We start from the raw sequence: 57,671 nt of genomic DNA, 5'->3' as shown, positions 1-57,671 counted from the left end.
CTCTTCGAGCGGATCCTCGGGCCGACCCGCACGTCACTGGCCGTCCGCAAGGCCCGGCTGATCCTGTGCACCCCGGACCCGGACCTCGCGCCCGGCCCCAGCCCCTGGCCGCTGCGGTACGCCCTGCCCGACGGCATCGGCGCCATGTCCGGCCGCACCGTCACCAACCACGCCGGGGTCTTCTGCGCCGACCGGCTCGACATCGGCACCCGCTTCCTGCTGGAGCACCTGCCCGAGCGGGTCGGGCCCGACCGGGTCGTCGACCTCGGCTGCGGCAACGGCGTCGTGGGCACCGCCGCGGCGGTCGCCAACCCGGCGTCCGACGTGCTGTTCGTCGACGAGTCCCACCAGGCCGTGGCCTCCGCCGAGGCCACCTTCCGCGACAACGCGGCGCCCGGTACCGAGGCCGAGTTCCTCGTGGGCGACGCCCTGAGCGCGGTCCCGCCCGGCAGCGCCGACCTCGTGCTCAACAACCCGCCGTTCCACGCCCACCGGGCGACCAGCGACAGCGCCGCCCGGCGGATGTTCGGCGGGGCGCGCGAGGCGCTGCGGCCCGGCGGCGAGCTGTGGGTGGTCGGCAACCGGCACCTGGGCTACCACGTGCGGCTGCGCCGGCTGTTCGGCGCGTGCGACGTGGTAGCCGCCAACCCCAAGTTCGTGGTCCTGCGCGCCGTGAAGCGCTGACGGCCGGCGGTCGCCGCGGCCCCGGGCCGCCGGCCCCGTCCCCGCCCGAACGCCGACCGCCCCGGCCGGGGCGTGCTGCCCGGCCGGGGCGGTCGTGGTGCGGTGTGCGCGGCGCCAGGGGCGCGGCGCGGTGGCTCAGCTCAGCGAGGCGAGCGCGGAGTTGAACGTCGCGGACGGGCGCATCACGGCGGCGGCCTTGGCCGCGTCCGGCTGGTAGTAGCCGCCGATGTCCGCCGCCGAGCCCTGCACCGCGACCAGCTCGTCGACGATGGTCTGCTCGGCCTCGGCCAGCGTCTTGGCCAGCGGTGCGAACGCCTCGGCGAGCTGCGCGTCGGTCGTCTGCTTCGCCAGCTCCTGGGCCCAGTACAGGGCCAGGTAGAAGTGGCTGCCACGGTTGTCGATCCCGCCCAGGCGGCGGCTCGGCGACTTGTCCTCGTTGAGGAAGGTGCCGGTCGCGCGGTCCAGGGTGTCGGCCAGGACCTGGGCGCGGGCGTTGCCGGTGGTCTGCGCGAGGTGCTCGAAGCTGACCGCCAGCGCCAGGAACTCGCCGAGGCTGTCCCAGCGCAGGTAGTTCTCCTTGACGAGCTGCTGCACGTGCTTCGGCGCGGAGCCGCCGGCGCCGGTCTCGAACAGGCCGCCGCCGTTCATCAGCGGCACGATCGAGAGCATCTTGGCGCTGGTGCCCAGCTCCAGGATCGGGAACAGGTCGGTCAGGTAGTCGCGCAGCACGTTGCCGGTGACCGAGATGGTGTTCTCGCCGCGGCGGATGCGCTCCAGCGAGAGCTTCGTCGCCTCGACCGGCGACATGATCTCGATCCGCAGGCCCTCGGTGTCGTGCTCCGGCAGGTACTGGCGGACCTTCGCGATCAGCTGCGCGTCGTGGGCACGGTCCTCGTCCAGCCAGAAGACGGCCGGGTCGCCGGTGGCGCGGGCCCGGCTGACGGCCAGCTTGACCCAGTCCTGGATCGGCAGGTCCTTGGTCTGGCACATCCGGAAGATGTCGCCGGCGCCGACCGCCTGCTCCAGCACCACGGTGCCGGACTCGTCCAGGACGCGGACGGTGCCGGTGACCGGGATCTCGAAGGTCTTGTCGTGGCTGCCGTACTCCTCGGCCTTCTGCGCCATCAGGCCGACGTTGGGCACCGAGCCCATGGTGGCCGGGTCGTAGGCGCCGTGGGCGCGGCAGTCGTCGATGACGGCCTGGTAGACGCCCGCGTAGCTGCTGTCCGGCAGCACGGCGAGGGTGTCGGCCTCGTTGCCGTCCGGGCCCCACATGTGGCCGGAGGTGCGGATCATGGCCGGCATCGACGCGTCGACGATGACGTCGCTGGGGACGTGCAGGTTGGTGATGCCGCGGTCGGAGTCGACCATGGCCAGCGCCGGGCCCTCGGCCAGCTCGGCGTCCAGGGACGCCTTGATCGCCGTGCCCTCGGGCAGCGCCTCGATGCCCTTGAGGATGCCGCCGAGGCCGTCGTTCGGGGTGAGGCCGGCCGCGGCCAGCACCGCGCCGTACGCGGCGAAGGTCTTCGGGAAGAACGCGCGCACCACGTGGCCGAAGATGATCGGGTCGGAGACCTTCATCATGGTGGCCTTCAGGTGCACCGAGAACAGCACGTCCTCGGCCTTGGCGCGGGCGACCTGGGCGGTCAGGAACTCGCGCAGCGCCGCGACGCGCATCACGGAGGCGTCGACGACCTCGCCGGCGAGCACCGGCACCGACGCGCGCAGCACGGTGGTGCTGCCGTCGTCGCCGGCCAGCTCGATGCGCAGCGAGCCGGCGGCCGGGACGACCGCGGACTTCTCGGTGGACCGGAAGTCGTCGACGCCCATCGTGGCGACGTCGGTCTTCGACTCCGCGGACCAGGCGCCCATGCGGTGCGGGTGCGCCTTGGCGTAGTTCTTGACCGCGGCGGCGGCCCGGCGGTCGGAGTTGCCCTCGCGCAGCACCGGGTTCACCGCGCTGCCCTTGACCTTGTCGTAGCGGGCGCGGACGTCGCGCTCCTCGTCGGTCTTCGGGTCGTCCGGGTACTCCGGCAGCGCGTAGCCCTGCTGCTGGAGCTCCGCGATCGCGGCCTTGAGCTGCGGGATCGAGGCCGAGATGTTCGGCAGCTTGATGATGTTCGCGGCCGGCGTCTTCGCCAGCTCGCCCAGCTCGGCGAGCGCGTCGTCGATGCGCTGCTCCTCCTGGAGGTACTCCGGGAAGAGCGCGATGATGCGCCCGGCCAGCGAGATGTCACGGGTCTCGACGGTGACACCGGCCGTCGCGGCGTACGCCTCGACCACAGGCAAGAACGAGTACGTCGCCAGGGCCGGGGCCTCGTCGGTGTGCGTATAGATGATGGTCGAGTCAGCCACCGGGTTACTCCGCTCCAGTCTCCAACATTGCTTGACATCAAGATATCCCGATGCCGCCCCGGGATCGACAGCGGCCTGCCCCGGCCGCCCGCGGCGGACCCCCGGCCGTGGTCGCGGCGGGCGCCAGGCCCTAGCGTTCCGGTCCATGAGCGGCGACACATATCGGGACGTGGGCGAGAGCGCCTGGTCGTGGGTGCTGGAGCAGGTCCGGGAGGACGGGGGGCCGTGGCTGCCGGAGACGGTGGCGCCGGACGGCCCGGCGGAGACGGAGCCGGGCAGGTACCGCGACTCGCTGTACTCGGGGATCGCGGGCCTGGCCCCGGTGCTGGCGGAGATCGCGCGGTACCGCGACCTGACCGCCCGGGAGCGGGACCTGGCCGACGCCGTCGTGGCCCGGCTGACGGCCCGCGCCGCGGAGGACGCCGAGGCGTCGCTCTACGAGGGCCTCGGCGGGTACGCCACGGCGCTGCGGCTGCTGGCCCCGGGGACGGAGGCGGGTGCGCTGCGGCGGCTGGCCGGCCTCGCGACCCCCGAGGGCTGGCGGTCCACCCTCGAGCTCGACCCCGGCTCGGACACGCCCGTGACCGACGTGGTGATGGGCAGTGCGGGCGTGATGATGGCGGCGGTCTGGGCGAAGGGCGAGGACGGCGAGGCCGTGGCCGCCGCCGGCGGGGAGGCGCTGCTGCGGGCAGCGGACCGCACCGACGCGGGACTGGACTGGGGCATGACGCCCGGCCGGGAGTCGCGCATGCCGAACTACTCGCACGGCACCGCCGGCGTGGCGGCCGCGCTGGCCGTGGCCGGTGCCGCGCTGGGCCGGAGCGACTTCGTCGAGGCCGCGGTGGCGGGCGCCCGGCACGTGCTGGCGCTGGGTTCGCCGGCGGACGGCGGCTTCGTCGTCCCGCACACCCTCCCGCCGTCCCGCCGCGAGGTGGAGCCGGTGACGTACACCTGGTGCCATGGGCCCGCGGGGACGTCCTATCTGTTCGCGGCGCTGGCGCACGCGGGGGTCGCGGAGGTGTCCGGCCACCGGGTCGGGGACCTGCGGGACCGCTGCATGACCTCGCTGCTCACCTCGGGTCTGCCGGCCCGCCTGCGGCCCGGCTTCTGGGACAACGACGGGCGCTGCTGCGGCACGGCGGGCGTCGGCGACGTGCTGCTCGACGCCGCCCAGGACGCCCCGGCGGCCGACCGGGCGAAGGACCTCGCGGACGGCGCGCGCGTGATGGGCGACGCCTTGGTGGCGCGGGCCGTGCGGGACGCGGCGGGCGCCCGCTGGCGCTTCGTCGAGCACCGCGAGGACCCGCCGCTGCTGCCCCCGGGCACGGGCTGGATGCAGGGCGCGGCGGGCATCGCGGCCTTCCTCCTGCGCCTGGCCCGGTACCTGGAGACCGGGCCGGACGCCCCGGTCGTGGACCGCCCCGATCAGTGGTGGGCGGTCCCGGCCCGGCTGCGCACCGCGGCCGCCTGACGCGCGGGGAGCCGGCCGATCGGCTCCCCGTCCTTTCCCTCCGTCCCGCCCACCCGTGAATTTCTTTGCATAAAACTGCGGCTACCCGTATAGTCATGCTGTCGATGCTGAGGAGGATTCGATGGCAGTGCGGGTGGCGGTGGCGGGAGCCAGCGGGTACGCCGGGGGAGAGGCCCTGCGGCTGCTCGCCGGGCACCCCGAGGTCGAGATCGGAGCGGTCACCGGCAACTCCAACGCCGGCCAGGCGCTCGGCGCGCTGCAGCCGCACCTGCTGCCGCTCGCGGACCGGGTGCTCGAACCGACCACGCCGGAGGTGCTGGCCGGCCACGACGTGGTCTTCCTCGCCCTGCCGCACGGCCAGTCGGCCGCCGTCGCCGAGCAACTGGGGGAGGACGTCCTCGTCGTCGACATGGGCGCCGACTTCCGGCTGAACGACGCGGCCGCCTGGGAACGGTTCTACGGCTCGCCGCACGCCGGCACCTGGCCGTACGGCCTGCCCGAACTGCCGGGCGGCCGCGCCGCGCTGGAGGGGTCCAGGCGCATCGCGGTCCCCGGCTGCTACCCGACGGCCGTCTCGCTCGCCCTGTTCCCCGCCTACGCCGCCGCGCTCGCCGAGACCGAGGCCGTGGTCGTCGCCGCCTCCGGCACCTCCGGCGCGGGCAAGGCGCCCAAGCCGCACCTGCTGGGCTCCGAGGTGATGGGCTCGATGACCCCCTACGGCGTCGGCGGCGCCCACCGCCACACCCCGGAGATGGTCCAGAACCTCAGCGCGGTGGCCGGCGGGCCGGTGAGCGTGTCCTTCACGCCGACCCTGGCCCCCATGCCGCGCGGCATCCTCGCCACCTGCTCGGCCAAGGCCCGCCCCGGCGTGACCGCGGCGGACGTCCGCACCGCCTACCGCAAGGCGTACGACGACGAGCCGTTCGTGCGCCTGCTGCCCGAGGGGCAGTGGCCGGCGACCGCCTCGGTGTACGGCTCCAACGCCGTCCACGTGCAGGTCGTCCTCGACGAGACGGCCGGCCGGGTGGTCGCCATCAGCGCCATCGACAACCTGACCAAGGGCACCGCGGGCGGCGCGGTGCAGAGCATGAACATCGCCCTGGGCCTGCCCGAGGCCACGGGTCTGCCCCTGACGGGGATCGCGCCCTGATCCGCGCCGGCGGACCGGGCGGGCGCATCGAAGCGAGGAGGAGTTCAGCGTGAGCGTGACCGCAGCGAAAGGATTCACGGCGGCCGGAATCGCCGCCGGGATCAAGGCCAACGGCGGGCCGGACCTCGCCCTGGTGGTCAACACCGGGCCGAGCCGGGCGGCCGCCGGCGTCTTCACCTCCAACCGCGTGAAGGCCGCGCCCGTCCTGTGGTCCGAGCAGGTCCTCAAGGGCGGTGCGGTGACCGCGGTCGTCCTCAACTCCGGTGGCGCCAACGCCTGCACCGGACCGCGGGGCTTCCAGGACACCCATGCCACCGCCGAGCAGGCCGCCGAGGTGCTGGGCCACCACGCCGGTGAGGTCGCGGTCGCCTCCACCGGGCTGATCGGCACACTGCTGCCGATGGACAAGCTGCTGCCCGGCGTCGCCGCCGCGGCCGCCGAACTGTCCGAGCACGGCGGCGAGAAGGCCGCCATCGCGATCAAGACCACCGACACCGTGCACAAGACCGCGGTGGCCACCGGGCCCGGCGGCGCCTGGACCGTCGGCGGGATGGCGAAGGGCGCGGGCATGCTCGCCCCCGGCCTGGCCACCATGCTCGTGGTGCTCACCACCGACGCCGACGTGGACGCCGGGACGCTCGACAAGGCCCTGCGCGACGCCACCCGGCAGACCTTCGACCGCGTCGACTCCGACGGCTGCATGTCCACCAACGACACCGTGCTGCTGCTCGCCTCCGGCGCGTCCGGCGCCACCCCCGGGTACGCCGACTTCGCCGAGGCGGTGCGCCACGTGTGCGACGACCTGGCCCGGCAGCTGATCGGCGACGCCGAGGGCGCGTCCAAGGACATCAGGATCGAGGTCGTGAACGCCGCGACGGAGGAGGACGCGGTCGAGGTCGGCCGGTCCATCGCCCGCAACAACCTGCTCAAGTGCGCGATCCACGGCGAGGACCCCAACTGGGGCCGGGTGCTGTCCGCGATCGGCACCACCGGCGCGGCCTTCGAGCCCGACGCGCTCAACGTCGCCATCAACGGCGTGTGGGTGTGCCGCAACGGCTCGGTCGGCGAGGACCGGGACCTGGTCGACATGCGCTTCCGCGAGGTCGTCATCACCGCCGACCTGGCTGCGGGCGCGCAGTCCGCCGTCGTGTGGACCAACGACCTGACGGCCGACTACGTCCACGAGAACAGCGCGTACAGCTCATGAGCGCCGCCGACTCCCGCCCCGGGGTGCCCCCGCGCAAGCACAACGCCCTGCCCAAGGCCCGGGTCCTGGTCGAGGCGCTGCCCTGGCTGACCCGGCACCACGGCAAGACGGTCGTCATCAAGTTCGGCGGCAACGCCATGGTCGACGACGAGCTGAAGGCCGCGTTCGCGCAGGACGTGGTGTTCCTGCGGCACGCCGGTCTCAAGCCGGTCGTCGTGCACGGCGGCGGGCCGCAGATCAGCGCCCAGCTCGACCGGCACGGCCTGGTCAGCGAGTTCAAGGCCGGGCTGCGGGTGACCACGCCCGAGGCCATGGACGTGGTGCGGATGGTGCTCGCCGGACAGGTGCAGCGCGAGCTCGTCGGCCTGCTCAACCAGCACGGCCCGCTGGCCGTCGGCCTGACCGGCGAGGACGCCCACACCATCACCGCGGTCAAGCACTACCCGCGGATCGACGGCGAACCGGTCGACATCGGCCGGGTCGGCGAGATCACCGCGATCGACACCGGCGCGATCGAGGCGCTGCTGGAGGACGGCCGCATCCCCGTCGTCTCCTCCATCGCCCGCGCCGAGGACGACGGCCACATCTACAACGTCAACGCCGACACCGCGGCCGCGGCGCTGGCCGCCGCGCTCGGCGCGGAGACGCTGATGGTGCTCACCGACGTCGAGGGCCTGTACGAGGACTGGCCGAACAGCGACGAGGTGATCAGCCGGCTGACCGCGACCGAGCTGGAGAAGCTGCTGCCCGAGCTGTCCAGCGGCATGGTCCCGAAGATGGAGGGCTGCCTGCACGCCGTGCGCAACGGCGTGCACACCGCCCGCGTCATCGACGGCCGGGTCCAGCACTCCATCCTGCTGGAGATCTTCACCGACGAGGGCATCGGGACGATGGTCGTGCCCGACGACCCCGGGACGCCCCCGGCGCGCGGGGCGGGCGCGGTGTCCGCGGCCCCCGGGGCACCCGAAGTGACCGCAGCACCCGAAGTGACCAGTGACGCCGCCGCGCCCGCGGCGGCCGACGCAGGGGGAGTGGCATGACCGGCAACGACGAGCTGACCCGGCGGTGGCGGGGCTCGCTGATGGACAACTACGGCACCCCGCGGGTGCCACTGGTCCGCGGCGCGGGCGCCACCCTCTGGGACGCCGACGGGAAGGCGTACACCGACTTCCTCGGCGGCATCGCCGTGAACGCGCTCGGCACCGGGCACCCGGCGGTCGTCGAGGCGGTGACACGGCAGATCGGCACCCTCGGCCACGTGTCGAACCTCTTCGTCGCCGAGCCCGTGGTGGCCCTCGCGGAGCGACTGCTCCAGCTGGCGGGCAGGTCCGGGCGGGTGTTCTTCGCCAACTCGGGGGCCGAGGCCAACGAGGCCGCGTTCAAGATCGGCCGGCTCACCGGCCGCACCGGCATGGTCGCCACCGAGGGTGCCTTCCACGGCCGCACCATGGGCTCGCTGGCCCTGACCGGCCAGCCGGGCAAGCGGGACGCCTTCCAGCCGCTGCCCGGTGACGTCACCCATGTGCCCTACGGCGACGCGGACGCGCTGCGGGCCGCGGTCACCACCGACACCGCCCTGGTGATCCTCGAACCCGTCCAGGGCGAGAACGGCGTCGTCGTGCCGCCGGCCGGCTACCTCCAGGCCGCCCGGGAGATCACCGCCGCCACCGGCACCCTGCTGGTGCTGGACGAGGTGCAGACCGGCATCGGGCGGACCGGCCACTGGTTCGAGTGCCAGGCCCAGGGCGTCGAGCCCGACGTGATCACGCTCGCCAAGGGCCTGGGCGGCGGGCTGCCGATCGGCGCCGCGCTGGCCTTCGGACCGGCCGCCGACCTGCTCACCCCGGGCGCCCACGGCACGACGTTCGGCGGCAACCCCGTCGCGTGCGCCGCCGCTCTCGCGGTGCTGGACACCATCGCCGCCGACGGCCTCCTGGAGAACGTCAAGCGTCAGGGGGAGCGGCTCAGGCACGGCATCGAGGCGCTGCAACACCCCCTGGTCGATCATGTGCGCGGTGCGGGCCTGCTGATCGGTATGGTGCTCACCGAGCCGCTCGCCCCCCAGGTCCAGCAGGCGGCTCAGGACGCCGGTTTCCTGGTGAACGCCGCTGTGCCCGGTGTGGTGCGGCTGGCGCCTCCGCTCATCGTCGGCGACGGTGAGACGGACGCGTTCCTCCAGGCGCTGCCCGGCGTTCTCGACCGCGTGCGGCAGGACTACCAGGAGTACCGGGCGTCCCGGGAGTCAGACGGAGAATGACGCGATGATGAGCGAGGCGCAGGTACCAGGCGGCGGGCAGTCCGTGCCGCAGACCCGCACGGCACGGCACCGCAGGATCGTGGACATCCTGGGCCGGCAGCCGGTGCGCTCCCAGAGCCAGCTCGCCAAGCTGCTCGCCGACGACGGGCTGAGCGTCACCCAGGCGACGCTCAGCCGGGACCTGGACGAACTCGGCGCGGTCAAGATCCGCACCAACGACGGCGAGCTGATCTACGCCGTGCCCTCGGAGGGCGGTTTCCGCACCCCGCAGGCGCCGCTGGGCGAGTCGGTGAAGGAGGAGCGGATGCGCCGGCTCGCCGGCGAGCTGCTCATCTCCGCCGAGGCGTCCGCGAACCTGGTGGTGATCAGGACCCCGCCGGGCGCCGCCCAGTTCCTGGCCTCCGCCATCGACGCCGCCGAGGTCTACGACATCCTCGGCACGATTGCGGGCGACGACACCGTGGTACTCATCAGCCGCGACGCCGCCGGCGGCGCCAAGCTCGCCGACCACCTGCTGCGGCTGGCCCAGGGCGAGGCGTAGGCACCGCGACACCCGCACCCCCCCGACACCCGCACCGACCCCCGACACCGGCGGCCCCTCCTCAGCAGGGGCCGCCTCCCCCATTAACCCGCTGACCTGCGACGTTGACGATTCATACGGAGCAGTGCATACTTATACCAGTCAGCGTATGCATCGTAAGGAGAGACCCGTGACCGAGCGCGTCGTACTCGCCTACTCAGGCGGTCTTGACACCTCCGTCGCCATCGGCTGGATCGCCGAGGAGACCGGCGCCGACGTCATCGCCGTGGCGGTCGACGTCGGCCAGGGCGGCGAGGACCTGGACGTCATCCGCAAGCGCGCGCTCGCCTGCGGTGCCGTCGAGGCCGAGGTCGCCGACGCCAAGCAGGAGTTCGCCGACGAGTACTGCCTGCCGGCGATCCAGGCCAACGCGCTCTACATGGACCGCTACCCGCTGGTCTCCGCGCTCTCCCGGCCGGCCATCGTCAAGCACCTGGTCGCCGCAGCGAAGAAGCACGGCGCCGACACCGTCGCCCACGGCTGCACCGGCAAGGGCAACGACCAGGTCCGGTTCGAGGCCGGCATCTCCTCGCTGGCGCCCGACCTCAAGTGCATCGCGCCGGTCCGCGACTACGCGATGACCCGCGACAAGGCCATCGCCTTCTGCGAGGAGAAGAACCTCCCGATCGCGACCACCAAGAAGTCCCCGTACTCCATCGACCAGAACGTCTTCGGGCGGGCCGTCGAGACCGGGTTCCTCGAGGACATCTGGAACGCGCCGATCGAAGAGGTCTACGAGTACACCCAGAACCCCGCCACCCCGCGGGACGCGGACGAGGTCGTCATCACCTTCGAGCGGGGCGTCCCGGTCGCGATCGACGGCAGCCCGGTCACCGTGCTGGAGGCCATCCAGCAGCTCAACGCCCGGGCCGGCGCCCAGGGCATCGGCCGGATCGACATGGTCGAGGACCGGCTGGTCGGCATCAAGTCCCGGGAGATCTACGAGGCCCCCGGCGCGATCGCCCTGATCACCGCGCACCAGGAGCTGGAGAGCGTCACCGTCGAGCGGGAACTCGCCCGCTACAAGCGGCAGGTGGAGCAGCGCTGGGGCGAGCTGGTCTACGACGGCCTGTGGTTCTCGCCGCTCAAGCGGGCCCTGGACGGCTTCATCGCCGAGGCCAACCAGCACGTGTCCGGCGACATCCGGATGGTGATGCACGGCGGCCGGGCGGTCGTCAACGGCCGGAAGTCGGCGACCTCGCTCTACGACTTCAACCTCGCCACCTACGACACCGGCGACACCTTCGACCAGTCGCTGTCCAAGGGCTTCATCGAGATCTTCGGCATGTCCAGCAAGATCGCGGCCAAGCGGGACCTCGGGCAGTGAGCGCCGCCCAGGGCAACGCCCCGGAGGCCGGCAAGCTGTGGGGCGGGCGGTTCGCCGACGGACCGTCCGCCGCCCTGGAGAAGCTCTCCGCCTCGGTCCACTTCGACGACCGTCTCGCCCCGTACGACATCGCCGGCTCCCGGGCGCACGCCCGGGTGCTGCACGCGGCGGGCCTGCTCACCACCGACGAGCTGCGGCGGATGACCGCCGGCCTCGACGCGCTCGAAGCCGATGTCGCCGCCGGCACGTTCACCATGACGATCGCCGACGAGGACGTGCACACCGCGCTGGAACGCGGCCTGCTGGAGCGGATCGGCTCCGAGCTGGGCGGCAAGCTGCGGGCCGGCCGGTCCCGCAACGACCAGATCGCCACGCTCTTCCGGATGTACCTGCGCGACCACGCCCGGACCATCGGCGGCCTCGTCGCCGACCTCCAGGACGCGCTGGTGGGTCTCGCCGAGGCCCACCCGGACACCGCGATGCCCGGCCGCACCCACCTGCAGCACGCCCAGCCGGTGCTCTTCGCGCACCACGTGCTGGCGCACGCGCAGGCGCTGTCCCGCGACGCGGAGCGGCTGCGGCAGTGGGACGAGCGCACCGCCGTGTCCCCGTACGGCTCCGGCGCGCTGGCCGGCTCCTCGCTCGGCCTCGACCCCGAGGCCGTGGCCCGCGACCTGGGCTTCGAGCGCGGCAGCGCCGGCAACTCCATCGACGGCACCGCCGCCCGCGACTTCGCCGCCGAGTTCGCCTTCATCACCGCCATGATCGGCGTCAACCTGTCCCGGATCGCCGAGGAGGTGATCCTGTGGAACACGAAGGAGTTCTCCTTCGTGACGCTGCACGACGCCTTCTCCACCGGCTCGTCGATCATGCCGCAGAAGAAGAACCCGGACATCGCCGAGCTGGCGCGCGGCAAGTCGGGCCGCCTGATCGGCAACCTCACCGGGCTGATGGCGACCCTCAAGGCGCTGCCGCTGGCGTACAACCGGGACCTCCAGGAGGACAAGGAGCCGCTCTTCGACTCCTGCGACCAGCTGGAGGTGCTGCTCCCCGCGTTCACCGGGATGATGGCCACCCTGACGGTCCACCGCGAGCGGATGGAGGAGCTGGCACCGGCCGGCTTCTCGCTCGCCACCGACATCGCCGAGTGGCTCGTGCGGCAGGGCGTGCCCTTCCGTGTCGCGCACGAGGTCGCCGGGGCGTGCGTCAAGGTCTGCGAGGCCGAGGGCATCGAGCTGGACCAGCTGACGGACGAGCAGTTCGCCGCGATCTCGCCGCACCTGACGCCGGAGGTCCGCGGCGTGCTCAACGTGCCGGGCTCACTCGCCTCCCGCAGCGGCCGCGGTGGCACCGCGCCGAGCGCCGTCGCCGTGCAACTGGCCGAGGTGAAGGCCGACCTGGAGGTCCAGCACGCCTGGGCCGAGGCCAAGCGGGCCTGAGCCCGGTCCCCGCCCGGCGGCGGGGCCGGGAACACGCGACGACGAACGAGAGGGCGGGCCCGGGGAGATCCCGGGCCCGCCCTCTGCGCCGTCCTGGGCGGCGGTGCGGGTGCCGGCCCCGCGCCCGCCGCGCGGTCAGGCGGCCTTGGCCTTGGTCGCGTAGATGTCCACGTACTCCTGGCCTGACAGGTTCATCACGTGGCTCATCACCTCGTCGGTGACGGCCCGCAGCACGTACCGGTCGCGGTCCATGCCCTCGTAGCGGGAGAAGTCCAGCGGGCGGCCGAAGCGGATGGTGACCGGCGCGATGCGCGGCATGCCCTTCCCGCCGGGCTGCACCTTGTCGGTGCCGACCATCGCGAACGGGACCACCGGCGCGCCGGTCATCAGCGTCAGCCGGGCGATACCGGTGCGGCCGCGGTACAGGCGGCCGTCGGGGGAGCGGGTGCCCTCGGGGTAGATGCCGAAGATCCTGCCCTCGTCGAGCACCCGGCGGCCGGTCATCAGCGCGGCCACGCCGCCGTGCCCGCCGTCCCGGTCCACCGGGATCATGCCGCAGGTGGTGAAGAACCAGGCCATCAGGCGCCCCTTGACGCCCTTGCCCGTCACGTACTCGTCCTTGCCGATGAAGTACACCTGGCGCTCCACCACGAGCGACAGGAACATCGAGTCGATGAACGTCACGTGGTTGCCGGCCAGGATCACCGGCCCCTCGCCCGGGATGCTGTCCAGGCCCTCGACCACCGGGCGGTACAGCACGCGCATCAGCACACCGAGAACCATCTTGAGCACGCTGCGGGACAAGCGGGACAACGGACCCTCCGGTCAGGTCGGTCGAGGTCGACAGGCGCAGGGCCTACGCTACCGGCCCGTACGCAAGGACGATACTTCCGCGGACTCGGGCCGCGCACGCCGGGATCGGCCGCCCGGAGCGCCGGGGGTTGACATCGCGGCCTGAGCATGCCAACGCCGTCGTCCCCGGGATACGGCCACACCATCAGGTGAAAGGCTCCGGCGCAGGCAACCGGTCACCGCGGCCGCCACGTGCCAGCCGGTATGCACGTTCCCATGCACCGCCCATGCCCCGACCGCCCGCACGACCGCCCGTACGACCAGCCGAGCCTCGCGCGGGACCACCCGCACGGCCTCCCGCCGTCCGGTGACCACGAGGGCGGCGGCCATGGCGAGGGCGCGGGGAACGGTGCCGCCTACGCGCGGCTGCGGCCGCTGCTCGCCGCCGAGGCCGCGGCCGAGGAGCTGCCCGGCCGGATCGAGGCCGCGGACCTCGAACAGGCCGTGTGGGTACGGCTGCTGGAGCGCCCGGCGCCGCCCGCCGAGCCCGGCAGCTGGATCCGCCGCGCGGTGCGGGCCGAGGTCCGCGCCGCCGACCTCGCCACCCGCGACCAGCACCCCTACGACGACTTCGGCCTGGACTTCGGCGGCGGTCCGGCCGCCCGCGGCGCCCGCGCCGTCGAGGACCTGGTGATCGCCGCCGAGCAGCGGCGGGCCGTCCGCGCGGCGGTGCGCCGGCTGCCCGGCCGCTGCCCCCAGGTCGTGACGGCCCTGATGTCCCGTTCCGACCCCACTTACCGGGAAATCTCCCGGGAGTTGGGAATCTCACAGGGCAGCCTCGGGCCCCTGCGCTCGCGCTGTCTGGGGTGCCTGCGATCGATCCTGAATTCGAGGGTTGGATCCCCGCCGGTACGGGGTAATGCACGGTAAACAGTCAGCGGCAGCGGGCACCCTTGGCACGCGCGGACGGGACTGAGACGGGCGCCGCGGCGCGGTACCCGGCCGGAAGGTTTGTGCGATCATCGGCGCCACGGAGGCGGCGCACACCCGCACCAACCTCCGCTCAGGCACACGTTCCGGGCGCACACCACCCTCAACTGCCCGGACGGAAACGAAGGGGAGGCCTGCGCGCATGGGCATGAGCGTGACCATCTCCACGGCGGACGACACCGACGCGGAGAAGATCCTCAAACTCCAGTACCTCTGCTACCAGGGCGAGGCGGAGCTGTACGGCGACTACACCATCGAGCCGCTCACACAGACCCTGGACGACCTGCGGGCCGAACTCGACCAGAGCGTCGTGCTCGTCGCGCGCCTGGGCGGCGAGGTCGTGGGCTCCGTCCGCGGCGCCGTCGACGCCGACGGGACCGCCCGCATCGGCAAGCTGATCGTCCACCCGCGGCTGCAGCGGCACGGCCTGGGCGGCCGCCTGCTGGCCGCCCTCGAGGGCCGGCTGGCCGACGAGGCCGAAGCCAAGCGGTACCGGCTGTTCACCGGCCACCGCAGCGACGTCAACCTGCGGATGTACCGCAAGCTCGGCTACGAGCAGGTCGGCGCGGCCGAGCCGATCAACCGGCGGCTGAGCCTGGTCCACATGGAGAAGCCGGCGACGGCCGGGCAGCCCTCCACGCTCGCGGCGAGCGCCTGACCGGCGCCGCCTCCCACCGGCAGGGCTGGCCTCGGGGTCAGTCCTGCCGGCCGGCGTCCGGCACGGGCGCACCGGCCGCCGCGGGCACGGCCTCGCGCGCGGCCCGGCGCAGCCACAGCAGGCCCGTCACGGGCAGTGCCAGCGGCAGCAGCAGGTAGCCCGCCCCGTAGTACGACCACACCGTCGAGTCCGCGAAGGCCGAGGAGTCCACGACGGTCAGCGTGCCGACGGTGACCACGCCCACCAGCTCGATGGAGCAGCACACCATCGCGACCCGGCGGGCCGACTCGCCGCCCTTGGACAGCGCGACCAGGATCACCGCGTACACCACGCCGGCCACCGCGGACAGCGAGTACGCCAGCGGCGCGTGGTGGAACTTCATGCTGATCTGCACGATCGAGCGGGACAGCGCCGCCACCGTGAAGATGCCGTAGAGCCACAGCAGCAGCCGGCCGGGGCCGGTGCCGATGCGCACGGGCGCTGCCGGCTGTCGCTGCTCCGGCCCGCCGGCGGTGCTCGGGTCCGCGGTCACGTCGTTCTCCTCGATCGGCTTCCCGGCCTGGTCGCCGGTCTCGTTCGCGCTGCCGTCGCCGGCGTCGTCCTCAGCCATGGCCCGACCCCCAGATCTCGTGCAGCCGCAGTTCCAGCACCGCCAGGATCACCCCACCGGCCGCCACGATCGCCGAACCCCAACGGGTGCGCTCGGCAAGCGACATGAAGGCGGCCGCCGGGACGGTGCAGGCCGCGCCGATCAGATAGGCGAGGAAGACCGCCATCCCGTGGTCGGGCCGCTCGCCCCTGGCGAGCTGCACCAGCGCCACCACCAGCTGCACCAGCGCGGCCAGGGTGACCACGGCCATGCCGATGAAGTGCCAGTCCTTGGTCGGCGAGTCGCGGTACGCGGCGTAGCCGCACCACGCCGCGAGCAGCAGCGCCGTGACGGAGACCGTGAGGATGACCGCGTCGACCATGCGAAGACTGTATTACGGGTGGTCACCGCCCCCGATCCCGCCCCCGTCCCCCCGGCCGGAGCGCCCCGGCCGGCGCTTTGTGTCCGGATAATGAACTGTCCGACCGGAATTCGGAACCGTGGCGGATCTCTGCTTTACTGGGGCACATGACCACGACGAACCGCAGCAGCCACGCGACCGAGGCGACCATGCCCGGCCTTCGCTGCATGCCCGGTGTGCGTCGTGCCTGTCGAATGTGTGACTGACTGAGGGCCCGGAAAACCTGAGTCTCGCGCCCCGAAGCGAGACCCGGCGGCGTCTGCTCGCCGCCCGCCCGTCGTCTCCCGACACCCGCCCCTGACGGCCCCGCCGGCAGGGGAGCCCTCCGCGTCACACACCTCCCCGGCGGCCCGTCCCGAGCGCCGCCGGTCCCGCACGCCCCCTGCCGGGCCGTGCCGTGCCGCGGACCACCGCAAACCCCCCGCACCGGCGGACGCTGCCGTGTGCCCGGACGTGATGGACGCGAACGTGATCACCACCACCGACCTGCGCAAGGTCTACCGCTCGCGCGGCCGTGAGGTCACCGCCCTGGACGGCGTGGACCTGGCCGTGCGCGAAGGCGAGGTCTTCGGCGTCGTCGGCCGCAGCGGCGCCGGCAAGAGCACCCTCATCCGCTGCGTCAACCTGCTGGAACGCCCCACCGCCGGCACCGTCGAGGTGGCCGGCCGCGACCTGACCGCACTCGCCGGCCGCAGCGACCGGGCCCCGGCCGCGCTGCGCGCCGCCCGCGCCGGCATCGGCATGGTCTTCCAGCACTTCAACCTGCTCTCCTCGCGCACCGCCCAGGAGAACGTCGAGCTGCCGCTGGAGATCCTCGGTGTGCACGGCCGCCGCACCCGGGCGGCGCGGGCACGCGAACTCCTCGACCTGGTGGGCCTGTCCGACGACCAGGCCCGCGCCTACCCCGGGCAGCTGTCCGGCGGGCAGAAGCAGCGCGTCGGCATCGCCCGCGCCCTGGCCGGCGACCCCAAGGTGCTGCTCTCCGACGAGGCCACCTCCGCGCTCGACCCGGAGACCACCCGCTCGGTGCTGCGGCTGCTGCGCGACCTCAACCGGCAGCTCGGCCTCACCGTGCTGCTCATCACGCACGAGATGGACGTGGTCAAGGCCGTCTGCGACTCGGCGGCCCTCATGAAAGGCGGACGCATCGTGGAATCCGGCACCGTGACCGAACTCCTCGCCACCCCCGGCTCCGAACTGGCCGGCGAACTCTTCCCCGTGGACGGCCGCGCCTCCGGGCCCGACCGCACCGTGGTCGACCTGACCTTCCACGGCGACAGCGCCACCCAGCCGGTCATCTCGCAGCTCTCCCGCACCTACAACGTCGACGTGTCCATCCTCGGCGCGGCCATCGAGACGGTCGACGGCCTGCAGATCGGCCGGATGCGCATCGAACTGCCCGGCCGCTTCGAGGACAACGTCGTGCAGATCGGCCACCTCCGCGAACGGGGCGTCCAGGTCGACGTGGCGGACCTGACGGCGGGCGCGGAGGCCGTGAAGTGACCTGGTCCCAGATGCACCCGCTGCTCACCCAGGCCCTCGGCGAGACGCTGCGCATGGTCGCCTGGTCCACCGCGCTGTCCGTCGCGATCGGGCTGCCGATCGGCCTCCTGCTGGTGCTCACCGACCGCGGCGGCCTGCTGCGCAACGTGCCCGTCAACCGGGCGCTCGGCCTGGTGGTGAACGTGGGCCGCTCGCTGCCCTTCGTGATCCTCATGATCGCGCTGCTGTCCTTCACCCGCGCGGTCGTCGGCACCACCATCGGCTGGGAGGCGGCCGTCGTGCCGCTGACCGTCGGCGCCGTCCCCTTCTTCGCGCGGCTCGTGGAGACCGCCGTCCGCGAGGTCGACCACGGGCTGGTCGAAGCCGTGCAGGCGATGGGCGGCGGCACCTGGACCGTCGTCCGCAAGGTCCTGCTGCCCGAGTCGCTCGCCTCGCTGCTGGCCGGCGCGACCACCACCGTGATCGCCCTCATCGGCTACTCCGCGATGGCCGGCGTGGTCGGCGGCGGGGGACTCGGCGACCTGGCGCTGCGCTACGGCTACCAGCGGTTCGAGACCGGCTTCATGTGGGTCATCGTCGCCGTGCTCGTCGTCCTGGTCACGCTCGTGCAACTGGCCGGCGACCTCGCGGCCCGCGCCGCCGCGCGGCGCGGGCGCACGTCGGCCGCGCCCCGGCCGCGGCTGCCGCGCACCCGCACCACCGCGCCCGCCCCGTCCGCCCCGTCCGCCTCGACCCCGCCCCCGGCGGTCCCGCCCGCCTCGACCCCGGCCGGCTGAGGCCCGCGCCCGCCGTCCCCGCGGCCGGCCCGGCCTCCTCCCGACCTCCCCCCACACCCTGGCCCCGCGACGTTGCGGGGCTGCACCACCCACACCGCACCACCCTGTGAGAAAGAGGCACTTTTCGTGCGTACCACCCTGACGTTCACCGCCGCCGCCCTCGCCACCGGAGCCCTCGCGCTCGGCCTGACCGCGTGCGGCTCCTCCGGCTCCGGCTCCTCCGCGTCCGGCGGCGACACCTCCGGCCCGCTGGTCGTCGCCGCCAGCCCCACCCCGCACGCCCAGATCCTCGACTACGTCCGGGACCACCTGGCGAAGAAGGCCGGGCTCGACCTCCAGGTCAAGGAGTTCTCCGACTACGTCCTGCCCGACACCGCGACCGAGCAGGGCGAGGTCGACGCCAACTTCTTCCAGCACAAGCCGTACCTCGACGACTTCAACAAGAAGAACGGCACCCACATCGTGCCCGTCGTCGACGTCGAACTGGAGCCGCTCGGCCTGTACTCGCACAAGGCCGCCTCACTCGCCGCACTCCACGACGGTGCGAGCGTCGCCGTGCCCAACGACACCACCAACGAGGCCCGCGCCCTCAGCCTGCTCGCCGACAACGGACTCATCCGGCTCAGGTCCGGCACCGGGCAGACCGCCACCCCCGCCGACGTCACCGCCAACCCGCGGCACCTGAAGTTCAAGGAGCTGGAGGCCGCGGAACTGCCGCGTTCCCTCGACGACGTGGACGCCGGGGTCGTCAACGGCAACTACGCCATCCAGGCCGGCCTCAACCCCGCCAAGGACGCCCTCGTCCTGGAGAAGGCCGCCGGCAACCCCTACGCCAACTTCCTCGCTGTGAAGAAGGGCCACGAGAACGACCCGCGGATCGTCACGCTCGCCCGGCTGCTCAACTCGCCCGAGGTCAAGGCCTACATCGACAGCACCTACAAGGGCGCGGTGATCCCCGCGTTCGGCAAGGCCGCCTGATCAGGGCAGGGCCCGTGCCGCCCCCCGCCCCGCGGCCGGCACGGGCCCTCAGCCGTACCGCAGCCAGTACACGTCCGTGGTGTACGGCATCTCGACCGCGCCGTTGCCGCGCGTCGCGTCGTGCGCGTCGAGCACCGCCTCGACCTCCGCGCGGACCTGCGCCTGGGCGGCCGGGTCCAGCACGGCTATGTGGCTCGACGACATCATGCGCTCCACCACGTCCTCGACCGTCGTGCTGTGCGGGTTGGGCCAGTGCCGCTCCTCCGGCACGCTCCAGCCCTTGCGCGACTCGAACGCCTCCCGCCAGCCGCCCTCGTCACCGGGCCGCGAGCCCAGTGGCGGACTCGGCAGGTCCCGCGGCGCCAGCCGGAAGTAGATGTCCTGGTAGTCCCGCACCCAGGGCACGGTCGTGTCGTAGGTGTTCCACACCAGCGCCAGCGCGCCGCCCGGCCGCAGCAGCCGCTCGACCTCCGCCAGCGCCTGCTCCTCCTGGAACCAGTGCCACGACTGGGCCGCCACCACCGCGTCCGCGCAGTCCTCCGGCAGACCCGTCGCCTCCGCCGTACCGGCCGTCACCGCCACCGCGGGCAGCAGCTCCGCCATCCGCTCGCGCATCTCCCGGACCGGCTCCACCGCCAGCACCTCCGCGCCGGTCAGCGCCAGGAGGCGGGTGAACTTGCCCGTCCCCGCGCCGAGATCCACCACCGTGCGGCCCGCCTCCAGCGGAAGCGCGTCCGCCAGCGCCGCGACGGCCGTGATCGGGTAGGAGGGCCGGGAGCGCTCGTAGACCCCCGCCGCCCGCGGGTAACCGACTCCTGCTGCGTGGTGCACTGTCACGCGGGCTGACGGTAGCAGGATCGGATGACGTCCACGGATACCCGCAGTGACGGGCATTCCCCCTACCCTGGAAGGGCGTTCGCCGCGGCCCGGCCCGCCGGCCCCGCGGCGACCCTGCGCGGCGTGAGCCGCGCCCGGTACTGCATGCTGGGCAACCCACCCTTGCCCTGGTTACGGAGCAGCGAATGACAGCGACCTTCCCGGACATCTCACTCAGCACCGACCGCCTGGTGCTGCGCCCGTACGAGGAGGCCGACATCCCCGCGCTCGTGGAGATGATGAACGACGAGCTCGTCACCGCCTGGACCGGGGTGCCGTACCCCTACACCACCGAGGACGCCCGGGACTTCGTCACCCGGGCCGCGGACGCCGAACGCACCCAGGGCCGCGGCCTCGTGCTGGCCGTCACCGAGTTCCTCACCCAGCGCCTGGTGGGCACCGTCACGCTGCAGCGCACCGACTGGCGCATCGGCGGCACCGAAGTGGGCTACCTCACCGCCTCCTGGGCCCGCGGCGAGGGCTACGCCAGCGAGTCCGTGCTCGCCGTGTGCCGCTGGCTCTTCGACGAGCAGGGCTTCCACCGTGTCGAGCTGCGCACCGCCGCCGACAACACCGCCTCCCAGCAGGTCGCGCAGAAGATCGGCTGCGTCAGCGAGGGCGTGCTCCGCGGCGCCGGCCTCGTCCGCACCCGCGGCGACGACCCCGCCGACGCCGGCGGCTGGAGCGAGACCCGCACCGACCTGCTGGTGTGGAGCCTGCTCCCCGAGGACCTCGACGACGTCATGGACGACGGCTCGGACACCGGCGGCTACGCCTCCCACACCGACTACACCGCCTACGCCGACTGGCGCTGACCGCGCCGCCGCGGCCGCCACCCGGGCGGGTTAGGGTTCTCACCCGGGACCTCCCGCCGCGACCTGCCGGAGGCCCCCCACCCCGCTCGTCACCGGGCCCCGCAGCGATCCGCACACGGCATGGAGGCAGACGACGATGGCCGACCGGGTCACCGTGATCGGATGGGACGGCTCACCCCCGTCCGACCCCGCCCGAGCCGCTCTCGGCGCCGCGACCCTGGTGGCCGGCACCCGCCACCACCTCGCCCTGCCCTATGTGCCCGCCGGCGCCGAGCAGATCGTCCTCGGCAGCATCGAGATCGCCGCCCGCCGCATCGCCAAGCACCGCGGCACCGCCGTCGTGCTCGCCGACGGCGACCCCGGCTTCTTCGGCGTGGTCCGCGCTCTGCGCGCCCCCGAACTGGGCCTGGAGATCGAGGTCGTCCCCGGCGTCTCCTCCGTCGCCCAGGCGTTCGCCCGGGCCGGCATGCCCTGGGACGACGCCCGCGTGGTCGTCGCCACCAGCCGCACCCTGCGCCGCGCGGTCAACGTGTGCCGCGCCTACCCCAAGGTGGCCGTGCTCACCTCACCCGGCGCCGGCCCCGCCGAACTCGCGCTGCTGCTCACCGGCGTACACCGCACCTTCGTCATCTGCGAGGCGCTGGGCACCGAGCACGAGCAGGTCACCGTCCTCACCTCCGACAAGGTCGCCGACCACATCTGGCGCGACCCCAACGTGGTCCTGGTCGTCGGCGGCAACGCCTCCTCACCGTCCCTGCGCTGGGGCGACCCGCAGCCGGGCGCCGCCAGCCGCACGGGCGGCTGGATCGCCGGCCGCGACCCCGACTTCCCCGGCGACGTCCGCGGCTGGGCACTGCCCTCCGGCGAGTACGGCGGCACCGTCCCCGCGCAGGTCCGCGCCCTCCAACTGGCCCGGCTGGGACCGCGCACCGGCGACCTGGTGTGGGACATCGGCGCCGCCGACGGCGCGGTGGCCGTCGAGGCGGCCCGGTTCGGCGCGGCCGTCATCGCCGTCGACGCCGACGCCGACGCCTGCGACTGGATCACCGCCACCGCCCGCGGGCACGGCGTCCAGCTGCAGGTCGTGCACGGCACCGCCCCCCAGGCGCTGGAGGACCTGCCGGAGCCGGACGTGGTCCGGATCGGCACCGCCGACGCGGCGGTCACCGCCGCCTGCGCGGCCCGCCGCCCGGAGCGGATCGTCACCTCCGCCGCCAACCGCGACGAAGCCGAAGCGGTCACCACGGCCCTGGAGGAGGGCGGTTACGACGTCGAGCGCTCCCTGGTGCAGTCGGTCGAACTGGGCAGCGACTGGACCGAGCGGGAGCGCGCCGTCACCTTCGTCCTCAGCGGCACCCGGCGGTGATCGCGGAGCCTTCCCCTGGCCCATCGCCCAAGCGCCGCAGGGGTGTTCGGGCGACCGTGCCCAACCTGTCGGGGTGTAGCACGTTTCCGCTGGTCGCGCGGGGATATGCGGGCATCGTGTGAGATACGTCCCGAGGTGCGGACGTGGGCACGGACGGCCTCCCACAGCGGGGTAGGCTGACGAATCGTTGTGCCGTCGCCGTGCGTTGACGGGCCGTTCAGCTGTTCGGGCCGCCCGGCGCCGACGTGCCGCATCCCCGGCACGCTCGTTGTTGTCGGCGGGGGCTGCGATGCGGGCGGTACGGCTGGAAGGACGACACCGATGGGCGAGGGGCACGCATGACGGACACCGGTCAGATCCCCGGCGAGGGGCTGCCGGAGAACGGCGTCGGGGAAACGGGTCTCCCGCCGCACACCGGCCTCGACGGCAACGGCGTACCGCAGCAGGCCGGATGGGCCGCCGACCCGGCCGCCGGCCACGGTGTACCCGCACCCGGCTACACCTTCCTCGACCAGCCGACCGCGGGTCCCGCCCTGGACGACGAGGACGACGCCCTGCTCATGCCCGGCCCCCAGGGCGCGTGGACCGAGGCGCCGCACGCCGTGCCGCCGCACGGCCAGCCGCAGCACCCGGCCCAGGCGCAGCTCCACTTCCAGCCTCAGGCGCCCCTCCAGCCGCAGCCGCAGCCGTCCGTGGTCAACGTGATCTCGGTGGAGGTGCCCACCGAGGTCCCCGTCGAGGCGCCCATCCTGCAGATGCCGGCCGCCGCGCGCCGCCCGCTGCACATGGGCCCGCCGGTCACCGACACCCCGTCCGGCGGGGTCTCCGTGCGCTCGCTCGCCGACCGCGGCCCGGCCGTCGTCACGTCCGGCCCGCCCACCTCCGGCCCCGAGTACCTCGACGTGCCCCGTGACGAGGCGATCCCGGCCCAGCAGACCGGCGAGCCCGCCGCCACCGAGTGGCCGCAGGCCGGTGGCCCGTCGATGGTCTCGCTGATCCCGCACGCCGACAGCGTCATCCCCGCGCAGGCGTCCGCGCCCGCGGTCTCCCAGGGCGCGAACATCCCCTCGCCCGCGGTCTCCGTGGCGCCGCCCGCGCCCGCCGACGGGCCGCAGTTCGCCGAAGCCGCGCCCCAGGCTCAGGTCCCGCCGGTCCAGGAGTCCGCTGCCGCCGGTGCTCCGGCCGCCGCACCCGGTTCCCCCGACAGCGGCGCCGCGCCCGCGCCCGCTCATGCTCCCGCGTCCGCCGAGGACGCGCCGGCCCCCGGCATCGCCGGTGCCACCGCGGTTCCCGGCATCCCCGCGCCCGCGCCGGCCGCCCACCAGCCCGGTGCTCCCGGCGCCGAGGCCGCGGCTCCCGGTCCGGTCGCGCCTGGCCTCACGGCCGTGCCCGGCGGCCCCGTCGCCCCGGTGCCCGCTGCTCCCCAGGTGCCCGCCGTGACCGTCGTCGGCGAGCCCGCCGCGGCCGCACCTGCCGCCGCCGCGCAGTCCGCGGCCCCGGGCCTGCGGGTCGTCCCCGAGCCCACCGCTGCGGCGGACACCGCGAACGCCGGTCCGGCGCAGGCCCCTTCGGCCGGCGTGGCTTCCGAAGCCGTCCCGGCGGCGGTCGCCGTCCCCGCGCCCGCCGGAGCACCCGCCGCCGAGCAGGCTCCCGAGCCGCCCGCGCCCGCCACCGAACAGGAGGCGCCGCCCGCCGCCCCCGCGGCCGGTGCCGCTGAGCCGAACGACGGTGCCACGCCCGGCGGTTCGCCGGACGCGGCGCAGGAAGCACCCGCTCCGGCCGCGGCCCCCGCCGCCGGGACCGGCCGCCGCCGCGGGCCCGCCAAGGAGGAGCCCGTCACGCTCGCCGAGGCCGTGCCGCTGAGCGTCTTGCCCCACGCCGCCGACGCGGAAGCGGGGGAGACGGCCACCGCGGCCGCGCCCGCGGCCGCGCAGGCGCCCGCACCCGCCCGGGGCCGACGGGGCCGCCGTGCCGCGCCGGCCGCGGAGCCCGAGCCCGCCGAGGTCCCGGAGCCGGTGGCCGTCGAGCCGCCGGCCGCGGCACCCGTAGCCCCGGCAGCCGTGGCCGCCGAGCCGGCAGCGACCGAACTCCCGGTGGCCGAGCCGGTGGTGGCCGAGCCGGCCGCAGCCGAGCCGGCCGAGGTTGCGGCCGCCGCCGCCGTCGAGCCCGCGCCCGAGGTGCAGGCCGCCGCTGACGCGCCCGCCGTCGAGACCGCCGCTGAGCCGGTCGCCGCGACCGCCGTCGAGACCGGAACGGCCGACGAGGGGGGCGCGCCCGCTGGGGACACCGCCCCCGAGGGGCAGGCCGAGGCCGGCACGGCGGCCGCCGCCGAGAGCGGGGACCCCGCCGAGCCCGAGGAGCCCGAGGAGATCGAGGCCGCCGCCGAGACCGCCGCACCGGTGGCCGCGCGGTCGCAGGGCCCCGCCGCGGAGCCGTACGAGCCGGCCGTCCGGGACGCCGTGCACCGCGTCATCCGCGAGCGCCGCGACATCCGCAACGGCTTCCGTTCCGACCCGATCCCGCACGAGGTACTGCTGCGGGTGCTGGAGGCCGCGCACACCGCGCCGAGCGTCGGGCACTCCCAGCCCTGGGACTTCGTCGTGATCCGCTCCGCGAAGACCCGCGAGCGGATGCACGCGCTGGCCATGGAGCAGCGCGACGCGTACGCCAAGTCGCTGCCGAAGGCCCGCGCGCGCCAGTTCCGCGAGCTGAAGATCGAGGCCATCCTCGACACCCCGGTGAACATCGTCGTGACGGCCGACCCGACCCGTGGCGGCCGGCACACCCTCGGCCGCCACACCCAGCCGCAGATGGCCCCCTACTCCTCCGCCCTCGCGGTGGAGAACCTGTGGCTCGCCGCCCGCGCGGAGGGCCTGGGCGTCGGCTGGGTCAGCTTCTTCGACGAGCGCCAGATGGTCGAGGAACTCGGCCTGCCCGACCACCTCGAGGTCGTCGCGTACCTGTGCGTCGGGTACGTCGACGAGTTCCCCGAGGAGCCGGAGCTGATGCAGGCCGGCTGGTCGCAGCGGCGGCCGCTGTCCTGGGTGGTGCACGAGGAGGAGTACGGCAACCGGGCGCTGCCCGGCGAGGAGCCGCACGACCTGCTGGAGGAGACGCTGCGGGGCATCCGCCCGCTGGACGCCAAGGCGCTCGGCGAGGCGTGGGAGCGGCAGAAGCGGATGACGAAGCCGGCCGGTGCGCTGGGCATGCTGGAGATCATCTCCGCGCAGCTCAGCGGGCTGTCCCGGAAGTGCCCGCCGCCGATCCCCGAGCCCGCGGCCGTGGCGATCTTCGCCGGCGACCACGGCGTGCACGCCCAGGGCGTCACGGCGTGGCCGCAGGAGGTCACCGGCCAGATGGTGGCCAACTTCCTGGGCGGCGGCGCCGTCTGCAACGCCTTCGCCAACCAGGTGGGCGCGGAGGTGTGCGTCATCGACGTGGGCGTCGCCTCCGAACTGCCCACGACGCCCGGGCTGCTGCCGCGCAAGGTCCGTCCCGGCACCGCCGACTTCACCACCGGCCCCGCGATGAGCCGGGACGAGGCGCTGCGCGCCATCGAGGTCGGCATCGAGACCGCGCGCGACCTGGTGGCGGCCGGCAACAAGGCGCTGCTCACCGGTGAGATGGGCATCGCCAACACCACGACGTCGGCGGCGCTGATCGCCGTGTTCACCGGCGTGGACCCGGCGGAGGTCACCGGGCGCGGCACCGGCATCAACGACGAGATGCACGCGCGCAAGGTGGACGTGGTCCGGCGGGCGCTCGATCTGCACCGGCCCGACCCGGCCGACCCGATCGCCGTGCTCACCGCCGTCGGCGGGCTCGAACACGCGGCGATGGTCGGCCTGTTGCTGGGGGCGGCGGCGCTCCGGACACCGGTCATCCTCGACGGGGTGAGCGCGGGCGCGGCGGCGCTGGTCGCCCGCGCGATCGCGCCGGAGGTACTGGCGGCGTGCATCGCCGGGCACCGCAGCGCGGAGCCCGGCCACATGGCCGCCCTCACCACCCTCGGCCTGCGCCCCCTGGTCGACCTCGACCTGCGCCTCGGCGAGGGCACCGGCGCGCTGCTCGCCCTCCCCCTCGTCCAGAGCGCGGCCCGAGTCATGCACGAGGTGGCCACCTTCGACGCAGCCGGCGTCACCGAAAAGGCCTAGCCCCTCCCCGGGGGGGCCACCCCACCCACGACGCCCCTGCCCGCGGCCGGGCCACCACCCGGCACGGTCGGCCGTACGAGCGACCGGCCGTCGTTCGGCGACGGCGCCGGGGGCCACCCCGGTTGCCACAGGGGCGCGGGGAACGGCGCGACCAGCCTCCCACCGGGCGGAGGTCCGGCTACGGGCCGCGGGGTTACCCCGTGCGGTCGGCGCGCGAATGACGGGACGCCGGTCGGTCGGCAACGGCGCGACCAGCCGCCCGCCGGGCGAGGTTCCGGGGACGGGCCGCGGGGGCACCCCGTGCGGCGGGGGCGCGGGGGTGCGCCCCTGCGCGGTCGGGGCGCGGCCGGCCCGGACCAGGGCGAGCCGTGCGCAGCACATATGGTGTGGACCAGCTAGGACGGATGGAGGAGCCACCGTGCAGGATGACGCACCGGCGTACCCGGTCGGCCTGCGGCTGCAAGGCCGCCGCGTGGTCGTGATCGGCGGCGGCCAGGTCGCCCAACGGCGCCTGCCCGCACTCGTGTCGGCCGGCGCGGACATCGTGCTGGTGTCGCCCGGCGTCACCCCGTCCGTCGAGGCGATGGCCACCGCGGGGGAGCTGCGCTGGGAGGCCCGGCCCTACCGGGACGGCGACCTGGAGGGCGCCTGGTACGCCCTCGTCGCCTCGACCGACGCCGCCGCGAACGCCGCCGCCTCCGCCGAGGCCGAGGCCCGCCGCGTGTGGTGCGTGCGCAGCGACGACGCGGAAGCGGCCACCGCCTGGACGCCGGCCACCGGCCGTACCGAAGGCGTCACCGTGGCCGTGCTGACCGGCCGCGACCCGCGCCGCTCCGCCGCCGTCAGGGACGCCGTCGTCGCCGGGCTGCGCGACGGCAGTCTGGTCGCGCCGCAGCACCGTGCCCGCACCGCGGGCGTCGCCCTCGTCGGCGGCGGCCCCGGCGACCCCGACCTGATCACCGTCCGCGGCCGCAGGCTCCTCGCCGAGGCCGACGTGGTGATCGCCGACCGGCTCGGCCCGCGCGACCTGCTGGACGAACTCCCGCCGCACGTCGAGGTGATCGACGCGGCGAAGATCCCGTACGGCCGGGCGATGGCGCAGGAGGCGATCAACACCGCGCTGATCGAGCACGCCAAGGCCGGCAAGGCGGTCGTGCGGCTCAAGGGCGGCGACCCGTACGTGTTCGGGCGGGGCATGGAGGAGGCCGAGGCGCTCGCCGCGGAGGGCATCCCGGTGACCGTCGTGCCCGGCATCTCCAGCTCGATCAGCGTGCCCGGCGCCGCCGGCATCCCCGTCACGCACCGCGGCGTCGCCCACGAGTTCACCGTCGTCAGCGGGCACGTCGCGCCCGACGACCCGCGCTCGCTCGTCGACTGGGCGGCGCTGGCCCGGCTGCGCGGCACGCTCGTGCTGCTGATGGCGGTCGAGCGGATCGGCGCGATCGCCGACACCCTCGTCGCCGGGGGCCGGTCCGCGGACACCCCGGTCGCCGTGGTCCAGGAGGGCACCACCGCGGCGCAGCGCCGCGTGGACGCCACGCTCGGCACCGTCGCACGGACCGTCGCCGAAGCGGGCGTGCGGCCCCCCGCGGTCGTCGTGATCGGCGACGTCGTCACGGTCGCCCGGCGCGGGTGAGTCGCGGTGGCTGAACCCGTCGCCGTCGACGACCCGGACGACCCGCGGCTGGCCGACTACACCTCGCTCACCGACGTCGAACTGCGCCGCCGCCGGGAGCCCGCCGAGGGCCTGTTCATCGCCGAGGGCGAGAAGGTCATCCGGCGGGCCCTCGCCGCCGGCTACCGCATGCGCTCGATGCTGCTGTCCGAGAAGTGGACCGACGCGCTGGCCGACGTGATCGCCGCGGCCGACGCGCCCGTGCACCTCGTCGAGCCCGCGCTCGCCGAGCGGGTCACCGGCTACCACGTGCACCGCGGCGCGCTCGCCTCGATGGAGCGCAAGGCCCTGCCCGCGCCCGCCGAACTGCTCGCCGGGGCACGGCGGGTGGCGGTGATGGAGGCGGCCGACGACCACACCGACATCGGCGTGATGTCGCCTTCGGGTCGGCAAGAGCGCGCTGGTGGACGTCGTATCGCGATCTTCGAGGATATCGTCGATCACGCCAACCTGGGCGCGGCCTTCCGCAACGCGGCGGCTCTGGGAGTGGACGCCGTATTCCTTACCCCGCGCTGTGCCGACCCGCTCTACAGGCGGGCCGTGAAGGTGTCCATGGGGGCTGTCTTCGCCGTCCCGTACGCCAGGTTCGAGTCGTGGCCGCGTGACGCCGATGTCGTCCGGCAGCACGGCTTCGTGCTCGCGGCCCTCTGCCTCTCGTCGAGGTGCATCACGCTCGACGAACTCGCCGACCGCCGTCATGAGAAGCTGGCGCTGATGCTGGGCACGGAGGGGGAGGGGTTGTCGGCCGGAGCGCTACGCGTTGCTGATGAGCATGTGCGCATCCCGATGGATGCCGGTGTCGACTCACTGAACGTGGCCGCTGCCTCAGCTGTCGCCTTCTATGCCACCCGGCTGAGGTCCGACTGACGGCCGGCGCGGTCGGCGGAGTGGTCCGTCCGCCCGGGTGCTCCGGGGCTTGGATGTGTTCCCGCCCCACGAGGCCGTCTGGTGCCACGCCAACGTGCTGGCGGTGATTCTCGAAGCCGAGGATATGGGGCCGCGTCCCTGGATTCCCGCGTGCGCGGTGGAGACGGCCGAGCCGCGCCTGTGGAACGTCGTCGACGTGCCGTCCGGCCGTCTCGGGTGGAACGTGCACGCCGGCGCTTTCACCGGGCCCGGGCGGTCGGGAGAGACGTTCTCGGGGTGGATCGAGGCTGTCGCCGACGAACTGCACTGCGCCGCGGTGCACGCGGGGGTCCGGCGCGCCGGCATCGCCGACGGGTGGCTGTCGTGGCGGGACCCCCGCACCGTGCCCTCCGGGTGGGTACCGATCGGGCCCGCGTAGGGATGTGGGCACGGCCGTGGGCCGTGGGCGCGACGCCCACGGCCCACGGCCGGAGTTCCCGGCGGAGCGGTCAGGCGCCGCTCACGGGGTGACGAGCATGGCGCAGCTGAGCGACCTGCCGTTCGGACTGCACTGGGCGGACATCCCGGTGTCCAGCCAGTACGCGTCGCGGTCCAGCAGCCGCATGTTCGTGGCGAAGCCGGGGAACTGGTTCATCGAGCCGCTGTTCTGATTCCCGGATATGGACGAGCGTCCGCACACCTCGGTCCACTGGGGTGCGTAGCCGCCGATGTTGTACAGGTGGACGGTGTCGCCCACCTTCGTCGCGTACGTCTGCAGGCACTCGCTGCCCGAGAACACCGGGTTGAGTCCGTCGCCGGCGGCGGGCATCCCCCCGCTGTTGTACGTGGCGTTGAACGAGAACTCGTCGCAGTTGAGGGCGTCGCCGGCGTCGAGAACGGTGGGATCCCCGTTGGCGCCCGCCCAGCCGTCCTCGTCGCAGACGACCGCCCTGTTCTTGGGGTTCCCTCCGCCCGGCAGGTAGTAGAGCGGCTTCTGCAGGGCGCGGCTGCCCGGATGGTTGTTCAACTGGCTCTGGACCAGCCAGGCGTGCGCCGCCGCCTGCGGGTACCTGGCCGCGTTGAAGGTGTACGTCGGGGCGTCGTTGGCGAAGACGCAGCCACCTGTCGTGCTGAGGACCGTGTCGCAGCGGACTTCGTCGAGCTTCGTCGGATTGTCCACTGTCCACTGGACCGGGCCTTCCTGGACTCCTCCCCCTCCGGTGTCGCGCACGATGTTGGTCTGGAGCAGGAAGTCCGGCGTGAAGGAGCGGACCACGCCCGCCGTGCTGTTGTCCCATGAGTACGAGGTGGTGAGCTCGGCCACGTGGCTGTCGCCCGGTACCCAGACCGGTAGGCCGCTCCATCCAGCGCCGGCGTCGTCGGGTGTGCAGCCGGAGCCGCACAGGTGCTGGATGCTCAGCTCGACCGAGGCCATTTCCACCGGAATGTCTTCCGGTGTGATGGTCAGGTACTCCACGAAGGTGGATGCGTCACTCAGGTCCAGTTCCCGTCTGAAGTTGTACACCGCTGTCGCCACGACCACGTTGTCCACTTTCAGGACGACGTCGACGGTGCGGTTCTCGCACTCGACGCGCCGAGTCTCCGCCGCGCCGGGAATGGAGTCGTCGCACCAGTCTCCGTTGTCGCCCGGCGGGCGAACGGCCTTGGGCCCGGCCTTGGGCTCTGCCTTGGCGGTCTTCGCCGGTTGGGACGACGTGATGCAGACCTGCTGGCCGTCGCGTACCGGTCCGCAGTGCGACGAGGGTCCGGCGCGGCGGGCGGCGGGTGCCTGGTCGGCGCCGCCTTTCGGCAGCGGCGGTGTGACCAGGCCATCCGGCGGCTGGAGGGTCTGGTCCGGGTTGGGGCTGGTGGGCACGGCGTCGGGAAGCGTGAGGTCGATGGCCGGGCCGTCGGGGATCCCGTAGTCCCCGGGGACGAAGGCGACCGCGTCCCAGGCGATGTCGTCGTCGGCGTTACCGGAGTTGACGGTGTTGGACAGGCTCACCGCGGGCGTCGTGGTGTTGAAGCGGTAGGCGCCGAGCGAGACCCATGCGTCGGTGGCGTGGGCGCGCTGGCTGATCGTCTTCTTCACCGGGCCGAAAGCGGTGTCGATCTGGTAGACGGCCTGCGTGGCCTGGGCTCCGGTGTCGGGAACGTGGACGAACACCTCGGCCTGGGGCTGGGACAGGGGCGAGTTCAGCTTCCACTGGCCGAGCACGGTCATGCGCCCGCCGACGCCCCCCAGGCTGGCCTTGTCGCGCGCGTGGGCGTACCAGAAGTGGCCCTGGTAGCCGCCGCCGATCTGGTGGAGGTCGCCCTTGGCCTCGTACAGCCCCATGGTGTCGGGAGAGAAGGTGAACTGGAAGGTGCCCTGGGAGGAGATGACCCCGCAGTCGCTCCAGCTGTTGGTGCCGGCCGGGACGGAGTGGACCACGAGCGACCCGGTTGGCGGTGCGGTGCAGTCGGGTGTGCCGTACTGGAGGCGGTAGCCGCGGCCCGGCTCGGCGCGCAGCGTCTGGTACTTGATGCTCTCGTGGCCGCAGGAGTCCACGCAGTCGGGTTTCCAGACGGTGTTCTCGTTGAACCACCAGTGGAGTTGGTCGCAGCCGTCGATGTGCTGGGTCTCGCACGGGGGCGGATTGGCTATGTCGCAGGCGTTGTCGGCGGTGCAGAACGTGTCGAGCGGGGGTTTGACGGCGCTGCGGTCCCCGTTGCTGAGCCACCAGGAGGGCTGGAAGCCGGCGGAGGAGAAGCCGCTCTCGCCGGGCCAGTCCTGCCGTCCCGCGGTGCTGTAGGAGTGGCCGGTGTCGATGGACCAGGCGGCCCAGCCCATCACCTTCTCCTCGTACGGCCAATCCTGCGGGTGGGCCGCGTCATGGTTGGCGTCCGGGTCGAGGGTGGTGTCCATGAACGCCTGACGAGAGGGCGGATAGATGGGGTTGGCGGGGTTGTCGTACCAGCCCAGCCCCCACGGAACGCCCGGGGCGCCGGCGGGCGGGTTGAAGCCGAGGTTGTAGTTCCACACCGCGGCGAACCAGTTCTCCGGCTTGGACGGGTCGTCGTTGTTGATCGTGACGGTCTGGCCGCTGGTGTGGATCTCGTTCCACTTGTCCGCGAGGATCTGCAGCGACGCGGCCACGTTGACCGTGTAGTCCAGTGCGACGGCTCGTTGCACGGTGGGATCCAGGGCGGTCTCGCCCGGCTTCTCGTGGCCGGCCATGCGCATGCCGTCGGTGATCTGTCCCACGCCGTAACCGCAGTCGGAGTTGGCCCAGTCGATCTTCCAGTAGTCGGAAGCGGCGGTGCCGGTATGGCCGTAGAAGCCGGCCGTCGATGCCAGCGGGTTCCCCATCTGGCCGGGTATGGCCCCGGCTTCGGCCTGCCAGAGGTTGGATTCCTGGGCCAGGACGCCGAGTTCGACCTGGGCGGGGATGCGGCCGCCCCCGGTCAGGGCCGGTACTGGGAACAGGGCCTGTGGGTCGATGGTGGCAAGCCCGATCTGGGTGCGCCAGCCTCCCTGCGTGACCCAGCTCGCGCTCAGGTCGCCGCGTACGGCCATGTCGACGGCCCACTCCACCTGGTTGGGTGTGGGCTGCAGGGCCTGTGTGTTGACGTCGTTGCGGGGTACGGAGCACCACCGGTCGGTGTCGACCGGGTCGTGGTCGATGGTCAGCGCGGTGCCGGCCACGTCGCTGTGCTTACCGGACGTGCCCGCGGCGCGGGTCAGGGCGGGGGACTGGTCGGTGCCGGACGGCGCGGTGGGGGCGGCCACCGTTTCTGACACCTTCTGTCCGGTGGCGATCGCCGTGGCGGTGAGGGTCAGCTGCCCGTCGCTGTCCGTAGGAGCGCTTTCGGGGGCCGGTTCGGCCCCGCTGAAGTGACGGCCGGCGTCGGCGATGCGGGACAGGCCGGCGCGGACGGCGGGTGACAGCACGGGGTCCACGGCCAGCAGACCCCTGGCGGACACGTCCGTGTCGGCGCCGGCGTCGATGCGCGTGACGCCCGTGCCGGCGGTGTGCACCGCGCCCTTGGGATGCCCGGTCAGGAACACACCGCCCGTCCCGGCCTGTTGCAGGGACAGGTCGGAGAGGCCGCCGGTGGCGAGGGTGGCGATCCTGCCGCTGTGCAGGGTTTTGGCGTGCGCGGTGGTGTGCGTGCGGTCGAGGAACGCGATCGTGCCGTCGGCCGCGGCGTGGATGTCGAAGGGCACGCTGTCGGCGGCGGCCAGATTCCGCGTGGTGCCGGACCTGCTGATGTGGACCACGTGGTGGTACAGGGCGGCCACGGTGCCGTCGGCGACGGGGACCGCGGAGGTCACCTGTCCGGTGACGGTGGTGTCGGCCGCTGTCCGGCCGGCGTTGTCGACCGTGATCAGTCGCGTCCTGTCGTCGCGGAACGCGGTGAAGGCGGCGGTACGGGTGGTCGGATTGCAGGACGGGTCGAAATAGGCCAGGGACGCGGTGAAGGGCAGTTTGGTGACGACGCCCTTGTCGAGGTCGACGACGGCGGCGAACGCCCCGCCCAGCATCAGGTCCTCGTGGTCGGCAAAGGTGCGTGGGGCGTACACCACGGCCGCGTGGGAGGGGTCGATCAGGCACTGGTTGCCGATCCAGGTGTCGGCCGGCATGCCCGGCTCGGCCAGCACGGCGGCGGTCCGCCACGCGTAGGCGTCCTTGCTGTCGGCGACCAGCACGTGCAGGCCGTCGCTGTCGGCGGCCGACGTCACGGCACGGTCCGCGGACGCCCGCCAGTTCGGGCCGAGCTTCTTGTCCGGCTCCGCGACCCCACCGGCGGCCTGCCGGTCGCCGTGCACGGCGGCGGTTCCTGGCGGCGCGGTGCTCGCGCGCGCGACCGCTGGGGTCGAGACCGCGCATATGAGCCCCATCAGGGCCGCGCCGACAGCCGCGGCAGCAGCGGGTCTTCCTCTCCGGGCGGATCTCATGTGTTCCCCTTCTTTGACGTTCTTCGCCGTTCTTCGGCGTTCTTCGGCCCTCTTCGCCGTTCATCGCCGTCGTGACGACCACGCCGGCGGGCTGGACGGAAACCCGGCGCGGGTCCCGCGCAGCCGCGCCGGGTCGGCGAACACGGCGGGCGTGGCGGGCGCGGGGCCCGCGGGTGTACGGGTTACGCCGCTGTGCCGTACCCGGGTGTGGAGATGCGGGGTGTGTCGAAGTCGGGACGCAGGCCAGTCGGTTGACCCACGTGGCCACTCCCGCGGTGACGTTAGGGAACGGAGTCCTTCGAGCGTCCTGGATCCGTCCTAGTGCGTGTCCGCGGAGCTTTTCGCCGCGGCGTCGGCGGCCGGCGATCTGGTCGTCGCGTTCGGGGATGGTGCAGGCGATCCCGCGTGAGCGCAGGTAGGCCCGGATCGCGCGGGAGGAGTAGCGCTTGTCGGCCAGGAGCCGGTACCGCTCGGGCAGATCCCGCCACGCGGCCCGGTCGACAGCTTCGCACGAGGCCGGCCGGCTCTCGTATATACCCGCTCGAAGTGTTCTCCGACACTGGGTTACTGAGGGGCGTTCACTCCTGTTGTCAGGAATGCGGGTTGCCTGAAACGGAAGGAATCATTTCGTGGCGTATGTCCTGATGGAAGGTCAAGCTTAGGTAATAGTTGCCTGGTTGACGGTCGCCGACCGCTGTGGATCATGAGTCGTATATGCCACCAAGTCAGGCATTTCTTGTGACGCTGTGTGGCTCCTGTGCCCGATTTGGTGGCTGTTCGGTCTAGGTGTGCATGTGGTTGACCATGGGATCGCAAAATCGTTGAATCCTCGCTTGGTCGAGCACCCGCGCCCCCACCGCGAGTGTTCCAGGCTGTGTGACGCCTTTTCGCCACCGGCGTAGCTTGATTGTGGGGTGGGTTCGCATGGCCTGGTTCCGGCTGCCTTTTTCGCTGGTCGAAATCAGGAGACTGGTTATGCGGGCACGATGGATCAGACGGCTTGCCACAGCAGTGGCGACCGGATCTGTCCTCACATCCATGGCTTACGTTCCGGCGGTGGCCGCCGAGCCCGCGAAGGCGGGCTCAGGCTCGGCCCCGCCGGGCATGTCGCACGAGCATCACGTGCCGGATCCGGTGAACGGTCCGGCGGGGGCGATCGCGGACCGGCAGAAGCTGCCGCCGGGGAAGAAGGCGGCTCCGGCTCGCCGGGTGCGGGAGTTGACGGGCCGGCGTACGTCGTCGGCGCGGTACTGGCAGATGTCGGACGGTACGACGCAGGCCGAGGTGTCGGCGGTGCCGCTGTCGTACCGGTCGGGATCGTCGTGGCAGGCGATCGACACCGCGGTGGGTGCCTCGTCGCGCAAGGACTTCCGGCTGGCGAACACGACCAACCTCGCGAAGACCTACTTCGGCGGCGGCGACGGCCAGTTGGTGCGGTTCGAGGCGGACGCCTCGCACGCGGTGTCCTTGCGTCTGGAGGGCGCGGCTGCCGGGGTGAAGCCGACGGCGAAGGGTGACTCGGTCACCTTCGCTGGGGTGCTGCCGGGGGTGGACGCGGCCTACACGGTGGGCCGCGGGGTGGTGAAGGAGAACCTGGTCCTGGCCCACGCGCCGTCCGGGCCGGTGTCGTTCACGTTCGACCTGGACGCGCAGGGCCTGACGCCGAAGCAGCGGGAGGACGGGTCGATCGCGCTGTACGGCGGGGACGAGACGGGCCGGCCGCGGATGGTGATCCCGGCCGCGGTGATGTTCCAGGCCCCGGCGAACAGCGACTCCGCTGTGGCGGACCTGACGCACGGCGCGGTGGCGCAGAAGCTGGTCCGCCACGGCTCGTCCTGGCAGATCCTCCTGACGCCGGATGCCACGTGGCTTGCGGCGCCGGGGCGCCGGTTCCCGGTGTCGGTGGACCCGACGATCGTGCTGGCGCCGACGCCGTCGACGTCGCAGGACGTGATGGTCGACTCGACACAGCCCACCACGAACCTCAACGGCACGTGGCAGCTGGGGGTCGGCACCACCGCGTCGGGCACACTGCGGTCGCTGCTGAAGTTCCCGCTGACCGGGATCCCGGCGAACACGAAGATCACCTCCGCGCAACTGGGCGTGTACTACAACCAGGTCCACACCTCGAACACCAACAGCGTGGTCATCGAGGCGCACCGGGCGACCGGCGCATGGGACGCCACCACCGCGACATGGAACAGCGCGAGCGCCCTGTCCGGTGAACTGTCGGGCACCACGGTCCAGTTGGACGACGGCGACGCGGGTACGGCGGCGAAGGGCGCATGGCCGTACTCCGGCAACACCGCGTACACGCAGTACGCGGTGAACGGCGACTACGCGTACAACAAGGACGCGGTCGCGGGGGACACCTACACGTGGCAGCCGACCGTTGCGGCGGCGGGCAACTACCGGGTGGACGTGCACTCGATCCCGGCGTCGGACCGGGCGACGAACGCGCCGTACACGGTGACGTACAACGGCGGCACGTACAACGGCACGGTCGACCAGTCCGCGGGCACGGGCGGCGTGTGGAAGTCGCTGAACAACGGCACCGCGCTGCCGTTCGCGGCCGGTACCGCCGGCAAGGTCGTGCTGGGTGACGGGCCGGCGTCGGCGACGACGGCGGTCATCGCGGACGCGGTGCGTCTGGTGGAACCGGGCACGACGCTGACGAAGGCCGCCGGTTCGTACGACCAGTGGCACAACTTCGCGGTCACCGACACGGTCCAGAAGTGGCTCAACGGCACCGCGAACAACGGGTTCGTGCTGCAGGCGGCCGACGAGGCCACCCTCGGCCAGGGCGGCCCGCTGTACGAGGCGTCGGAGTTCGGGTACGGCGGCGAGACCGCGACCTACCCGAAGCTCACGATCACCTACGGCACCCCGGGTGTCGCCGTGAACCCGCCGACGACCATCCACGCCACCGGCGCGGAACTGTCGTGGCCCGCTTACACCAACACCACAGGCAACAGCGCCAACGACCTGGCCGAGTACCAGGTGCACCGGTCGGTGTTCCAGGGCTTCAGCCCCTCGGCCGCGACACTCGTGGCTCCGGTGGCGGCGGGGACGACGTCCTTCACCGACACCACGGCGGTGCCGACGGCGGCCGACGCCACGGACCCGTTCCATGCCGTGTACTACGAGGTCGCGGTGAAGACCAAGGGCGGCCAGGTCGTCGGCGGCCCAGTCCAGTTGGTGGAGCTGCCGAAGGCCGGGCAGACCTCGCAGATCATCCAGGCCGGGCAGACCGACACCACGCTGTCCTCGCTGCAGCCGACCACGGCGCACGACACGATCGCCTCGGACGGGGTGAACCAGAAGTGGCTGTCGGTGGGCAACAACTCGGGCACCTACGGCACGACTCGCGCGGTGCTGAAGTTCCCCACCACATCACTCCCCTCGACGGCGCGGGTGATCAGCGCGCAGATGCAGGCGTGGTCGACCATCACCACCAACACCGGCGGCGGCTCGGCGACCTACGAACTCCACCCGCTGACCCGGGACTTCGACGAGGCGACGGGCACCTGGAACAACGCCACCTCCACCACGCCGTGGACGAAGGCCGGTGGTGACTACTCCGCCACGGTGTCCGACACCGTGGCCGGCGTCACCAACGACCCGGTGCGGCACTGGTGGGATGCCACGTCCCTGACGCAGGGCTGGATCGCCACGCCCACCTCGAACCACGGTGTGCTGATCAAGGCCGTCAACGAGTCGACCACTTCGGGTGCGCAGGAGCGCACGATCTTCGCGTCCTCGGAGACCTCGGAGGCGCAGCTGCGGCCGCAGCTCGACGTGACCTACGTGGACGCCACCACGGACTCCACGTACTACGCGCCGGCCACGCCGCAGCGGATGACGCCGGGCACGGCCTACAACGTCGACGTCACACTCACCAACACCACCAACGCGGTGTGGTCCGCGGCGAGCGAGGTGCTGTCGTACCGGTGGACGCTGCCGGACGGCACGGACGTCACCAACGGCGGCAACCAGATCCAGACCGCGCTGCCGCAGGACCTGTCCCCGGGCGAGACGGTGACGATCCACGCCCAGGTCAAGGCGCCCACCAACGCCGACTCGGGCAACCCGACGAACGCGCGGACCGCGTACACGCTGACCTGGGACGCGTACAACAAGGCCACCAGCACCTGGAATTCGGCGTCCGGCGGCGTCGCGGGCCTGACGCAGGCCGAGACCATCGAGGACCCGACCTCCGACACCATCGGCCTGGAGAAGTTCTACTCCTACGCGGGCAAGAACACCGGTGCCGGCTCGACCGTCATGAACAACCTCGCCTCCGGCAACGCGGTCTGGTCCTACAACGCGTTCACCAACCCCGGCCGCGGCCTGGGCACGTTCGTGCGGTTCGCCTACAACTCCCTGGACACCTCCGACACCGTGATGGGACCTGGCTGGTCACCGCAGGCCTCCGCACCGGTGCGTCTCGGCGCGGCGCTGGACTTCCACCCCAACCCCAACCCGACCACCGTCACCCTCGTCGACGGTGACGGCACGTCGTCCGTCTTCACCAGGCAGGCCGACGGCACGTTCAAGGCACCGGCCGGCGTGCACTACCTGCTCGCCCCGAAGCCCGGAGCCGACTGCACGCCGAACAAGGACGACACCCCGGACGCCTGGTCCATGACGCAGCCGGACGGCACCCGGTACTTCTACGACTGCGACGGCTACACCACGTCGATCGTGGACAAGAACGGCAACACCGAGACGTTCACGTACGCCACGCGCAAGTCCAACAACAAGCCGGTGAAGTTCCTGCAGTACATCACCGACCCGGGCGGCCGGCAGACGCTGACCCTCACCTATTACACCAAGGGTGACGCGTACTCCTACGTCGACGACAGCGGCACGGTGCAGTCCGGCACCAACCTCACCAACCCCAAGATCATCGACCACCTCGCTTCGATGACCGCGCTCGGTGACGGCACCAACCCGGCGCGCAAGGTCACGTTCCTGTACACCACGCAGGGCCTGATGGCCCAGCTCACCGACGGCGCGGGGTCGTCCCAGCCGAAGGTGTTCGGCTTCACCTACGACGCCACGCAGGGCACCAAGAACGTCAAGCTGGTCACGATCACCGACCCGCGCGGCCACGCCACCCAGCTCGCCTACAACGCGCCCAAGACCGGTGACGACCCCACGTACCACTGGTGGACCAAGACGATCACCGACCGGCTCACCAGCGGCACGGGCTTCACCTACGCCGCGGACACCGGCACCCCGTCGTTCACCGACACCACCGTCACCGACGCCCTGCAGAACGCGTCGACGACCGTCACCGACGACTTCGGCCGCCCGGTGCAGATGACCAACGCCAAGTCGCAGGTCACCAAGATGTCCTGGGACGCGGACAACAACGTGATCCAGCAGGTCGAGGACAACGGCGCCACCACCAAGTGGACGTACGACCCGAAGACCGGCTACCCGCTCACCGCACAGGACGCGGAGGCCGTCAAGAACGGCTGGCCGGCGACCGTCTACACCTACCAGACCCGCCTCGACGGCTACAGCGCCGACCTGCACACCAAGACCTCACCCGAGGGCCGCGCGTGGTTGTTCGGCTACGACACGTTCGGCAACCTGACCTCGGTCACCGACCCCAAGGGCGTCTCGACCGCCACGGCCGGGGACTACACCACCACCTACACCTACGACGCCAACGGCCAGTTGCAGACGGTCACCGACGCGAACCAGCACGCCACCACCTACAGCGGGTTCGACCCCAACGGCTACCCGAAGACCACCACCGGCCCGGCGCCGTACAACAAGCCCGTCGTCACCGCCTACGACCCGCTCGGCCAGGTGCTGTCGGTCACCAACCAACTCGGCCACACCCTGACGCAAACCTACGACGTCTACGGACGCCCGCTGGTGAAGAAGGTCCCCGAGGACCAGGCGAACGGCGTCTACGTCACCACCCCTGCGCCGGTCTACGACAGTAACGACAACGTCACCCAGGCAACTGCCCCCAACGGCGCGGCGTCCACTGCGGTCTACGACAACGCCGACGAGATCACCTCGGCCACCGCGCCCAAGGACCACGCCGCCGACCCCGACCGCACCACCACGTACACCTACGACGCGATCGGCGAGCTCAAGACAACCACCGAGCCCAAGGGCACCCTGACCACCACGGATGCGACGGACTACGTCACCACCGAGACGTACGACGCCATCGGCGAACTCACCGATGTCACCAGTGCCAATGGTGACAAGGTCAGTTACCAGTACGACAACGTCGGCAATGCCACCGTGGTTGTCGACCCGGTCAAGAACGCCACCGCCGACACCACCGACTACACCACGAAGACGGCGTTCGACCTCGATCACCGCCCGTACCAAGCCACCGATGCGGCCGGGAAGGTCACCAGGACCGGCTACGACAAGGACGGGTTGAAGACCACCACGACCGACGCGGACAACAACACCACGACATCGTTCTACGACGAACGCGGCAAGGTGTCCCAGGTCCAGGCTCCCTACCAGGGCACGGCCGGCTCGCCGACCTATCGCACCACGAGCTACGCGTACGACCAGGTCGGCAACACCACCAAGGTCATCTCCCCGCGGGCCAATGCGGCGGGCAGCACAACGGCCTTCGTCTCTCAGACGGTCTACGACGAGCTGAACCGGCCCAAGGAGACCATCGCTCCCTACGACCCGGCCGACCCGACCTACAACAAGCCCGTATCCACCTACACCTCCTATGACGACGCAGGCCAGGTCACCAAGACCTCCCAACCGCCGTCCAGCGGACAGACGGTCCGCAACGACACCACCTACACGTACTACGACAACGGCCTGCCCAAGACCTCCACCGACCCGTGGGCCATCACCACTACCTACGGCTACGACGAGCTGGGCAACCAGACGGCCCGCACGCTGACGTCCGCCGGCGGCTCCTCGTCGCGGACCATGGGCTGGTCGTACTATCCCGACGGCTCGCTGGCCTCCCGTACCGACGACGGCGTGCCGGTCGGCCTGCAGGTCGTACTGGCCGACAACTCCGACACCCAGAACACCTCGTCCACCGGCACCTGGACGACCGCGTCGACGAGTGACCCGACCACCGAGCAGGGGTACGACTACCGCACCCATGCCACGGGCACCGGCACGGACGCCTTCACCTGGCAGCTGAACGTGCCCGAGGACGGCACGTACACCATGTACGCCCGCTACCCGCAGGTCAGCGGCGCCTCCACGGCAGCTGTCTACACCCTGCACCACGACGACGGCACCACCTCGACCAGCACCGTCGACCAGACGAAGAACACCGGCACCTGGGTCTCGCTCGGTTCGGCCGCCTTCAAGCAGGGCAACTCCTCGTCGCTCTCGCTGGCGCAGAACGCCGGCGGCACGGTCTCCGCCGACGCGGTGAAGCTGGTCCGCGACAACACCGCCGACACCGACAACGAGAAGCACGCCTTCACCTACACCTACGACCCCAACGGCAACCTCACCCAGATCGGCGACTCCTCGCCGGGGACGGCCGTCGACACCTACGGCGTGAACTACAACGGCATCAACGAGGTCGCCAAGGTCACCGAGTCGGCCGGCGGCACGGAGAAGACCCACACGTCCTACACCTACGACCCCGACGGCCAGCCTGCGACCGTCGACCATCCCGGCCAGTATTCGGCGTACACCTACGACCTGCGCGAACTGGTCCAGACGGTCAAGGTCGGCGACTCTGCAACCGACGCGTCGCCGAAGACCACCGCGTACACGTACACCAGCCGTGCCCAGGAGTTGCGGCAGACCAAGGCCAACGGCAACACGCTCGACACCACCTACTGGCCGTCCGGCGAGGTGCACACCACGACCGAGAAGACCTCGGCCGGCACGCTCGTCGACAGCCACACGCTGACCTGGGACGCCGACGGCAGCAAGGCCGAAGACGTCGCGAGCAAGCAGAACGCCGACAACCACGCCGCGTACCTGAACTCCACGACCGACTACACCTACGACCCGGCAGACCGGCTCGCGAAGTCGGTCAAGACCGGAAACGGCGCGACGACCGAGACGTACGTCCACGACGACAACGCCAACGTCATCTCGCAGACCGTCCAGGGCACCGCGACGACCTACACCTACGACCGCAACCGGCTGCTGTCGTCCGCGTCCGCCGGCACCAGCGCCTCCTACAACTACGACCCGTACGGACGCCTGGACACCGTCACCGCGGCCGGCGCCGTCATCGAGCGCAACACCTACGACGGCTTCGACCACGTGGTGAAGAACACCAAGCTCGGCACTGGGGGCACCTCCAGTACCACGAACTTCACCTTCGACCCGCTGGACCGCACCACCTCGGAGACTGCCGACGGCAAGACGACCGACTACGCCTACCTCGGTCTGTCGGGCCAGGTCCTGGACGAGACGGTGGCCGGCCAGCTCACCAAGTCCTACCAGTACTCGCCGTGGGGCGAGCGGCTCTCCCAGATCAGCCACAACACCGACGGAACGACCGCGGACAGCTTCTACGGCTACAACAGCCACAGCGATGTCGAGAACCTGACCGACGACACCGGCCAGACCAAGGCCACCTACGGCTACACCGCCTACGGAAGCAACGACGGCACTGAGTTCACCGGCATCGACAAGCCCGACACCAGCGACCCCACCAAGCAGCCGTACAACGCCTACCGGTTCAACGCGAAACGCTGGGACCAGTCATCCGGCACCTACGACATGGGCTTCCGGAACTACGACCCCGGCCTGAACACCTTCACCACCAGGGACATGTACAACGGCGCGCTTGCCGACATGAAGCTGTCGACCAACCCGCTCACCGGCAACCGCTACGCCTTCGCCGGCGGCAACCCCACCACCAACATCGAATATGACGGGCACTTCGCCGGCATCGACGACCTGTTCGAAGCCGCCGCCGCCGCCGTCGTCCTGGTCGGTCTCACGTCCTACTACGTGGCGAACGGCAAGGACCTGCAGACTGCCGTAGGCGACTCCGTCGACTCGATCACCAACAGCATCAACGACTTCATCGCCGGCCAGCCCGACGACGAATCGGACACACACCCCACTCCCGATCCCAGTCCGGGGCCCGCGCCCCGGCCGCCAGGGCCGCTGGGTACCGACAACCCGTCCCCCTCCACCTGCCTGAACAACCCGGCTCCCGGCTCTCAGCCGAATGCCCAGAACGGAGGTTGGGCATACTACGCACCCACCGGATACGGAGGCCGATCCGAGGGCGCCATCGTCTGTGCGACGAAGACGAACTCGAAGTACAACTCGGCAAGTGAACCGTCCGGTATGGCCTCCGCTCAATCGACTGCGGCCTTGTACGGTGGCGTGGTCAACAGCTGTCACCTGGCGCCATCGGTCCTGGGCGGCAGTGGAAGGAAGGCGAACGTCGCCGCCTGCTGGCGCCAGACCAACTACGGGGCGGGCAACAGCATGCGGTCATTCGAGCAGCAGGCCCAAAAGGCAGTGAAAGCGAAGATGGCCGTCGAGTATCTCGCCATGCCGGTCTACTCCAGCAGGACGAGTACGATCCCCATCGGGTTCCAGCTCAGTTACCTGGCCCAGAGCCTGACGGGGGGCCCAAGCACGAGCAATTCGGTCTACGTGCCGAACGACGCGAACAGCACGTTGCCCAACCTCGGTAACTAGCCCTTCAGGAGCAGTGCAGTGTCACATCAGTTGGACCGGCTGACCAGGCTGCTACCGCCGCCCCAGGCGGCCGTGGCGGGGCCGCCGTGGCAGCATTCGAGGACTGAGGTCGGGTTCGATTTCCCTTCGGACTACCGGGCCTTCGTGGACCGGTATGGAGGGGGCCAGATCGGCACGCCTGGCTCGTTGAGGTGTTTCGTCTACGGCCCTTCTTCCCTATCAGCCAGGCCCGGCATGCCGACCGGTTTCAAGGGCTTCGTCGAGTGGCACGTCTCGGACATCGCTCCGATGTTCGAGGGATGCGACGAGGACTACTGGGGCGGCACCGTCTATCCCATGTATCCCGAACCCGGCGGCCTTCTGACTTGGGGCGAGAACGAGCAGGGAGACCTCTTCTGGTGGCTGACCGAGGGGGACGACCCTGACAGGTGGCCGATCGTCATGTGGGCCCGAGGACCCGCCACCACCTTCCGCTTCGACTCCGGAATGGTCGGACTTCTCGTCTCCATGCTCAGCGGCGACTTCCCCAGCCCTGACTGGGTGCAGTCTCCGCACGTCCGCTGGACCCTGACATCGGACTGGCTCTCCCGCGGCCTGAACGTCACGGCCGGCCCAGCGCTGTAGTCCTACCTGCCTGCAGCGTTTCCAGTAAAGGCGAGCGCCGCGACTCAACCTCCACCCACCACCGTTACTGCCGAAGACGAGACGGCAGGACCTGGTGGGTGGAGGGAGCGGGCGGTTGCGCTGACCGAGCTTCTTCGCACCGTGCTCAAGGCCCTGCCCGATCGGTCCGTCCACGCCGTCATCACCGACCCGCCGTACAGCAGCGGCTGGCGCGCGGCCGCGGCCGTCGCGTTCTACGCCGTCGCGCACCCGGTCAGCGGGCCGGCTCGGCCCCCGGCGTGACCAGGCCCGTCTCGTAGGCCACCACGACGGCCTGGGCCCGGTCGCGCAGGTTCAGCTTCGACAGGATCCGCGCCACATGGGTCTTCACCGTCGCCTCGCTGAGCCCGAACCGGGCGGCCAGCTCCGCGTTGCTCAGCCCGGTCGCGAGCAGCTCGAGCACCTCCAGCTCGCGCGGGGTGAGCGCGGCCAGGTCGCGGTGCAGGGCCTCGGCGCCGCCGTCGCGCGCCGCGAACCGCTCCACGAGGCGCCGGGTGATCGCCGGCGCCAGCAGCGCGTCCCCGGCCCGCACCATGCGCACCGCGGCCACCAGGTACTCCGGCGTGACGTCCTTGAGCAGGAAGCCGCTCGCACCGGCGGCCAGCGCCGCGTACACGTACTGGTCGAGGTCGAACGTGGTGAGGATGACGATCCGCGGGTCTCCCGGCGCGCCGGTCAGGATGCGGCGGGTGGCCTCCAGCCCGTCCAGGCCCGGCATCCGGATGTCCATCAGCACCACGTCGGGCCGGCAGCGGCGGACCGCGGCCACCGCCTGCTCGCCGTCCGCGGCCTCCGCCGCGACCTCGATGCCGTCGGCCGCGAGGATCATCCGGAACCCGGTGCGGACCAGCGCCTGGTCGTCGGCGATCACCACCCGCAGGCGCGTCCCCGGCCCGGCGCCCGTGACGTCCCCAGCAGCGCCTGCCGCACCGTCGCCGCCCCCCTGAAGCTGCCCGCTCACACGCCCCCCACCGGGATCACGGCCCTGACCCGATAACCGCCGGTGATCCGCCGGCCGGCCTCGAGGGTCCCACCATAGACCGCGAGCCGTTCCCGCAGCCCGATCAGGCCGCGGGCGTTGCCGGTCGCCGCGGCCGGCGAGCGCTCGCCGCCGGTGTCCGCCACCTCGATGCGCAGCTCCTCCGGCAGATGCCGCACGGTGATCGTCACCGACGCGCCCACCGCGTGCTTCACGGTGTTGGTCAGCGCCTCCTGCACCACCCGGTAGGCGGCCAGGTCCACCCCCGGCGGCAGCGCCGCGGCCGTGCCCTCCACCACCAGCTCCACCGGCACGCCGGTGTCCCGTATCCGCCCGGCCAGCACCCCCACCTGGTCCAACCCCGGCTGCGGCGCCAGGTCGACGTCGTCCGTCATCGTCAACAGGCCCATCACGTGCCGGAGTTCGGACAGCGCCGCGCGCCCGCCCGCCTCCACCGCGAGCAGCGCCTCCTTGGCCTGGTCCGGTGCGCTGTCCATGACCTTGCGCGCGGCGCCGGCCTGGACGGTCATCATGCTGACGTTGTGGGTGACGACGTCGTGCAACTCCCGTGCGATCCGCGCCCGTTCCTCCTCCACCGCCTGCCGCGTCGCGGCCCGCTGCTCGGACTCCATCACCGCGAACCGCTGCCGCCAGGAGTGGAGGGTGTTGGCGGCGAGGCCCACCGGGACCAGCATGAGGAACGGCACGAACCCGGGCGTGAAGTCCGGCAACGTCCGCTTGTAGAAGCCGATGACGAGGACGGTGGCCACGGCCAGGCACCACGTCAGGGCGCGCCGGTTGCGGCTGTACATCGCCGCGCTGTACGCCGCGACCAGGCAGGACGCGAAGGTGAAGAACGCCGCGTCGTCGCCACCCGTGCCCGGCACCTCACCCAGGTGGTAGACGACGGTCGTGCCGGCCACCAGGCACAGCGCGGTCAGCGGCAGGCGCCGGCGCACCACCAGCGGCGCCGCGGTCAGCACCGCCAGCACCAGCAGCCACCACGGCGGTGTGATGGCCCGCACGTCGAACAGCGGACCCACGGGGGCGGGGATGTGGTGCGGCAGCGGCACCGTCGGGGGACGCGGCGGCACGGGCACGCCAGCCGGCCTGAACGGCGGGGCGAACCCGACCGGTTGCTGGCCCCTGCCCGTCGCGCTCACCGTGCCGGCCGCGAGGAACACCGCGAGCACGGTGTCCGCGGCCCACGCCCAGCGCGTCGGACGCTGCGGGGTGCCGGCCGGCATGCGCAGCACGTCCTGGAGCGCGCGTATCCGCGCGATTGCGTCAGCCCTGTTCACGCGGCCAGTGTGCCAAGGCGCCCGGCCGCACACATCCCTCCGGCGGGCGGCCCGGCCGGCCCGCCTACACCGGCCGCGTACATCCCCAGGATGACGTCCGGCCCGATCCGCCCGCCACGGTACGGCCGTTCGTCACGGCGGGCGACGCGCACGGACCGCTGCCCTCCCTACCTTCGGCACATACCGAGCCGACCGCACAGGAGGACCGTGTGAGCACGCCGATCATCGAGATCCGGGACGTGAGCAAGAGATACGACGAAGGGCCGCCGGCGCTGGCCGACCTGAGCCTGACCGTCGAGCCGGGAGAGGCGCTGGCCGTGCTCGGCCCGTCCGGCAGCGGCAAGTCCACGCTGCTGAACATGATCGCCGGGCTCGACCGGCCGACCGAGGGCGGCGTCACCGTCGCGGGCGTGCGGGTCGACGAGCTGTCCGAGGCCGCGTCCGCCCGCTTCCGCCGCGAACGCGTCGGCATGGTCTTCCAGTTCTTCAACCTGCTGGACGACCTGACGGTCCTGGACAACGTGCTGCTGCCGGCCCAACTCCTGGGCGCCGGACGGGCCGCGGCACGCGCACGCGCCGCGGAACTCCTCGACTACCTGGGCATCGACCGGCACTCCGGCGCCTACCCGGGACGGCTGTCCGGCGGCGAGCGGCAGCGGGTCGCGGTCGCCCGCGCCCTGATGAACCGGCCCGCGCTGCTGCTTGCCGACGAGCCGACCGGCGCCCTCGACACCGCCTCCGGCGCGGAGGTGCGGGAACTGCTGACCGAACTCCACGCCGACGGGCAGACGATCCTGCTCGTCACCCACGACCTGGCGCTCGCCGACTCCTGCGCGAGCCGCACCATCGAACTCGTCGACGGCCGGCTCGCGCGCGACGAGCGGGCGGTCACCCGATGAGCGCCCTCGGCAAGATCGTGCGCGCGGGAGTCGGCAGACGCCGCCTGCAGAGCCTGGTGATGGTCATGACCACGATGACGGCCGTGACCGCCTCGGTCATGGCGGCCGGCCTCGTCGTCGCCTCGCGGGCACCGTTCGACCACACCTTCGGCAAGCAGCACGGGGCGCACCTGACCGCCGCGTTCGACTCCCGCAGGGCGACCGGGTCCCAGGTCGCCGCCACCGCCCACGCGCACGGCGTGAGCGCCGCCGCCGGACCGTTCCCGCTGCTGTCGCTCGCCGTGCGGCCGCAGCCGCCCGCGGGACTCGCGCCGCCACCGGTCGACCCCGTGCTGTCCATCGCCGGACGGGCCGACGCGGCGGGCGGCGTCGACGACCTCACCATCGTGTCCGGGCACTGGATCACCGGCCCGGGCCAGATCGTGATCACCGACGGCTGGGGGCCGTCCGAACTCCTGGGCACCCCCATCCACTTGCCCGGCGTCCCCGGCGACCCGGCGCTGACCGTGGTCGGCACCGCCCGCTCGGCCACCCACACCGCCGACGCCTGGGTGACGCCCCGGCAGATCGCGGCCCTGACCCCGCCCGGCAGCGCGCCGACCTACCAGATGCTCTACCGGTTCACGGAGGCCGGCAGCACCGCGGCGATGACCGCCGACCGGGCCGCCGTGAACGCCGCGGCCCCCGCCGGATCGCTGCGGGGCACCCAGTCCTACCTGGTCACCCGGGACACCGCGAACCGGCAGACGGCCACGTTCGTGCCGTTCGTCATGGCCCTCGGCATCCTCGGCCTGGTCATGTCCGTGCTCATCATCGGGATCGTGGTCAGCGGCGCGGTCAGCGCCGGCACCCGCCGCATCGGCATCCTCAAGTCCCTCGGCTTCACCCCGGCCCAGGTCGGCCGCGCCTACGTCGGGCAGGCGCTCATCCCCGCGTCGGTGGGCACCGCGCTGGGGCTCGTGCTCGGCAACCTCGGCTCGATCCCGCTGCTGTCGCAGGCCGAAGGGGCCTACAACAGCGGGGCGTTGGCGGTCGCCGGCTGGATCGACGTCGCCGTGCCCGCCGCGGTGCTCGCCCTGGTCGTGGCCAGCGCGCTGGCGCCCGCGCTGCGCGCCGGCCGGCTGCACACCGTCGAGGCGCTCGCGATCGGGCGCACCCCGCAGGTGGGCCGCGGGCGGTGGGCCGCGCGGCTGGCGGCCCGGCTGCCGCTGCCGCGGCCGCTCAGCCTGGGCCTGGCCGGGCCGTTCGCCCGGCCCGCGCGTTCCGCCACCATCGCGGCCGCGATCGTGTTCGGCGCCGTCGGCGTCACCTTCGCCTACGGCCTGGGCGCGTCCATCAACGGCGTGCAGCACGGCCTCGACCGCGACTCGCCCGGCCAGGTCCAGGTGGACCCCATGGCGCCGCCCGAGGCCACCGCCGGCGGGGCGCGGCCGACCCCGCGCAAGGAGGCCGACCCCGCGGCCGTCGCCCGCGCCATCGCCGCACAGCCCGGCACCCGGGCCTACTTCTCCAGCGTGTTCACCGACGTGCACTTCCTCGGGGTGTCCGACGCGATCACCGCCATCGCCTACCAGGGCGACTCGTCGTGGGCCTCCTTCCAGATGGTCTCCGGGCGCTGGTTCACCCGGCCCGGCGAGGCCGTCGTCGGGCACCGCTTCCTGCAGGCCACCGCCACCCGCGTCGGCGACGTCGTCACCCTCGAAGGCGACGGGCGCAGCACCCCCGTGCGGATCGTGGGGGAGGCCATGACGACCGGCGACGGCGGCATGCGGGTCCTCACCGACGCGGGCACCCTCGCCCGCGCCGGAGTGACCGTCCGCAGCGGGCAGTTCAGCATCGAGCTGAAGCCCGGCACCGACCGCGCCCGCTACGTCGCCGCCCTCAGCGCCGCGCTGCGCCCGCTGGGCGTCGGCGCGCAGGCCACCACCGGCCGGGTCAGCGCGACGATCGTGGCGATGGACGCCATCACCGCGATCCTCACCCTCATGCTGGTCCTCGTCGCCGGCCTCGGCGTCCTCAACACCGTCGTCCTCGACACCCGCGAACGCGTCCACGACCTCGGGGTGATGAAGGCGCTCGGCATGGCACCCCGGCAGACCGTCGGCATGGTCATCACCTCGGTCGCCGGGATCGGCGCCCTCGCCGGCCTGATCGGGGTGCCGCTCGGCATCGCCCTGCACGACTACGTCGTCCCGAAGATGGGCGACGCCGCGGGGACGCGCATCCCGTCCGTCGACATGTCCGTGTACCACGCCGCGCAGCTCGTGCCGCTCGCCCTCGGCGGACTGCTCATCGCCGTCCTCGGCGCGCTGCTCCCTGCGAGCTGGGCCGCCAGAACCCGCACGGCGACCGCGCTGCGCACCGAGTAGCGCCGCCCCCGAACGCGAACTGCCGCCGCCGCACCGCCTGTTGGCGGTGCGGCGGCGACGCTGGTGACCCGCTAGTGACCCGCGGCCGGGAGGTCGACCAGGTCACCGAGCGCGGCGCGGTGCCGGCCCGGCGTGCCCAGGGCGATCTCGTCGGCCTTCGCCCGCTTCAGGTACAGGTGCAGCGGGTGCTCCCACGTCATGCCGATGCCGCCGTGCAACTGCACGCCCTCCTCGGCCGCGCGCACCGCGACGCCGCTGAGGTACGCCTGCGCCACCCGCACCTCCACGCCCGCCGCCGTCCCGGCCGACGCCAGCGCGTCGGCCGCGGCCCGCGCCGCCGCCCGCGCCGAGACCACCTCCAGCCACAGGTCCGCCAGCCGGTGCTTCAGCGACTGGAAGCCGCCCACCACCCGGCCGAACTGGTGCCGCTGCCCGAGATAGCGCACCGTCTCGTCCAGGCACCACTGCGCGACCCCGAGCTGCTCCGAAGCCAGCAGGCCCGCCCCCGTCAGCAGCGCGGCGTCGAGCGCCGCGGCCGCGTCCCCCGAAGGCAGCAGCCGGCCCGGCGCGCCCTCCAGCCGGACGTCCGCGAGCGGCCGCGTCAGGTCCAGGGACACGAACGGCGCCACCTCCGCGTCGGCCGCCGCCACCTCGTACAGGCCCGGCCCGCCGGGACCCGTCGCCGGGACCACCAGCACACCGGCCGCCGACGCGTCGGCGACGCTGGTGACGGTGCCGCTCAGCCGCCCCGCCGCGTCCGCCCGCACACCGGCGGGGAAGCCCGACCCCGGCGCCGTCGACAGCGGCACGGCCAGCGCCGCCGTCTCCGCACCGGCCGCGAGCCTGCCCAGCAGGCCCGCCACCCCCGCGTCCTCGGTGTCGCAGCCGAGCAGGGCCGACGTCGCCAGCACCGCGCTGCCCAGGAACGGCACCGGCGCGACCGCGCCGCCCAGCTCCTCCAGCACCACCGCCACCTCACGCGCCGACGCGCCCTGGCCGCCCAGCGGTTCGGGCACCAGCAGCCCGGCCAGCCCCAGATCGGCCGCCAGCACCCGCCACAACGCCGGGTCGTACGGCTCCCCGCCCTCCACCCGGCCCAGCACCGCGCCCGGCGGGCAGTGGTCGGCCAGCACCTCGCGGACCGCGGCCCGCAGGTCGTCCTCCACCTCGGAGTACAGCAGGTTCATCGGGGCAGGTCCTTCCAGGCGACGTCCTTGTCGGTACGCGGCTCCGCCGGCAGGCCCAGCACGCGCTCGGCGACGATGTTGCGCAGGATCTCCGAGGTGCCGCCCTCGATCGAGTTCCCCTTGGCCCGCAGGTAGCGGTAGCCGGCGTCCCGCCCGTAGAAGTCGACCTTCTCCGGCCGGACCATCGTCCAGTCCCCGTACCGCAGGCCCTCCTCGCCCAGCAGCTCCACCTCGAAGCCGCTGACCCGCTGGTTGAGCCGCGCGAACGCCAGCTTCAGGCCGCTGCCCTCGGGGCCGGGTGCGCCCACGGCGAGCTGCTGCCGCACCCGTTCGGCCCCCAGCCGCGTCACCTCGGCCTCCACCCACAGGCCCAGCAGCCGGTCGTGCAGCTCCGGTGTCCGCAGCTCCGGCCGCTCCCGCCACGCCGCCGCGACCGAGGCGATCATGCCGCCCTCGCGCGGCAGCGCGGTCCCGCCGATCGCCACCCGCTCGTTCATCAGCGTCGCCTGCGCGACCCGCCAGCCGTCGCCCACCGCACCCAGCCGGTGCGCGTCCGGAATCCGCACCCCGGTCAGGAACACCTCGTTGAACTCGGCCTCACCCGTGATCTGGCGCAGCGGCCGCACCTCGACGCCGGGGTCCGTCATGTCGCACACGAAGTACGTGATGCCCTGGTGCTTCGGCACCTCCGCGTCGGTGCGGGCGATGAGGATCGCCCACCGGGCGTTGTGCGCGCTGGACGTCCAGACCTTCTGGCCGTCCACCACCCACGTCTCCCCGTCCCGCACCGCGCGGGTGCGGAGTCCCGCCAGGTCCGAACCCGCGCCCGGCTCGCTGAACAGCTGGCACCACACCTCCTCGCCGGTCCACAGCGGCCGCAGGAAGCGGCGCTGCTGCTCGGGAGTGCCGTACCGGAGGATCGTGGGCGCGGCCATCCCGAGGCCGATACCGATGCGGCGCGGGTCGTTGTCCGGCGCCCCGGCCGCGGTGAACTCCGCGTCCACGACGGCCTGCAGGCTGCGGGGGGCGCCGAGGCCCCCGAGGCCCTCGGGGAAGTGCACCCACGCGAGGCCGGCGTCGAACCGGGCGCGCAGGAACTCCACGTCCTCCGTCCCCTCCGGCGGGTACGCGGCCAGCACGTCCCGCGCGCGCCGGCGCAGCTCCTCTTCCCCCGCGCGGCTCTCCTCTTGCGGCATACGCCCCGTCCTCCCTCTCCTCCCGGCCCACTCTCTAAGCAAGCGCTTGTTAACCCTACGACCTCACCCCCCCTTTTCCTAGAGGCCCCCGCAACGGGTGGGCCCCCGGGGTGCCAACGGGGTGCCAACGGGGTGCCAACGGGGTGCCCCCGGGGCTTGTCGGCCGCCCACCGGCCGGTGGTGTTCTCGGCATCCGGGGTGCCGCGCGCTGCACGCTGCCGTCTGCCGGTCTCGTTTCGGCTGGTCGCGTTGGGGGCACCTCCCGGCCGAAGGCTGGGGGACCCCGCGCCCCTGGCGGTGCAGGTTCGTGGGTGGGGTCAGGGGCCACTCCGGGTGTGTCTCCTCGAGCTTTGCATGGCGGCTTTTTCCGTCAGGGTGCCCGGGGCCTTGCAAAGCTCTGCGGGGACACACCCGGATCGTCCCCTTCCGGCCCGTCCCCGTCTGCGGGAGGACATTGGCTGTGTCGCATGTCCCCCGCCGCACGGTGGGTGAGCGGGAGGGGGTGGGGAGGAAGTGCTCCCCGCAGCGAAATGTGCGTGGCCCCCGGGTGCGGATGCGTACGAACCCGTATGCACATTTCCGAGGAGACGCTTCCGGAGCGCCCCCGACCCCACGGACAAAGGGCACGCATATCAGGGGCGCGGGGAACTGCGCGAGCAACCACCCACCGGCCGGGACACGGCAACGGCGCCCCGGGGGCACCCCGGAGGCCGAACCCACCCACCGGCCGGTGGACGGCCGACAAGCCCCGGGGGCACCCCGGAGGCCGAACCCACCCACCGGCCGGTGGACGGCCGACAAGCCCCGGGGGCACCCGGATACCGAACCCCACCGGCCGGTGTGCGGCGACGCGCCGCAAGGGGCAACGCCGCAGGGCCCACCCCGCTCCGGGGTAAGGAACGGCCCGGCTAAAAACGATGGCAGCCCTGCAGCGCGGCGATACACACCGCCGCGAGCAGCGTGACCGTCACGAACACGAAGATCCGCTGCCGGATCAGCCGCCGCCGGCGCCCCGCCGGCGTCGACCGCGCCCCGGTCGAGGACCGCGTCCCGGTGGAGGACCGCGAACCGGTGGACGGCCGCGCCGGCGTCCCCGGTGCCGTCCGGGCCGCTCCGCCCCGCGCCCCGGAACCCTGCCGGGGCACCGGCGTCCGCGCCGCCGTGGAACCCCGCGCGCCCGTGGACGACGGCCCGGTCCCGGGGCCCGCGGCCCCACGCTGGGTGCGCTGCTGCGCGTACTCCTCGGCGCGCCGCCCCACCGGCCGTTCCGGCCGCAGCGGCCCGGCCGACTTGGGTACGTCCTCCCGGCGCGGCGCGGGCGCCGCGATGCCGCGCGCCTCGCGCGCCGCGATCTCCCCGAGGCGCTCGGCGAGCTGCGCGGTGCTCGGCCGCTCCGCGGGATCCTTGGCGAGACACGCGTAGACCAGCGGCGCGAGCGCGTCCGGCACGCCGACGAGATCCGGCTCCTCGTGCACCACGCGGTACAGCATGACCTCGGAACTGCCCTGCCCGAAGGGCGAGTCCGCGGTGGCGGCGTACGCCAGCGTCGCGCCGAAGGCGAACACGTCCGTCGCGGGCGTGACCGCCGCGCCCCGCACCTGTTCGGGCGCGAGGAAGCCCGGCGAGCCGACCGCCGTCCCGACGTGGGTGAGCGTGCTCGCCCCCGTCGCCCAGGCGATGCCGAAGTCGATGATGCGCGGGCCCTTGGGCGACAGCAGGATGTTCGACGGCTTGAGGTCGCGGTGGACGACGCCCGCCTCGTGCACCGCCACCAGGCCCTCGGCCAGGGCCGCCCCGATCGACGCGGCCTCCGCGGCCGGGAGCACGCCGTTCTCGGCGACCTTGTCGTGCAGCGAGGGACCCGGCACGTACTGCGTGGCGAACCAGGGCCGTTCGGCCTCCAGGTCGGCCGCGACCAGGCGGGCCGTGCAGCCGCCGCGGATCCGCCGGGCCGCGGAGACCTCGCGGGCGAACCGCGACCTGAACTCCTGGTCCTCGGCGAGCTCGGGCCTGATCACCTTGAGCGCGACGCGCTGCCCGCGCTTGTCCGCCCCCAGGTACACCACGCCCATGCCGCCCGCGCCCAGCCGCCGGTGCAGCCGGAACGCGCCGACGACCCGCGGATCCTCGCGCCGGAGCCGCATCATCGCCATGTCCTGTCCGTCCCCTACCTCCGGTGGTGGGGGAGGCCCCACTCCGCTGACTGGCCGGTCTGCCGCCCACAGCTTACGGACTCCCCTGCCGCCGCGCGGTGACGGCCCGCAGGCGACGGGCCGTGAATTGTCAGTGGCGGGTGGGAATCTGGAGAGTGGGAGCGGGTCCGCGCCGTCGCGCCGGCCCCTCCCTGGCACGCCAACGGACCGTCTGCCGAGGGGGAGTGACGCCGTGAAGGGTGACCGGGTCGAGATAGTGGTGGATGCGGGGGACACCACGCGGACGTACGAGGTGGTGGCGACCAGGGCCGGCCGCCGCGTGGAGACCGCGGTGCGCCGCGGGGTGGTCGAGGTGAGCGAGGTGACGCGGAGCGGCACGGTGGTGCGCACCGCCCGCTTCATGGCCACCCGGGTGCTGGCGCTCGTCGAGCAGCCCGTGCCGCGCGAGGACGGGGAGGCCGGCTGAGCCGGACGGGCCCCTCAGGGGTCTCAGGGATCACCCTGGGGACCTAGGACTCCTCCTCCACCCAGGGGAGTACACGGGGTGTCGTGCGTCATCCTCCGGGAGGCCCGCAAAGCCGTACGACGGGGTGACGACCGGGGCGGCGGCCGCGCCTAATGTTGAGGTCAAGCGGCGGGCGAGAGCACTCGTCCCCCGAGGTCAAGCGTCCGCCGCTCCCACAGACGTCGTTCGCCGCCGGCCTGATGGGGCAGCGACATTCGCCCCAGGCCCGGAAGAGCGGTCCGGGCCGGGGACACACCGGCATCACCCCGTGGGGACGGGGGTTACCGGCGGACGACTGCGGTTGCCCGGGTATCACCTGATACCCGGGCATTACGCTTTTCCCGGCGTGATCGAGCCGGATCTTCCCGCGAGAGGCCGTCCCGGTGCGCCCCGCCCCGCGGGCCACCGGGCGGTACCGAACCCACGCGAGCCCCTCGGCCGGGGGCGGGGGAGCGCACGTGCCTTCAGCAGACCCGACCGCCCCGCGCCCGGCGGACCCCTCGCCGGCGCCCGCCCCCGCGGACGGCGGGGCGCCTGACGGCTCCCCTCGGCAGCCCCCGGGCCCCGCTGCCGACGACGTGCCCGCGCCCGCCGGCACGTCCCCCCAGGCACCGGCGGCCGATGCGGAGGACCGCCCCGCGCACCCGTCCCCGGAGGGCGCTCCGGGCCGTTCCGGCAGCGGTGCCGCCGCATTGGTGCGGGGCCTGGTCGCGATCGCCGCGGCCGCGGATGCCGCTCACCCCGCCGCGCCTCCGCGCCATGAGCCCAGCCGCCCCGCCCCGGACCTTCCGCAGCCCACCGCCCAGGACGCCCCGGCCCGGGCCCGTCAGGCCGAGGACGGCCGGCCCACCCCGGCAGTCCAGGCCGTGTCCCCGCTGAGAGCCGACCCAGCGGTCGAGGGGAGCGCGCTCAGCGCGGCGCCGGCGCGCCCGGCGCCGGAGGACGCGGGCGACGCGTTCCCCGCCGTCCGGGACGGGGCCCCGCCCCCGCGGGACTCCGCCGCCCACGCCCAGGCGGCCGAACAGCGTCCGGGCGGCGCGCTTCCCGCCCAGGGCACCCAGGAACACCGGGCTCCCGGCTCGCCGGGCCCCGACGCGGGCGCCCGCCAGGACGGTGCGCTCCCCGCCCGGCCCACCCATGCGTCGGCCCGCCCGGCCCCACTGCTCAGGGACGGCGTCGTTCCCGCCCGCGAGGGCCACCGGTCGACGCGCCCCGGCCCGCACGGCCCAGGCCCCGGCGAGCGCGAGCACGGCGTGATTCCCGCCTCGGAAGGCCAGGCGCCGGTCCGCCCGGGCGCCCACGGCCCAGGTTCCGGCCCGCAGGATCCAGGTTCCGGCGGCGACCGCTCGGCCGTGGACCGCGGGGACGGCGTGGCTCCCGCCCCGGAGGACCAGGCGTCGGCGCGCCCGATCCCGCAGGCCCCGGGCCCGCACGCTCCCGGTCCCGGCGATCGTCCGGCCGCGGAGCTCAGGGACGGCGTGGCTCCCGCCCCGGAGGGGCGCCGCGGGGACGATTCCGGCGCTCCCGCTCCCGCGCACGACGTCCTCGCCGAGCGCCGCGACGGGACGGTCGTGCGGGTCGGGGGGACGGTCGCCAAGGCGCACGCCGTGGACAGCGTGCCCGAGGACCTCGCGGCGCGGCTCGCGCTGGCCGGCCACCCCCGGCTCCGCGGCATCGTGCTCGCGCCGCGCGCGGTCGGTGCGCAGGTGGGCGGGCGGACGGTGAGCGTGTGGCCGTACGGGGACCCGGTGGACCGGCGGCAGGCGCAGGCCGCGCCCTGGGAGGCGGCCGCCGGACTGCTGGCCCGGCTGCACGCCGTGCCGCTCGCCGCGGTCGGCGGAGCGCTGCCCGAGATGCGCGGCCCGGCCAAGGTCGCGCGGGCGATGGCCAGGCTCGGCGCGCTCCCGGACACCGCCGACGCCGGGACGGTGCGGGCCGCCTGGCGGCGCCTGCCGCCCTGGGCCAGGGGTCAGCAGCCCTACCGCGGCGCGCGGGCGCTGTGCCACGGCGACTGGCACCTCGGCCAGCTGGTCCGGCACCCCGCGCCGGACGGCCCCTGGCAGTTGATCGACGTCGACGACCTCGGCGCCGGGGACCCGGCCTGGGACCTGGCCCGGCCCGCCATGTGGTTCGCGGCCGGACTGCTGCCCGGCGAGGCGTGGGCGCGGTTCCTCGCCGCGTACCGCGCGGAGGGCGGCACCGCGGTGCCCGCGGAGGGCGACCCGTGGCCCCGACTGGACGTGCCCGCGCGGGCGTTGGCGGTTCAGACCGCGGCGATCGCGGTGGCCAAGGCGGCCCGCGACGGCCGGGCCCTGGACCCCGCGGAGTCCGAACTCCTGGGCGCCTGCCGCCGGATCGCGCAACTAGAGTGATCATCCCTTGCGCGCAGGAGGAGTTGATCGCGATGGTGTGCCCGAAGTGCCACGGCCACATGCAGACCTACAACCGCAACGGCGTGCAGATCGAGCAGTGCGGGAACTGCCGGGGCATCTTCCTCGACTACGGCGAGCTCGAGGCGCTGACCCGGCTGGAGGGCTCCTGGCAGCAGCCGGTCCCGCCGCCGCAGGCCTACCCGCCGGCGCCCGGCTACCCCCAGCCGGCCGGGCCGGTCTGGGGCGCCCCGCAGCACGGCCACGGAGGCCACCACGGCGGTCACGGCGGCTACGGGCACGGACACGGCGACCACGGCGGCTTCGTGCACATGCTGTTCTCGTCCTGACCCCGCGGCGGCCGGCCCCGCGGGCCGGCCGCCGCGCACAGGCGCGGCCGTGACGCGACGCACACCGGACCGCACACAACAGCGGAGGGCCGGAAGCTGATCGCTTCCGGCCCTCCGCCGCGGTTCCAGTGGACGATACTGGGATTGAACCAGTGACCTCTTCCGTGTCAGGGAAGCGCTCTCCCGCTGAGCTAATCG

The 57,671-nt window shown here is 73.1% G+C and carries 38 protein-coding genes and 1 tRNA gene (1 of these 39 running past the window's edge); 27 read left to right on the top strand and 12 right to left on the bottom strand.

What is annotated here, in order from left to right:
* Window positions 1-684: the 3' portion of a methyltransferase gene (locus tag BMW99_RS24470; protein ID WP_075017542.1), read on the top strand. The gene continues 459 nt to the left of window position 1, outside the view; 684 of the gene's 1,143 nt are visible here — the last part of the coding sequence; its start codon lies off the left edge, out of view; the stop codon is at window positions 682-684.
* Between the two features lie 135 nt (window positions 685-819).
* On the opposite strand, the gene BMW99_RS24465 is transcribed toward BMW99_RS24470, so the two are convergent.
* Window positions 820-3,039, bottom strand: coding sequence for an NADP-dependent isocitrate dehydrogenase (locus BMW99_RS24465; protein WP_069467040.1), 2,220 nt, complete (start codon window positions 3,037-3,039; stop codon window positions 820-822).
* Window positions 3,040-3,184: 145 nt separating this feature from the next.
* Between BMW99_RS24465 and BMW99_RS24460 the strand changes: the two genes are divergently transcribed.
* The 8 genes from BMW99_RS24460 (at window position 3,185) to argH (ending at window position 12,470) form a co-directional block, all read left to right on the top strand.
* Entirely contained in the window at window positions 3,185-4,510 is a 1,326-nt protein-coding gene (locus BMW99_RS24460; protein ID WP_075017541.1) for a lanthionine synthetase LanC family protein, read from the top strand.
* A 121-nt stretch (window positions 4,511-4,631) separates the two neighbouring features.
* Complete coding sequence (gene argC / locus BMW99_RS24455; protein ID WP_069466800.1) at window positions 4,632-5,660, top strand: N-acetyl-gamma-glutamyl-phosphate reductase; 1,029 nt, start codon at window positions 4,632-4,634, stop codon at window positions 5,658-5,660.
* Window positions 5,661-5,709: 49 nt separating this feature from the next.
* Window positions 5,710-6,867, top strand: coding sequence for a bifunctional glutamate N-acetyltransferase/amino-acid acetyltransferase ArgJ (gene argJ / locus BMW99_RS24450; protein ID WP_069466799.1), 1,158 nt, complete (start codon window positions 5,710-5,712; stop codon window positions 6,865-6,867).
* On the top strand, window positions 6,864-7,907 hold the full coding sequence (gene argB, locus BMW99_RS24445) for an acetylglutamate kinase (protein ID WP_245791604.1): 1,044 nt from the start codon (window positions 6,864-6,866) through the stop codon (window positions 7,905-7,907). Before argJ ends, argB begins: the two co-directional genes overlap by 4 nt.
* Complete coding sequence (locus BMW99_RS24440; protein WP_075017540.1) at window positions 7,904-9,124, top strand: acetylornithine transaminase; 1,221 nt, start codon at window positions 7,904-7,906, stop codon at window positions 9,122-9,124. The genes argB and BMW99_RS24440 overlap by 4 nt, the downstream gene beginning before the upstream one ends.
* Before the next feature lie 7 nt (window positions 9,125-9,131).
* Complete coding sequence (locus BMW99_RS24435) at window positions 9,132-9,665, top strand: arginine repressor (protein WP_075017562.1); 534 nt, start codon at window positions 9,132-9,134, stop codon at window positions 9,663-9,665.
* Between the two features lie 169 nt (window positions 9,666-9,834).
* Complete coding sequence (locus BMW99_RS24430) at window positions 9,835-11,031, top strand: argininosuccinate synthase (protein ID WP_075017539.1); 1,197 nt, start codon at window positions 9,835-9,837, stop codon at window positions 11,029-11,031.
* Window positions 11,028-12,470: an argininosuccinate lyase gene (gene argH, locus BMW99_RS24425; RefSeq protein ID WP_069466360.1), complete on the top strand. Its 1,443-nt coding sequence runs from the start codon at window positions 11,028-11,030 to the stop codon at window positions 12,468-12,470. The genes BMW99_RS24430 and argH overlap by 4 nt, the downstream gene beginning before the upstream one ends.
* A gap of 135 nt (window positions 12,471-12,605) precedes the next feature.
* Here argH and BMW99_RS24420 read toward each other — a convergent pair whose 3' ends face one another.
* Complete coding sequence (locus BMW99_RS24420; protein WP_069466361.1) at window positions 12,606-13,274, bottom strand: lysophospholipid acyltransferase family protein; 669 nt, start codon at window positions 13,272-13,274, stop codon at window positions 12,606-12,608.
* A 264-nt stretch (window positions 13,275-13,538) separates the two neighbouring features.
* Between BMW99_RS24420 and BMW99_RS24415 the strand changes: the two genes are divergently transcribed.
* Window positions 13,539-14,192, top strand: a complete 654-nt coding sequence (locus BMW99_RS24415; protein WP_322899816.1) for a sigma-70 family RNA polymerase sigma factor — start codon at window positions 13,539-13,541, stop codon at window positions 14,190-14,192.
* A 202-nt stretch (window positions 14,193-14,394) separates the two neighbouring features.
* Window positions 14,395-14,910 carry a GNAT family N-acetyltransferase gene (locus tag BMW99_RS24410; RefSeq protein WP_069466362.1) on the top strand — a complete coding sequence of 172 codons (516 nt, stop codon included), beginning with the start codon at window positions 14,395-14,397 and terminating at the stop codon, window positions 14,908-14,910.
* A 37-nt stretch (window positions 14,911-14,947) separates the two neighbouring features.
* On the opposite strand, the gene BMW99_RS24405 is transcribed toward BMW99_RS24410, so the two are convergent.
* Complete coding sequence (locus tag BMW99_RS24405) at window positions 14,948-15,520, bottom strand: hypothetical protein (RefSeq protein ID WP_245791603.1); 573 nt, start codon at window positions 15,518-15,520, stop codon at window positions 14,948-14,950.
* Window positions 15,513-15,881, bottom strand: coding sequence for a hypothetical protein (locus BMW99_RS24400; protein ID WP_069466363.1), 369 nt, complete (start codon window positions 15,879-15,881; stop codon window positions 15,513-15,515). The genes BMW99_RS24405 and BMW99_RS24400 overlap by 8 nt, the downstream gene beginning before the upstream one ends.
* A 507-nt stretch (window positions 15,882-16,388) precedes the next feature.
* Here BMW99_RS24400 and BMW99_RS24395 point away from each other — a divergent pair.
* From BMW99_RS24395 to BMW99_RS24385, 3 genes are all read left to right on the top strand, one after another.
* Entirely contained in the window at window positions 16,389-17,423 is a 1,035-nt protein-coding gene (locus BMW99_RS24395; RefSeq protein ID WP_069466665.1) for a methionine ABC transporter ATP-binding protein, read from the top strand.
* Complete coding sequence (locus BMW99_RS24390) at window positions 17,420-18,199, top strand: methionine ABC transporter permease (protein WP_075017538.1); 780 nt, start codon at window positions 17,420-17,422, stop codon at window positions 18,197-18,199. Before BMW99_RS24395 ends, BMW99_RS24390 begins: the two co-directional genes overlap by 4 nt.
* A 126-nt stretch (window positions 18,200-18,325) precedes the next feature.
* Window positions 18,326-19,177 (top strand): MetQ/NlpA family ABC transporter substrate-binding protein, encoded by an 852-nt coding sequence (locus BMW99_RS24385; RefSeq protein ID WP_069466811.1) that lies wholly within the window; start codon window positions 18,326-18,328, stop codon window positions 19,175-19,177.
* Between the two features lie 48 nt (window positions 19,178-19,225).
* Here the strand turns inward: BMW99_RS24385 and BMW99_RS24380 are convergent, their stop codons facing one another.
* A complete protein-coding gene (locus BMW99_RS24380; RefSeq protein ID WP_069466812.1) occupies window positions 19,226-20,014 on the bottom strand; it encodes a class I SAM-dependent methyltransferase in 789 nt (262 codons plus the stop codon).
* Window positions 20,015-20,199: 185 nt separating this feature from the next.
* Here BMW99_RS24380 and BMW99_RS24375 point away from each other — a divergent pair, with 185 nt between their 5' ends.
* From BMW99_RS24375 to BMW99_RS24350, 6 genes are all read left to right on the top strand, one after another.
* Complete coding sequence (locus BMW99_RS24375; protein WP_069466813.1) at window positions 20,200-20,868, top strand: GNAT family N-acetyltransferase; 669 nt, start codon at window positions 20,200-20,202, stop codon at window positions 20,866-20,868.
* A 136-nt stretch (window positions 20,869-21,004) separates the two neighbouring features.
* Window positions 21,005-22,234, top strand: a complete 1,230-nt coding sequence (cbiE, locus tag BMW99_RS24370) for a precorrin-6y C5,15-methyltransferase (decarboxylating) subunit CbiE (RefSeq protein WP_069466814.1) — start codon at window positions 21,005-21,007, stop codon at window positions 22,232-22,234.
* A gap of 338 nt (window positions 22,235-22,572) precedes the next feature.
* Window positions 22,573-26,388 (top strand): nicotinate-nucleotide--dimethylbenzimidazole phosphoribosyltransferase, encoded by a 3,816-nt coding sequence (gene cobT, locus BMW99_RS24365; protein WP_075017537.1) that lies wholly within the window; start codon window positions 22,573-22,575, stop codon window positions 26,386-26,388.
* Between the two features lie 418 nt (window positions 26,389-26,806).
* Window positions 26,807-28,024, top strand: a complete 1,218-nt coding sequence (gene cobA, locus BMW99_RS24360; RefSeq protein ID WP_075017536.1) for a uroporphyrinogen-III C-methyltransferase — start codon at window positions 26,807-26,809, stop codon at window positions 28,022-28,024.
* A gap of 6 nt (window positions 28,025-28,030) precedes the next feature.
* Window positions 28,031-28,930, top strand: coding sequence for a TrmH family RNA methyltransferase (locus BMW99_RS24355; protein ID WP_069464330.1), 900 nt, complete (start codon window positions 28,031-28,033; stop codon window positions 28,928-28,930).
* Between the two features lie 49 nt (window positions 28,931-28,979).
* Window positions 28,980-29,348: a hypothetical protein gene (locus BMW99_RS24350; protein WP_141726196.1), complete on the top strand. Its 369-nt coding sequence runs from the start codon at window positions 28,980-28,982 to the stop codon at window positions 29,346-29,348.
* Between the two features lie 81 nt (window positions 29,349-29,429).
* Here the strand turns inward: BMW99_RS24350 and BMW99_RS24345 are convergent, their stop codons facing one another.
* Entirely contained in the window at window positions 29,430-33,722 is a 4,293-nt protein-coding gene (locus BMW99_RS24345; RefSeq protein WP_069464332.1) for a golvesin C-terminal-like domain-containing protein, read from the bottom strand.
* 1,167 nt (window positions 33,723-34,889) lie between these two features.
* Between BMW99_RS24345 and BMW99_RS24340 the strand changes: the two genes are divergently transcribed.
* Window positions 34,890-43,502 (top strand): DNRLRE domain-containing protein, encoded by an 8,613-nt coding sequence (locus BMW99_RS24340; protein WP_079138539.1) that lies wholly within the window; start codon window positions 34,890-34,892, stop codon window positions 43,500-43,502.
* Window positions 43,503-43,520: 18 nt separating this feature from the next.
* Entirely contained in the window at window positions 43,521-44,126 is a 606-nt protein-coding gene (locus BMW99_RS42925) for an SMI1/KNR4 family protein (protein ID WP_069464333.1), read from the top strand.
* Between the two features lie 253 nt (window positions 44,127-44,379).
* Here BMW99_RS42925 and BMW99_RS24325 read toward each other — a convergent pair whose 3' ends face one another.
* Window positions 44,380-45,045 carry a response regulator gene (locus BMW99_RS24325; protein ID WP_075017561.1) on the bottom strand — a complete coding sequence of 222 codons (666 nt, stop codon included), beginning with the start codon at window positions 45,043-45,045 and terminating at the stop codon, window positions 44,380-44,382.
* A gap of 77 nt (window positions 45,046-45,122) precedes the next feature.
* A complete protein-coding gene (locus tag BMW99_RS24320; RefSeq protein ID WP_245791602.1) occupies window positions 45,123-46,445 on the bottom strand; it encodes a sensor histidine kinase in 1,323 nt (440 codons plus the stop codon).
* 209 nt (window positions 46,446-46,654) lie between these two features.
* On the opposite strand from BMW99_RS24320, the gene BMW99_RS24315 reads away from it, so the two are divergent.
* On the top strand, window positions 46,655-47,344 hold the full coding sequence (locus BMW99_RS24315; RefSeq protein WP_218108480.1) for an ABC transporter ATP-binding protein: 690 nt from the start codon (window positions 46,655-46,657) through the stop codon (window positions 47,342-47,344).
* Entirely contained in the window at window positions 47,341-49,713 is a 2,373-nt protein-coding gene (locus tag BMW99_RS24310) for an ABC transporter permease (protein WP_069466064.1), read from the top strand. The genes BMW99_RS24315 and BMW99_RS24310 overlap by 4 nt, the downstream gene beginning before the upstream one ends.
* Before the next feature lie 71 nt (window positions 49,714-49,784).
* Here BMW99_RS24310 and BMW99_RS24305 read toward each other — a convergent pair whose 3' ends face one another.
* The 3 genes from BMW99_RS24305 to BMW99_RS24295 all read right to left on the bottom strand — a co-directional run bounded on the left by BMW99_RS24305 (window position 49,785) and on the right by BMW99_RS24295 (window position 54,249).
* Window positions 49,785-50,900 carry an acyl-CoA dehydrogenase family protein gene (locus BMW99_RS24305; protein WP_075017535.1) on the bottom strand — a complete coding sequence of 372 codons (1,116 nt, stop codon included), beginning with the start codon at window positions 50,898-50,900 and terminating at the stop codon, window positions 49,785-49,787.
* Window positions 50,897-52,096, bottom strand: a complete 1,200-nt coding sequence (locus BMW99_RS24300) for an acyl-CoA dehydrogenase family protein (protein ID WP_069464943.1) — start codon at window positions 52,094-52,096, stop codon at window positions 50,897-50,899. Before BMW99_RS24300 ends, BMW99_RS24305 begins: the two co-directional genes overlap by 4 nt.
* A 908-nt stretch (window positions 52,097-53,004) precedes the next feature.
* Window positions 53,005-54,249 carry a serine/threonine-protein kinase gene (locus BMW99_RS24295; protein ID WP_075017534.1) on the bottom strand — a complete coding sequence of 415 codons (1,245 nt, stop codon included), beginning with the start codon at window positions 54,247-54,249 and terminating at the stop codon, window positions 53,005-53,007.
* A 232-nt stretch (window positions 54,250-54,481) separates the two neighbouring features.
* Between BMW99_RS24295 and BMW99_RS24290 the strand changes: the two genes are divergently transcribed.
* From BMW99_RS24290 to BMW99_RS24280, 3 genes are all read left to right on the top strand, one after another.
* A complete protein-coding gene (locus BMW99_RS24290) occupies window positions 54,482-54,715 on the top strand; it encodes a hypothetical protein (RefSeq protein ID WP_075017533.1) in 234 nt (77 codons plus the stop codon).
* Between the two features lie 905 nt (window positions 54,716-55,620).
* Entirely contained in the window at window positions 55,621-57,126 is a 1,506-nt protein-coding gene (locus BMW99_RS43125) for a phosphotransferase (RefSeq protein WP_407640315.1), read from the top strand.
* Between the two features lie 32 nt (window positions 57,127-57,158).
* Window positions 57,159-57,473, top strand: coding sequence for a TFIIB-type zinc ribbon-containing protein (locus tag BMW99_RS24280; protein ID WP_069467553.1), 315 nt, complete (start codon window positions 57,159-57,161; stop codon window positions 57,471-57,473).
* 129 nt (window positions 57,474-57,602) lie between these two features.
* On the opposite strand, the gene BMW99_RS24275 is transcribed toward BMW99_RS24280, so the two are convergent.
* Window positions 57,603-57,671: transfer RNA gene (locus BMW99_RS24275), tRNA-Val, on the bottom strand.

The sequence above is a fragment of the Actinacidiphila rubida genome, from assembly GCF_900110255.1.
GTDB classification, from domain to species: domain Bacteria; phylum Actinomycetota; class Actinomycetes; order Streptomycetales; family Streptomycetaceae; genus Actinacidiphila; species Actinacidiphila rubida.
This window is presented reverse-complemented; position numbering and strand designations above follow the sequence as displayed.

Bases quoted from the DNA above. Each gene is read 5' to 3' on its own strand.
- argC (WP_069466800.1), top strand. From the start codon at position 4,632: ATGGCAGTGCGGGTGGCGGTGGCGGGAGCCAGCGGGTACGCCGGGGGA.
- BMW99_RS24310 (WP_069466064.1), top strand. From the start codon at position 47,341: ATGAGCGCCCTCGGCAAGATCGTGCGCGCGGGAGTCGGCAGACGCCGC.
- BMW99_RS24305 (WP_075017535.1), bottom strand. From the start codon at position 50,900: ATGAACCTGCTGTACTCCGAGGTGGAGGACGACCTGCGGGCCGCGGTC.
- BMW99_RS24405 (WP_245791603.1), bottom strand. From the start codon at position 15,520: ATGGCTGAGGACGACGCCGGCGACGGCAGCGCGAACGAGACCGGCGAC.
- BMW99_RS24375 (WP_069466813.1), top strand. From the start codon at position 20,200: ATGACAGCGACCTTCCCGGACATCTCACTCAGCACCGACCGCCTGGTG.
- cobT (WP_075017537.1), top strand. From the start codon at position 22,573: ATGACGGACACCGGTCAGATCCCCGGCGAGGGGCTGCCGGAGAACGGC.
- cbiE (WP_069466814.1), top strand. From the start codon at position 21,005: ATGGCCGACCGGGTCACCGTGATCGGATGGGACGGCTCACCCCCGTCC.
- BMW99_RS24280 (WP_069467553.1), top strand. From the start codon at position 57,159: ATGGTGTGCCCGAAGTGCCACGGCCACATGCAGACCTACAACCGCAAC.
- BMW99_RS24400 (WP_069466363.1), bottom strand. From the start codon at position 15,881: ATGGTCGACGCGGTCATCCTCACGGTCTCCGTCACGGCGCTGCTGCTC.
- BMW99_RS24300 (WP_069464943.1), bottom strand. From the start codon at position 52,096: ATGCCGCAAGAGGAGAGCCGCGCGGGGGAAGAGGAGCTGCGCCGGCGC.
- BMW99_RS24340 (WP_079138539.1), top strand. From the start codon at position 34,890: ATGGCTTACGTTCCGGCGGTGGCCGCCGAGCCCGCGAAGGCGGGCTCA.
- BMW99_RS24295 (WP_075017534.1), bottom strand. From the start codon at position 54,249: ATGGCGATGATGCGGCTCCGGCGCGAGGATCCGCGGGTCGTCGGCGCG.
- BMW99_RS24415 (WP_322899816.1), top strand. From the start codon at position 13,539: ATGCACCGCCCATGCCCCGACCGCCCGCACGACCGCCCGTACGACCAG.
- BMW99_RS24460 (WP_075017541.1), top strand. From the start codon at position 3,185: ATGAGCGGCGACACATATCGGGACGTGGGCGAGAGCGCCTGGTCGTGG.
- BMW99_RS24435 (WP_075017562.1), top strand. From the start codon at position 9,132: ATGAGCGAGGCGCAGGTACCAGGCGGCGGGCAGTCCGTGCCGCAGACC.
- argB (WP_245791604.1), top strand. From the start codon at position 6,864: ATGAGCGCCGCCGACTCCCGCCCCGGGGTGCCCCCGCGCAAGCACAAC.
- BMW99_RS24440 (WP_075017540.1), top strand. From the start codon at position 7,904: ATGACCGGCAACGACGAGCTGACCCGGCGGTGGCGGGGCTCGCTGATG.
- BMW99_RS24410 (WP_069466362.1), top strand. From the start codon at position 14,395: ATGGGCATGAGCGTGACCATCTCCACGGCGGACGACACCGACGCGGAG.